Genomic DNA, 55,781 nt, shown 5'->3' on the forward strand with positions numbered 1-55,781 from the left:
TCTCCACAGGCTGAATGCATCATAGCTATCATTGCAAATGTTGCAGTTGGAAACTAAAGCTAAGGAGTCTGATTATGTCTAAGACAAAAGCGGAAAAGGAAAGGTTGGCCAGCCTGGGCTAGGATCTCGTGCTCAGACAGAATTTCAAGGGGCAACTGGCCAGAACAACAGGTAATGTTTCCGGTAAAAATCTTGGTAATGCCCTGCAAAAGTAGGAAAGTAATTTAAGGAATGCTAAGAGCAAGGATGCTAGTTTTATTGAGGCGATCACGATGGGAAAAATGAGTGAAAAAGTTAGTTCTCCTTCTTATCCTAGATTAGGAGAAGGCTATAGCTTATTGGCTAAAGCTTTACTACTACAGTCGTAAATAATCATCGAGGACAAGGTGATGATGCTGCCTCTTGTCCGCTGGCGCCTTACCCAGTGATAGTACTGGGCGACACGTTGGTGAAGCCTTCGCCAACGAGACCAGTGCAGCGCATCTTCCAGCCGTCTTCGTCGCTGGGCAACGGGGGTGAGGCACAGCCATCGCCGCATTTCGGCCAGAGAGAGAACGACCGGCCTTGCCTACCCAGGCTCAGCAACAGGCTTTTTTCAGCTGGCGCCGGCGCAACGTGACCAGCAGGGCATAGGCCGCCATCACCAGCGTGATATGGCGATACCAGCCTCGCCAGGTCCGTACCGCATATTGATCCAGCCCCAGTTGCGATTTGCTTTCCTGGAAACAGCGCTCGATATTCCACCGGGCCCCGGCCGCCAGGGCGAGGTCGTCGAGTGACGTACCGCAGGGCGCGAAGGTGAAGTACGCTGTCATTTCCTGTCCGGTGTCCAGGGAACGACGGACCAGCATCTCCGGGCCAACCCTGTCTTGGGCTTATGGCTAACGTCCTCCGGGATGCCCGCCTGGCGGCAGCGTTCACGATCCTCCACCCAATCCCGGGGCAGGAACAGAGCGCGATCCATCAGTCCCTGTCCCCAGCAGGTGGCATAGCCGAGGAGCACGCCAATCTGGCAATTCTCGATCCGGCCGGCGGTCCCGCTGTACTGGAGCTTGACGCCCGCCGAATGTTGGCCCTTCTTGAGGAACCCCGTCTCATCCACTACCAGCGCCCCGTTGTCGTCGCGCGGGGTCTCGTAGACACGCTGTCGCACAGCATCGCGCACGCCGTCCTCATCCCAGCGAGCCCGGTTGATCAGATGCTGGAAGCCGTAGGGGCGCGCGTCACCCTGATGTTCCGCCAGTTGCCAGCTGTTGCGTCGCTCGACTTCGCCCAGCAGCCCCCGCAAGTAGGCCCCGAGTCGCTCTCGGGCCTCGGTCCTTTTGACGTAACCGCCCAACCCTGTCAGCCATGAGGATAACGCCGATTCCCAATCACGGGTCTGCTTACGCAAGTTCTCAAGGGTCAGTCGTTCAGCATCGTGCACCTCGCTCACTCACGGGCCGCAGTCAACGAGGTATAGCTTCTAACTACAACTGCAGTATTACAGTGCCTTTCAAAACCTTGAAAGCAGCCTCAGCCATTCCTAGATTTTCGGTATGGCTAAAAAGATCGTATCCGATGAACTCTGGTCCATTGTCGAGCCGTTGCTGCCACCACCGAAGCCAAGCCGTGTGGCGGACGGCCGCCCATCTCCAACCGCGACCCCCTGACAGGCATCCTATTCGTCCTGCGCTCAGGCATCCCTTGGGAGATGCTGCCCCAGGAGATGGGCTGCGGCTCAGGTGTCACCTGTTGGCGTCGCTTGCGCGACTGGCAGGAGGCAGGTGTCTAGGAGCGTCTACACCAGACGTTACTGGAACATCTCCAGCATGACGATCGAGGGCGGAATCAGGATGCCCAGCGTACCGGCGTTGGCGATCGCCAGGGCGTCCCGTTGGCCATCCTGCTGTCGGGTGCCAACATGCATGACAGCGTACCTTTGACGGCCTTGATCGATAGCGTGCAGCCAGTGTCATCAGGCCGACCAGGGCGGCCTCGCTGCCGCCCTCGAAAGCCTTATGCAGACAAAGCTTATGATCACCGGCGCTGCCGCCAGTCATATCGGGCTCGCGGAATCCAGCCTCGTATCGCTCGTCGGGGCGTGGAAGATGGTCAACGACTCGGACGCCACCGTTGGGTTGTCGAGCGAACCTTTGCTTGGCTGGGGCGGATGAGGCGATTAGCGATACGCTATGAGCGCCGTGCCGATATTCATTATGCCTTCACGTTGCTGGGGTGCTCACTGATCTGTTTGAACAAGCTTCGAGGCAGGTTTTGAAAGGCACACTAAATGTCCGCAGGGACAAGACATTGGAGAGCGATGACCTGATCGATTGCCTACATATTAGGATAGTTCGGACCACCGCCCCCTTCCGGCGCTACCCACTCGATATTCTGTGCCGGGTCCTTGATGTCGCAGGTCTTGCAGTGGATGCAGTTCTGAAAGTTGATCTGGAACTTCGGCTGGCCGTCATCGCCTTCGATCACCTCGTAGACACCGACCGGACAATAGCGCTGAGCGGGCTCGTCGAACGTCGGCAGATTGTCACGAATCGGGACGGCAGGGTCCTTGAGTCGAAGGTGGCTTGGCTGATCCTCTTCATGGTTGGTGTTGGAGAGGAACACCGAGGAGGGCTTGTCGAAGGACAGCTTACCATCGGGCTTGGGATAGTCGATCTTGCGGCCCTGGGCGGCCTGTTCCAGCTTGGCATGGTCGGGGGTCGTGTCATGAACTGCCGGCAGCTTGCCACCCAGCCATTGATCGATGAAGTTGTAGGCCCCTCCCATCACTGTGCCGTACTTATGAATCGCGGGGCCGAAGTTGGCGGCCTCGCGCAGTTCGCGATAGGCCCAGCTTCGTTCCCAGCGAGTGGTAAAGGAGGTGAGCTCCTGGCCACCTTCATCGCCGCCCTGGATGGCCTCGAATACCGTCTCTGCCGCGACTAGACCTGACTTCATGGCCGTATGCAGCCCTTTGATCTTGGCGAAATTGAGTGTGCCTGCATCGCAGCCGATCAACAGGCCACCCGGGAACGTCATCTTTGGCAAGCAGTTGATGCCCCCCTTGGTGATGGCCCGCGCTCCATAAGCCACGCGGGAGCCGCCCTCGAGATACTGCTTGAGCAGCGGATGATGCTTCAGGCGCTGAAACTCGTCGAAGGGCGACAGGTAAGGGTTGGAATAGGCAAGATCGACGATCAGCCCGACCATCACCTGCTGGTTCTCGCCGTGATAGAGGAAGAAGCCGCCGTGGGTCTCCTTATCCAACGGCCAGCCGGAGCCGTGCAGGACTAGGCCGGGCTCATGCCGCTCAGCAGGGACGTCCCAGAGCTCCTTGAAGCCGATGGCGTAGTGCTGCGGGTCACGCCCCTTGGCCAGGTCGAAGCGTTCGATGAGACGTTTGCCGAGATGGCCGCGAGCGCCTTCGGCGAACAGGGTGTACTTGGCGCGCAGTTCCATGCCGGGCATGTAGCCATCCTTGGGCTCGCCATCGGCGCCGACGCCCATGTCGCCGGTGATGATGCCGCGTACCGTACCGCCTTCATCGTACAGGACCTCCTGGGCAGCGAAGCCGGGGAAAGTCTCGACGCCGAGTTCCTCGGCCTGCTCGCCCAGCCAGCGACACAGGTTACCGGCGCTGATCACGTAATTCCGTCCGCTTTCGGCCCCGGGGGTGCCGACGTTATGCATGGTCTTGGGTACCAAGGCATTGGGCAGCTTGCGCGCGGAGCTGTCGTCCTTGAGAAGGTAGACCTCGTCGCGTATCGCTGGCGTGTTCAAGGGAGCGCCGCGTTCGGCCCAGTCCGGGAATAGCTCATCGAGGGCACGCGGCTCGAAGATGGCACCGGAAAGGATGTGCGCGCCGACTTCGGAGCCTTTTTCGACCACACAGACGCTGAGTTCGCGCTCGGCCTCATTGGCTTGCTGCATCAGACGGCAAGCGGCGGCCAAGCCGCTGGGGCCGGCACCGACGATGACCACATCGAAGTCCATGTGTTCGCGTTCCACCTGCTCTGCCATAGTCTGTTTACCTTCTTGTTTTATCGTTAAAATTTGCCTTCTAGTTCCGGCAAGACCTGGAACAGGTCGCCAACGAGACCATAATCCGCGACCTGGAAGATCGGCGCCTCCTCGTCCTTGTTGATCGCCACGATTACCTTGGAGTCCTTCATCCCCGCCAGGTGCTGAATAGCCCCGCTGATGCCCACGGCGATGTACAGCTCCGGGGCAACGATCTTGCCGGTCTGGCCGACCTGCATGTCGTTGGGCACGAAGCCGGCGTCCACCGCCGCACGCGACGCACCGATTGCTGCGCCCAGCTTGTCGGCAATCCCGTCGAGCAGCTTGAAGTTCTCGCCATTGCCCATGCCTCGTCCGCCGGAAATAACCACCCGTGCTGCGGAGAGTTCAGGGCGCTCGCTCTGCTCGAGCCGTTCGTCGACGAAGCTCGACAGGGCGTTGTCGATCACGGCATCAACAGCCTCGATCGTGGCACTTCCCGTCTCGCCTGCCGCATCGAAGGCCGTGCCGCGTACGGTAATGACCTTGAGCGGATCGGCGCTCTGCACGGTGGCGATGGCGTTGCCGGCATAGATCGGGCGCTTGAAGGTATCGGCGCTCACCACATCGAGGATATCGGAGATGGCAGCCACGTCCTTGAGCGCGGCCAGCCGCGGCAGCACGTTCTTGCCGGTCGTGGACGAACTGGCCAGCACGTGGCTGTAGTCGTCGGCCAGGACGACCAGCAGGTCGGCCAGCGGCTCGGCGAGCTGGTGAGCGTAGACGGGATTATCGGCCACGCGTACCCGGGCCACGCCGTCGAGCTTCGCCGCCTGTTCGGCCACGCCCTGCACGTCCTGGCCGGCAATCAGGATATCGATGTCACCACCAATCTGTTGGGCCGCCGTCACCACATGGGCGGTGGCGCTGGCCAGATGGCCGTCGTGGTGGTCGGCAAGGATCAGGATGCTCATGAGATCACCTTGGCTTCGTTCTTGAGTTTGTCGAGCAGCTCGTCCACCGAGCCCACCTTGATGCCGCCCTTGCGCTCGGCCGGGGCCTCGGCCTGCAGCAGGCTGACCTTCGAGGCGATGTCGACGCCGAGTTCCTCGGGGGTCTTGGTGTCGAGCGGTTTCTTCTTGGCCTTCATGATATCGGGCAGCTTGGCGTAGCGCGGCTCATTGAGGCGCAGGTCGGTGGTGACCACAGCGGGTAGCTTGAGCGCGACGGTCTGCAGGCCACCGTCGATCTCGCGGGTCACATCGACCGTGCCATCCTTCACATCGACCTTCGAGGCGAAGGTACCCTGCCCCCAGCCGGTCAGTGCGGCAAGCATCTGCCCGGTCTGGTTGTTGTCGGTGTCGATGGCCTGCTTGCCGAGGATAACCAGTTGTGGCTGCTCCTCGTCGGCAACGCGCTTGAGCAGCTTGGCCACGGCCAGCGACTCGACGCGCTCGTCAGTGGCGACGTGGATGGCACGGTCGGCGCCCAGCGCCAGCGCGGTGCGCAACTGCTCCTGGGCGGCCTTGGGCCCGACCGTCACCGCCACAATCTCGCTGGCAATGCCCTTTTCCTTGAGCCGCACCGCCTCTTCCACGGCAATCTCGCAGAACGGGTTCATGGCCATCTTGACATTGGTGAGGTCGACGTCGGAATGATCCGCCTTGACGCGGATCTTGACGTTGTAGTCGATGACGCGTTTGACCGCGACGAGTACTTTCATGGCGTCCTCGTAGTGCTTTAGCTGTATTGTGCGATTATTGGTTCAGCGAGCTTCACTGGGATACTGACGACGGAAGCTCCCGGAGGCGGTTGCTATGACGGCATTATTTGCATAGTCAATTAATTCTGCTTCGGCAAAGAAGATGCGCCGCCCACCGCCCGTACGCCGCCCCTGGGCGACCAGGCGTCCTCGGCTGGCCTTGGCCATGTAGTGCACGGTCAGCGAGATCGTGGCCGCCCTGATACCTGAGTCATCGTTTGCAAGACAGAAACCGCTATAGCCGCACGCCACGTCCAGCAGTGTGGCGATGATGCCGCCATGCAGTGACCCTTGCGTGTTGAGGTGCTGCGGCTCGATATCCAAGCCCCATTCGCATCGGTCCGTCGTCCATTCGGTCAGGCGTGCCCCGATCAGGTTGATGAAGGGGTTGTCGAGTGCAGCGGCGTCCTGCGCCTTGAGTCGTTCGGTCATGATTCACACGCCTTGTGCCTGGCGAGAATGGCCTGAGCGCGTGCGATAACCGGCGCATCAACCATCTGACCATCGACGCTGAACGCGCCTTCCTGCCGGGTCGCGCCTTCGACAACCTTGCTGGCCCAGGCCACGTCGGCCTCGCTGGGAGAAAACGCCTGGTTGACGGATGACAGTTGCCGAGGGTGGATGCACAGCATCCCGGCGAATCCCATCTCCCGGGCACGAGTGGCCGCCTGCGCTACGGCATCCGTATTATCGATAGTCGGATGCGGACTCTCGATCGGTGGGGCCAAGCCCGCCGCACGCGAATAGACCACAAGCTGGTAACGGCCCTGGTCGAGGATCTGCCCGGCACCCGGAGTGCCGGGCGCAAGCCCCAGCTCGGCGCTCATGTCCAGCGCCCCGAAGCTCAGCCGCTCGACCCCCGCCACGAAGACTAGGCTGGGCAGTGCCAGCAAGCCCCGTGCCGTTTCGATCAATGGCCATAACGGCTTGCCGCAGGCGGCAGCCTTCTCCAGGGCCTGGCAGGACTCTACCTTGGGCACAACCAGATGCGTGATGGCCGCATGCCGTGCGCCCAGCGCCAAGTCAGCTTCGTAGTGCCGGGTTCCGGGCGCATTGATCCGGACCATGAACCTGGCCTGAGGATGATGCTCCAGGAATGCATCGAGCACCTCCCGCGCGCGAGCCTTGTCGCTTTCGGCAACGGCGTCCTCTAGGTCGACGATGACGGCATCCGCCGCACTGGCCAAGGCTTTGGCGATGCGCTCTGGCCGGGTGGCCGGAACGAACAGAATGGAGCGCAGGGCATCCGGGTTCATAGTGGCTCCATCAGATGACGCGGTGGTCTTTCAGGCGGTGGATATCATCGCGCGCATACCCCAGCTCGGTAAGAATGCGCTCGCTGTGCTCACCCAATGCGGGAACGGGCTCCATCTGCGGGGCAAAGGTACTGTTGCGCCCCGGCGGCAGTAGGGCCGGGATCTCGCCGGCGGGGCTGCCGACGCTCGCCCAGCGCTGGCGTGCCTTGAGTTGTGGATGCGCCCAGACGCCGTGCATGTCGTTGACGTGGGCATTGGCAATCTGCGCCTCATCGAGCCGGGCCAGTACATCGTCCGCCGTCATGTCGGCAAACGCCTGTACGATGAGTGAGCGCAGCTCGTCGCGGTGGGCGGAGCGCCGAGCATTGGCGGAGAAACGCTCGTCCCCGGCCAGTTCGGGCTGCTGCAGGACCTTCTCGCAGAACACCTGCCACTCGCGCTCGTTCTGTAGTCCCAGCATGACGGTCTGGCCATCGCCGGTGGGAAACGGGCCGTAAGGGTAGATGGTGGCATGCGAGGCGCCCGCCCGTGGCGGCGGCTCGGCGCCTTCAAAGGCGTAGTACATGGGATAGCCCATCCACTCGACCAGGCTTTCCAGCATCGATACGTCGATGTGACTACCGGTGCCGGTACGCTCGCGCAGCAACAGGGCGGAGAGAATGTTACTGTAGGCGTACATGCCCGCAGCGATATCGGCGATCGAGCAGCCTGCCTTGGCCATGCCCTCCGGCCCCGGGGTACCGGTCGTCGACAGGAAGCCACCCTCGCTCTGGATCAGCAGGTCGTAGGCCTTCTTGGTGTGGTAGGGACCGTCCTCGCCGTAGCCCGAGATGTCACAGACGATCAGGCGCGGAAAGTCCGCATGTAACGCCTCAAAGGACAGGCCCAGCCGGGCCGCGGCGCCTGGCGCCAGGTTCTGCACCAGCACGTCGGCCTGCGCCAGCAGGCTGTTCAAGATATCCCAGGCTTCACCGTTCTTGACGTCGAGCGTCAGGCTCTCCTTGGAGCGGTTGGTCCACACGAAGTGGGAGGACAGGCCATGGACCCGTTCATCGTAGCCGCGGGCGAAGTCGCCGACGCCGGGGCGCTCGACCTTGATGACCCGCGCGCCCATGTCAGCCAATTGCCGGGTGCAGAAGGGCGCGGCGATGGCATGCTCCAGGCTGACCACGGTAATGCCATCCAAGGGGCGTTGGGGCGTAGCTAGTGCGTTCATGCGTCGGCTCCCTTGTTCTCACGAGTGTTCTCGCGTGCCTGGAGCAGCGGCACAATGCGCGGCTGCTCACGCAGCTGCCAGGCCCAGTCAATCAACTGGCGGGCTTCGGTGGGCGAAGCCCCACCGGAAAAGGCCGCCAGGCGTCGGAACTTATCTTCGAGTTCGTCCCGTGACAGGGTATTGCCGGGATCTCCCTTGGGGTCGTCGATCGCCTGGCTGAATGTCTGCCCGTCCCGGGTCGTCACCGCGACGCGCCCCAGCCATTTCTTCGGGTAGGCCGCATCGACCTCCGGGTCGAGCTGCATGCTCACTCTCTCTTTGAACGTGATGACCTGCTCGTCCTCCAGGGCACGACGCTGGAATTCGTCGAGGCCGGCCTGGCCATGCACGGCGATCAGGCCCAGCACCGTGCCCATCGAAAACTTGGCCTGGTGGATCGAGGTGGGCCGGGTCACTGGACCCAGCACGTCGATGGCCGCCTGATGCACGCGGGCGGTGACGTGCTCGATGTCCCGATGGCTCAGGTCGTGCGCCTGCATCAGCGCGAGCAGCGCATCGGCAGCAGGATGGGTGTGCCTGCACGAGGCATGGAACTTGAACGAGGTTTCCTCGAGCGCCCAGCGTTCGCCCAGGCAATCCGTCAGGTAGCCGGGATCGGTATCCTGCGACATCCCGGCGGCCATGCCCTGCTTGCCGTCCAGAATGCGCTGCGCCCCGGTCAGACCCTCTTCGGTCAGGTAGGCGGCCAGCAGCCCGTCGGCGGCCGCCTTAGCGGTATGCAACTGCTTGGAATGCGCGCCATCGCGCAGGAACTCCCACAACCCGGCGGCCTGCGTGCCGGCGCTGCCCAGTACGTGAACGAAGCGATCCTCATCGAAGCCGAGCAGCTTGCCGACCGCCACGGCAGCGGCCAGCGTGCCCACGGTACCCGTGGTATGGAAGGTGGCGTAATGCGAGCGCCCCAGGAACTCGCCGATGCGGACCCCGGCTTCGTAGCCGGCCACGGCGGCCACGATCAGCTCGCGGCCCGAGGCGCCGAGTTCTTGGGCGGCCGCCAGCGTGGCCGGAAAGACCACCGTGCCCGGATGCAGCACCGAGCTATTGTGTAGGTCGTCCTGCTCGACGACATGCGAGGCGGCCGCGTTGACCAGCGCGGCGAAGTGCGGCGACGTCAGTCGGCGGTCGGTCAGTGACTCGCTGGCCCCGCCTGTCGGCCCCATGCGCTGGGCGTAACGCTCGAATAACGGAATCGGCGGCTGGCTCTTGCCGGCCAATGCCGAGCCCAGCCAGTCGAGGCATAGCTCCTCGCAGCGCGACACGACCCGCTCGGGCAAGGCCTCGTAATGAAGATCGGCCAGGAAGGCGGCCAAGGTCCGGGTGGGATGGTTCATCGGGCGTCTCCTAGAAGGACCGCGGCAGCTCGAGCAAGTGCTCGGCGACGTAGGACAGAATCAGGTTGGTCGAGATCGGCGCGACTTGGTAGAGCCGGGTCTCGCGGAACTTACGCTCGACATCGTACTCGCTGGCGAAGCCGAAGCCTCCGTGGGTCTGCAGGCAGACGTTAGCCGCCTTCCACGACGCCTCGGCTGCCAGATACTTGGCCATGTTGGCGCTGGCCCCGGCGGGCAGGCCGTTGTCGTACTCATGGCAAGCCCGCCAGCGCATCAGGTCGGCGGCCTCGACCTCGATGTGCGCCTGGGCGATGGGAAACTGGATGCCCTGGTTCTGGCCGATCGGACGGCCGAACACCTCGCGGCTGCGGGCATAGTCGCTGGCCTTCTCGATGAACCAGCGTCCATCGCCGATGCATTCGGCGGCTATCAGCGTACGCTCGGCGTTCAAGCCGTCCAGAATGTAGCGAAAGCCCTTGCCCTCCTCGCCGATCAGGCTGTCCGCGGGGATCTCGAGGTTGTCGAAGAACAGCTCGTTGGTCTCGTGGTTGACCATGTTGGCGATCGGCTGCACCGTCAGGCCGTTGCCGATCGCCTCGTGCAGGTCGACCAGAAAGATCGACATCCCCTCCGACTTGCGCTGTACCTGGTCGAGCGGCGTGGTGCGCGCCAGCAGAATCATCAGGTCGGAGTGCTGGATACGCGAGATCCACACCTTCTGGCCGTTGATGACGTACTTGTCACCCTGCCTGACCGCGGTGGTCTTGATCTTGGTGGTGTCGGTGCCGGTGGTGGGCTCGGTGACCCCCATCGACTGCAGGCGCAGCTCGCCCGCGGCGATCTTCGGCAGGAAATACTGCTTCTGCGCCTCGCTGCCGTGACGCAGCAGAGTGAACATATTGTACATCTGGCCGTGCACGGTGCCGGAGTTGCCCCCGCAGCGATTGACCTCCTCGAGGATGACCGAAGCCTCGGTCAGGCCCAGCCCCGAGCCGCCGTATTCCTCGGGGATCATCGCCGCCAGCCAGCCCGCCTCGGTTAGTGCCGTGACGAATTCCTCGGGGAACGCCCTGCGCTCATCAATGCTACGCCAGTAGGCCGCATCAAAGTGGCTGCATAGGCTGCGTACGCCATCGCGGATGGCCTCCAGGGCCTCGGTATCATGTGCAAACATCAGCCATTCTCCTTGTAGTGAATTTCCGCCTCGTGCGCCGGCCCGTATTCATTGAACGCCCACAGTGCGGCCCGGCCAGTCGCCTCGTGGCGACCGGCGACCTGGAAATCGCTATCGGCGATCAGCGGACGCAAGCCTCGGTAGCTCAGGCGCGTCGGCACGGCGTGGGGGTGAGTGTTGCAGAAGGCCTGGACCATCAGTGTGGCGATCATCGGGCCATGCACGACCAGTCCGGGATAGCCTTCGGTCTCGGTGGCATACGGCCAGTCGTAGTGGATGCGATGCCCATTGAAGGTCACCGCTGAATAGCGGAACAGCAGGGTCGATGTTGGCCGGATAGGCTGACTCCATTCCGGCTCAGATAGCTGCGTGTCCAGCGACAACCGCGGCGGTGAGGGCTCCCGGTAGACGATGTCCTGCTCCTCCTGGATACAGGTTTCGCCCTGCTGGGTGTAGTCATGGCGCACCGTGACGAACAGCAGCTTACCGGTTCGCCCCTGTTTCTCCTTGATATCGGCAACCGTCGAGTAGCGCTGCGCGGCGAGACCCACTCGCAGCGGCTGGATGAAATCCAGCCGGCCACCCGCCCACATCCGGTTGCGTCCCTCGGCGGGTGGCAGGAAGCCCCCTAATACCGGATGGCCATCGCGTCCCAACTGATCGGCTGTGACAGGCTCCTGGAAGAAGGCCCAGTGCCACAGGGGCGGCAAGGGCTGCCCCTCTTGTGGGCACGGTAGGTCAAACATCACTGCGATGCGCTTGACCAATGCCTCGCTCAGCGTGTCATCGCTGCGCTCCTGATTGCCAATCCAGTTGCTGACGGCCGCGTCTGCCATGTCCTGTCCTCCTGTTATCGTCACCTCAGGATGCGCAGGATGGGACCTTTAGAGAATTTGCTTTTGCATAAGGCCGTGTTCTGCTGGGCCGAACGCCCAACGGGGCCAGCCTTTCCAGCCAGCCTGCGAGCCACACGCCATGCACTTCGATCTACAAGACTTACGGCTATTCATTCATGTCGCCGAGGCGTACAGCCTAACGGGGGGCGCCCAGCGTGCCCATCTCTCCACAGCGGCGGCTAGCACCCGCATGAAGGCGCTCGAGGGCCAGCTAGGCAGCCGGCTGTTCTATCGCAGTAGTCAGGGCGTGGAACTCACCCCGGCGGGTGATCGCCTGCTGCGCCATGCGCGTGCCATCCTACGTCAGGTCGAGCACGTGAAGAGCGATTTTTCAGGCTACGCTGACGGCGCGGCGGGACATCTGCGCATCTTCGCCAATACCACGGCGATAACCGAGTTCATGCCCGAGGTGCTGGCCAGGTTCCTGGCCACCCGGCCCGGTATTACCGTCGACCTGCAGGAACGCCTGACCCGGGATATCGTGCGTGGCGTGCTGGATGGCACGGCAGATCTGGGCATCGTGGCGGGGGTGGCCAAGGCACAGGGGCTGCAGTTACTGCCGTTCAGCCTGGATCGGCTAGTGCTGGCGGTGCCCCGCGGGCACGTACTGGCGAACAGGCCTCGGGTCAGCTTCCAGGAAACGCTGGCCTACCCGCATGTCGGGCTGCATGACGGCAGCACCCTGCTGCAGTTTCTTCAGGATCAGGTCAAGGACATGGGCAGAAGCCTGCCCCTGCGCATCCAGGTGCTCGGCTTCGAGCCGGCCTGCAGGATGATCGAGGCGGGCGTAGGCATCGGCATCCTGCCCGAGTCATGCGCGCTTCGCTATCAACGCACGCTAGCCATCCAGCTAGTTGAGCTGAGCGATGCCTGGGCACAGCGTGAACGCAGCATCGCCGTGCGCGAACTCGAAGCGCTTCCCAGCTGTGGGCGGGCGCTGGTCGAGGCGATCTTCGATCATGAAGGGTTCTCTCCTCCTTCCACCACAACTGATAAGCTGAGCTCAGTCCAGTAGCGTTCATCTGACACTAACCCCAGTTTGTTTAATTACTAATACGTCTTCTCAAGAGGCTGTGCCAGCATCAAGGGAATCTGGTCCAGCGCGACTGGATGCGAAATCATTACAAAGACAAGGAGTTTGCATCATGCCAACGCTCAAGTTCGCCTCACTCACTACCCTCGCGGCCAGTATCCTGATGGCCGGCACGGCTTTCGCCGCTGACCCTATCACTATCAAGTTTTCCCATGTAGTTGCCGAGAACTCCCCGAAGGGCCAGATGGCCGAGAAGTTCAAGGAGTTGGTCGAGAAGAGTTCGGTAGGTGACAAGGTTGACGTCGAGGTCTACCCCAACTCCCAGCTCTACGGGGACGATCAGGTCTTGGAAGCGATGCTATTGGGCGACGTTCAGCTCGCTGCGCCATCACTGTCCAAATTCCAGAAATACACCGACCAGCTCCAAGTCTACGATCTGCCGTTCCTGTTCGAGGACATGGCTGCGGTTGAGCGCTTCCAAAATAGCCCCACCGGCAAGCAGCTGCTGACCTCCATGCAGAACAAGGGCCTGATGGGCCTCGGCTATCAGCACAATGGCCTGAAGCAGCTGTCTGCCTCTGAGCCGCTGCGCGTTCCCGAGGATGCCGCTGGCAAGAAGTTCCGTATACAGACCTCCGACGTGCTACAGGCGCAGTTCGAGGAGATCGATGCTGCGCCACTCAAGAAGCCATTCTCTGAGGTCTTTATTCTGTTACAGACCGGTGCCATCGATGGCCAGGAGAATACTTACTCCAACATCTATTCGCAGAAATTCTACGAAGTACAGCCATACATCACCGAATCCAACCACGGTGTGATCGACTACATGGTGGTGACATCGGATCGCTTCTGGAACGGCCTGCCAGATGACGTACGTCCCGCCCTGCAAAAGGCCATGCAGGAGGCACTCGCCTACGGAAACTCGATCGCTGCCCAAGAGAACCAGGAGGCCAAGCAGGCGATCATCGATTCCGGCCAGTCCGAGATCATCGAGCTGACCCCTGAGCAGCGCCAGCAATGGGTCGACGCCATGAAACCAGTGTGGAACCAGTTCTCCGACGAGATTGGCCAAGACGTGATCGATGCTGCTCAGGCCGCCAACCAGGGCTGATCTGTCGGCTATTGATGAATGACGGCGAGTCCCGGCGGACTCGCCGTCATAATAAGTGTTCGAGGTTAGAATCATGATTGTGCGCTGGCTCAATAAGTTGGAAGAAACGATCTTTTGTGCGCTGCTGGTCGCCATGGTGTTCTTGGTCTGCGTCGAGGTGTTCTATCGCTTCGTCCTGGCCGAGGGCATCAGTTGGGCGCAGGAAGGCTCTCTTTATCTGTCAGGTTGGTTCGTACTGTTCGGCGTGTCGTGGGGGGTCAAGCATGGGACGCACATCGGCGTCGATGTGCTGGTCAAGAAACTACCACGCGGCGGACGCCGCATCGTCACGCTCGTTGCTCTCGCCGTCTGCCTGACCTACTGCGGCTTGCTTCTGGTCGGTAGCTTCCAATATCTATCCCTGACCCGCATGATCGGCATCGAGCTTCAGGACATTCCGATTCCCAAGTGGCAGGCCACGCTGATCTTGCCAATTGGCATGGGGTTGCTGGTGCTGCGTTTCGTCGAGCTGGGCTGGCGCGTGATCAAGGGAGATGCCGACAGCTTCGGCTTCTCGGATGAAGGCCAGGAAAGCATGCGTCTTGCCGAACAGCGCGACCCCGCAGACTATGACAAGGAGGGCCGCCCGTGACTATCGCGACCCTGTTTATTTTATTATTCGCTGCCATTTTTCTGGGCATGCCGATCGCCTTTGCACTGGGCTTTTCCAGTGTGACGACGATCCTGCTGTTCTCCAATGATTCGCTGGGCTCAATCGCTATCAAGCTGTTCGAGGCGGTATCCCATCACTATACGCTGCTGGCAATACCCTTCTTCATCCTGTCCAGCGCCTTCCTGTCCACAGGCGGCGTGGCGCGACGACTGATCAACTTTGCAACCGATGTCGTGGGCCACGTCAAGGGCGGGCTGGCGATGGCCTCGGTGATGGCCTGCATGCTATTCGCCGCTGTCTCTGGCTCATCGCCGGCTACGGTCGCCGCAATCGGCTCGATTACCATCGCTGGCATGGTGCGCCAGGGCTATCCTCAATCCTATGCCGCCGGGGCGATCGCCAACGCCGGTACGCTGGGCATCCTGATTCCGCCCTCGATCGTCATGCTGGTCTATTCAGCGGCTACAGAAGTGTCAGCAGCCAAAATGTTCATGGCTGGCCTAATTCCGGGGCTAATGATGGGGGGCATCCTGATGGTCGCCATCTATATCTCGGCACGCTACTTAAAATTACCGGCACAGCCCTTCCCCGGCTTCGGGCAGCTGCTTCGCTCCGGTGGAAAAGCCTTGGCCGGCCTGCTGCTGATCCTGCTGGTGCTGGGTACGATCTATGGAGGTGTAGCCAGCCCCACCGAGGCGGCAGCTATTGCCGCGGTCTATGCCTGGCTGGTCGCCGTGGTCGGCTATCGTGACATGGGGCCGCTCAAGGATGATCCCTGGCGTCGGCCGGGCGAGAGCTTAGGCGCGGCGCTACTGCGTAGCCTGTGGCAAGTACCGAAGGCCATCGTAGGCTCATTCGGGGACCACGAGGTGCGTGGGGTAGTGCTGGATGGTGCCAAGGTGGCGATGATGCTGCTGTTCATCATCGCCAATGCCATGCTATTCGCTCACGTGCTGACTACCGAGCGCATCCCGCATACCATCGCCGAGACGATCGTCTCCTGGGGCCTGCCAGCGTGGGGGTTTTTAATCGTCATGAACTTGCTGCTGTTGGCGGCAGGCAACTTCATGGAACCCTCAGCGATCCTGTTGATCATGGCGCCGATCCTGTTTCCCATCGCCATGCAGTTGGGTATCGATCCGATCCACCTAGGTATCATCATGGTGGTCAACATGGAGATCGGTATGCTCACTCCGCCGGTGGGGCTCAATCTGTTCGTTACCGCCGGGATAACGGGACGCCCGGTCGGCTGGGTCATCAAAGCGGCCCTACCGTGGCTGGCACTATTATTGTGCTTCTTGATATTAATAACTTACATTCCTTCAATCTCTCTGTGGTTGCCGAATCTGCTGTCCTGAGCCGTCATGTCGTGTCAGCAGTTTTACCTGCTTACTTTGGGGCTTTTTTAAGAAAGCCCCAGTTTTCAGGCCACACTCTATTGTGTCCGGTAGAGGTCCAGGCTGTATGAAAACAGGAAAGGCCCGCTTTAATCGAGGGGCTGCCCCCTCAGTTGCCTGACGGTCCCTCCGAGGCCAGCTTTTGAAGCCTGCTGCTTGATGGGGCGGCAGCCTACCGAAATAAATAGACGCACTACCAAAAGTATCGCTGCTGCACCCAAGTTCTGGAAGCGTGTGAAAAGGGCTATGTTAAGCCCTTGCGACCCGTATCAACTCGTTGACGCCCAAAATGCTCATCACTCGCTTTAAGTCGGAGGCCAATACGTGCAGGCTCATCTCCGTGCTTACATTGGCGAGCCGCTTTGTCAGGAAATGCGTCGAGCCCATCCAGGCTTTCAGCGTCCCGAATGGATGCTCCAAAGTTTGTCGCCTTAGACGCATCATCTCTGGCTTCCAGTCGAGACGTGCCTGCGCGGCTTCAAGTATCTCTTCATGCTCCCAGCGCTTGATCCGTCGCTGCTTTCCCGTAGTGCACCTTTCCTTTATTGAGCAACCTTCACATGGCGTTCAGGAACCACTGAACAATTCACCATTGATCGGCTGATGCGCTCAGCGCAGTAAATTCCGCTTCTCAGCGGTTAATTTCTGACCACCACAGACGGCCTATTTCCTGGCAGCCGGATTCTCCGGCTGCCAGGCCATATTCAAGGCGTACTGACCCCTTCAACTTGGCCCTCGCATCGTGTCGCCAGCACCAGGTTGGCCAGTCCGAACAGGCTGAAGAGTTGCGCCTGGTTCTTGGTCAGCCCCTTGTAGCGCACCTTCCGGTAGCCGAAGAGGTTCTTGATGACATGAAACGGGTGCTCGACCTTGGCACGGATGCTGGCCTTGGCCTTCTCGAATGCCAGTAGCAGCGTCTTCATGGGGCTGTCTTCCATCTTCTTAAGAATGCCACGCTTGGCCGCGATGTAGCACCGGGAACCCGGGGCGTCCTTCTCTTCGTCCAGGTACTTCCACATGCCGGTGTACCCGGCATCGCCGTATACCCGTTTGTCGTCATCCCGGACCAGATGGCCTGCCATGGTGACATCTGCCACGTTAGCCGAGGTGGCAGCGACACTGTGGGTCAGGCCGGTGACGGCATCGACGCCGATATGGGCCTTCATGCCGAAATACCACTGGTTGCCCTTCTTGGTCTGCTTCATCTCCGGATCGCGCTGCTTGGCCTTGTTCTTGGTGGAGGGCGCGGCGGCCACGATAGTGGCGTCGACGATGGTGCCCTCGCGCATGAACAGGCCCTGCTCGGCCAGGCTGGCGTTGATCTCCTCGAAGATCCGTTGGGTCAGGGCATGCTTCTCCAACAGATGGCGGAAACGCAGCAGTGTGGTCGCGTCCGGCACGCTCTCGATGGCCAGGTCAATACCAATGAAATCGCGCATGGCCTGACTATCATAGATCGCATCTTCGAGCGCCTCGTCGGCGAGCGCATACCACTGTTGGAGGAAGTAGATCCGCAGCATGCGCGCCAGGCCGATGGGCGGACGGCCGCGCTTGCCCGCTGCGTTGGGGAAGTAGGACGGTGACAGCGCGTCGATCAGCCGTTGCCAAGGCACCAGGGCGTCCATCTGGGCCAGGAACCGCTCACGGCGGGTAACCTTTTTCTTGTTTTGGTGCTCAGCCTGTGCGAACGAGATCTGCTTCATCGGGTGGCTCTGTCAGACGGTGGCGGGATGGTCAGATTCTACCTTGCCGTTGGCGATCAGGCAGTTACGGCGGGATTTATGCAGCGTTTCCTTCACTACAGCCAGACGCATATGGGGCGGCTTCTTAAGCGGTGGGGATGGTCCTGGTAGAAGTTCAGACGACAGGATATCCGCCGCGACGAAGCCGCTATCGAACACTGGCGAGACGTGATCTGGCCGGAATTAAAAAACAGGCTTAGGAGCAGAAAGAAACCCTGATCTTCATAGATGAGTCGAGCTTCACCTCTGCTCGCATCATCGGAAGACGTTTGCTCCCGTGGGCAGGACCCGGTCGTCAAAGGGAAGCGAGGGCAGTCGCCCCGCCACATGGTACTTGGCGCCGTGTTACTTCAGGGATGAACCTATTTCAGTTGGATGCCGGGAACCGTTACCGGGGCCACCATCGTTACCTTCCTGAAGACGCTGCTCCGGTACTGGCGCGGCAAACTGCGAGTCATCTGGGACAACGCCCCGGTTAATCGATGCCGAGAGGTTCGTGAGTGGCTGTGCCAGCCGAACGTTCAGGCACGTCTGAGTCTGGAGTCGCTGCCACCTTATGCGCCTGAACTGAATCCAACGGAGTCCTTATGGAGTTGGATAAAACGCAAACGGGCGAACTTGATGTTCAAGGATGCGCTGGGTTTAGGCAATGGCTTAAACGCATGACATCGTGGATAAAGCGATGTCGTGATCATGTCAAGAAACTGCTGAAAGCCTCACCCGTTTATTATGGTGAGGTCAGTAGTTGACCACTACAAGTGGCGAATTCAGAGCTGAAGCTATAAGTGCAAGAAACAGAAGGAGGATAGGTCGCACAGCACGTGACCTGCCTCCCTTGGGTGGTGTGCTTACGCTTTCGCTATCTCACCATCTTATTCAACGTCCATTGATACACAGCTGATGGCAGGCTCAACCAGCTTTGCCACTTTGGTCAGGGCCTCTTTCCGTTCATTAAAGTAGTCATGACGGTCGTAAATGCCCTCTGTCCCCTTCAGCTTGTGATTCAAGCAGCGCTCAGCGACATGCCCAGGCACACCTACTGCAGCCAGCAAGCTGCGGCAAGTACGTCGCAGATCGTGAACTGTAAACTCGGCAATATTTCCCATTTTATTCTCTGGTTGCGGTTTCTTGCCTGGTTCCTTACCGAATTGCTTAGCAATGGCACGATTCAGCGTGTCCTTGCCCATGTAGGGCCGCTTACTGCTGCGGCGGTTAGGAAAGACATAGTCCGAGCCGCAGGCGCGGATCTTAAGCTCTTCCAGCCAGCCTACCGCTTGCGGAGGAAGAGGGATGGCAATTCCGGTGCCAGTCTTGCTGCGCGCAGCAGAGAGCTCCCATCGTCTGCTCTTCAAGTCGAATTCTGACCATTGGGCTTCGGTCAGCTCGGCCTTGCGAACCCCCAAAACTAGGAGTAGGGCGCAGGCGAGGTAGTTGTCGCGGCTGAAGCTGTCGCTGTTTTCCCTGAAGACTTGGAAGACATGGTGAATCTCACTGAGGCTCAGCGCCCGGTCGCGGCTTTTCTCGATGCCTCCCGCATCGTTGACGTTGAAGGCCGCGGCCGGGTTGTAGGTGAGCAACCCTAGCTTAATGGCGTGATTGAACAGCTGCTTCAGGTACATCAGGGTGTCGTTAGCAATGGCCGGGCGACCACTGCTGGCGACTTTCCTGATGATGGCTCGTACATCCATAGGGGTGACCCTTTCTAGGGTCAGATGTCCGATCGAGGGCGACACCTCCTTCTCGAAGATTCGCTTCGGGATGTTTGGATGCTTGAGGCGCTTCTCCAAGTCGTGATGCCAATCTCCGAAGAGTTCCCTGACGGTGTGAATTTTGATCTGCTCCTCACGCTTGCGCTCTTCGAGGGGGTCGACGCCGTTGCGGATGGCCCTTTGGACCTCTACAGCTTTCTCGCGAGCCTCTGCCAAGGAACGGTCAGCGTACTTGTCTAGCGTCAGCTCACGCCGCTTTCCGGCGAATGTGTACCGCAGCATCCAGTAGGGTGCGCCCTTTCTGGGGATCATCAGGTAGAGGCCGTTGCCGTCGCTGTAGCGTCCAGGTCTTCCGTCCTTGATCAGGGACTGGATCTTCTTGGCGGTAAAGCTTCCCATTAGACTCCCCTCAGCGTGCCGGAAAAATTGAAACAGTTGCTTGATTGAGTGGCAGGCAGGATAGGGCGTGAATCAACAAATGCTTGTCTAGCAAGCTTTTGAGGCGGAGCTGCCAAAGCATGTGCGCTGTTGCACGGGGTGACGAAGCGCGAGTGCGAGCGTTTGAAGTGGGGAGTACCCATTGGAAAATATCGCCTTTTGGTGGGTAGTACGCCGGTTTGCTCCCCATTGTACTCCCCACTTGGCGCTGGATTAAGCTAGATTTTCGTAGACTTCCGTAGACAAAGCCTCAATGTTTTCTGTTAAAAAATAATGAGTTGTAGGTTCCCATGGAAGGTCATGGACATCACTCGATGTTCTGGATCTGCTCCCGCATCTGCTCGATCAGCACCTTGAGCTCCACCGCGCAGCGGGTGGTGTCCGCGACCACGGATTTCGAGGATAGGGTGTTGGCCTCGCGGTTGAGCTCCTGCATCAAGAAATCCAGGCGACGGCCGACCGGGCCCTTCTGCTTGAGCTGGCGCTCGACCTCGGTGACGTGGGTCTCGAGGCGGTCGAGTTCCTCGTCGACATCGGCCTTCTGGGCGAGCAGTGCGATCTCGGTCTCGAGGCGCTGGGGGTCGAGATCGGCCTCGAGGGCGGCAAGGCGTTCCGAGAGCTGGTGGCGCTGGCGTTCGAGTATCGAGGGCAGCAGTGCGCGGACCTCGGCCACCTGGCCGCGCACGGCCTGCAGGCGCAGATGGATGAGTTCCGCCAGGCGCTCGCCTTCCCGGGCGCGGCCGGCGATCAAGTCAGTGAGGGCGTCGTCGAACAGGGTCGATGCCTCGCGCTTTACCTCGTCCAGGTCGGTGCCCTGAACCTCGATCACCCCGGGATGATCGAGCAACGCCAGGGCGTCGGGGGATGTCGCCTCGGGGATTTCGGCACGAATCTCCTGCAGCGCACGGCCGAGTTCCGCGAGGCGAGAGCGGTTGACGGTGAGAGATTCCCCGGTAGTGGCGGGCTCGAAGCGCAGCGTGCACTCCACCTTGCCCCGGGCCAGGCGGTTGCGCAGGCTATCGCGAAAGGTCGGCTCGAGATCGCGCAGGGATTCCGGCAGTCGGAAATGCGGCTCCAGATAGCGCTGGTTCACCGAGCGCAGCTCCAGTTGCAGGCTGCCCCAGGCGGCGTCCCGGGTCTGCCGGGTGAAGGCGGTCATGCTGTGGGCCATGGAAATATCCTCGCGCCGGAGTGAGTAAAGCACCGAGTGTAACGGATTCGAATCGGGCTGACGTGTAGAATGGCCTCCACCGATACACGTGTTTCTCACTCTCCGTCACAGGATTTCAAGAGGTACTATGCATTCAGCGAGCAGGCGCCCCAGCGGACGACAGCCGGACCAGACCCGACACATCACCCTCACTCGGGATTATACCCGCCATGCTGAAGGGTCGGTTCTGGTCACCTTCGGCGACACCAAGGTGCTGTGCAACGCCAGCGTCGAAGCCGGGGTGCCGCGCTGGCTGCGCGGCAAAGGTCAGGGCTGGGTGACGGCAGAATACGGCATGCTGCCGCGAGCCACCCATACTCGAGGGGGCCGGGAGGCGGCCCGCGGCAAGCAGGGCGGTCGCACCCTGGAGATCCAGCGCCTGATCGGCCGCAGCCTGCGCGCCGCGGTGAATCTCAAGAAGCTCGGTGAATACACCATCACCGTCGACTGCGACGTGATCCAGGCCGATGGCGGCACCCGTACCGCCTCGATCACCGGCGGTTGCGTGGCGCTGATCGACGCCATCCGCCATCTGCAGCGCCAGAAGCTGATCAAGGGCGATCCCTTCAAGGAGCTGGTCAGCTCGGTCTCGGTGGGCATGTTCCGCGGCACCCCGGTGGTGGACCTGGATTATCCCGAGGACAGCGGCGCCGAGACCGACATGAACGTGGTGATGACCGAAGGCGGCGGGTTGATCGAAGTCCAGGGCACCGCCGAGACGGCGGCGTTCTCCCGGGCCGAGCTCGATGCCATGCTCGATCTGGCCGAGAAGGCGGGTGCCGAGCTGTTCGCCCATCAGCGCGAGGCGCTGGGGCTGCGCGAGTGACTCGCCGCTGAAACACCGAACGCCGGCGTGAAGGCCGGCGTTCTTGTGGGCACGACGAAAATCGCGGGCTACAATTCCAGGTCGTACTCGACGATCAATGGCGCAAACTCGGAGAAGGTCGCCTCATGGTCGATCCAGGCGTCCACCACGTGACGGCGGAAGTTGGGGCCGACCAGTTGATAGTCGATGCGCCAGCCTTCCTGGCGCGCGCGCGGCACGTCCTGGTCGAGCTTGGGCCACCAGGTGTATTCCCCGGCGTCGCGGTTGATCTCGCGGAAGGTGTCGATGAAGCCGATGGGCCCGAATACCTGATCCATCCAGGCGCGTTCCTCGGGCTTGAAGCCCGGGGTGGTCTGGTTGTCTGCCCAGTTGGCCAGGTCCAGGGTCTTGTGGGCGATGTGCCAGGTACCGCAGATGATGTACTCTCGGCGCTTGCGGGCCATCTTGCCCAGGTAGTCCTGGTACTGGGCCATGAAGGCCTGCTTGGCGGCGTAGTCGCTGCCGTCGGGCATCAGGAAGCTGGCGATGCTGAAGCGGTCGTAGTCGGCCTGCAGGAAGCGTGCCTCGAGATCGCACTGCTCGAAGCCCAGGCCGTACATGATGGCCTTGGGGATCTTGCGGCAATAGAGGCCGACCCCCGAGAAACCCTCCTGCTCGGCATCCAGGAAGTAGCCCTCGTAGCCGGAAGGGTAGAGAATGCTGTCATCGAGCTCGAAGCTCTTGGCCTTCAGGTTCTGCACGCAGACGACGTCGGCATCCTGCTCGTCAAGCCAGTCGAGAAAGCCTCGCTCGACCGCTTCGCGAATTCCGTTGAGGTTGATGCTGGCGATTTTCATACATGGTCCCTTTTTCGTCGCGCGTGTATCATACCCGAGCTTTAGACGTTTGGGTAAATGGCGCTAATCAATAACCATGATAGGAAGGCTCGTGACCGATCACATGCAAGCGTATCAGCGTGAGTTCATAGCCTTCGCCATCGAACAGGGCGTGCTCACCTTCGGCGAGTTCACCCTGAAGTCCGGCCGTGTCAGCCCCTACTTCTTCAATGCCGGCCTGTTTCGCAGCGGTGCGGCGCTGGCGCGTCTGGGCCGTTTCTACGCCCAGGCGATCGTCGACAGCGGCCTCGAAACCGATATGCTGTTCGGACCGGCCTACAAGGGGATTTCCCTGGCATCCGCCACGGCCATCGCCCTGGCCGACCATCACGACCGTGACCTGCCCTTTGCCTTCAACCGCAAGGAGGCCAAGGATCACGGCGAAGGCGGCAACATCATCGGTGCCGAGCTCGAGGGCCGCATCCTGATCATAGACGATGTGATCACCGCCGGGACGGCCATCGGCGAGGTCATGGGGCTGATCGATGCCGCCGGCGCCCGGGCCGCCGGGGTGGTCATCGCCCTGGATCGCCAGGAACGCGGCCGGGGCGACGAGGCCCGCAGTGCCATTCAGGATGTCGAGGCGCGCTATGGTATGCCTGTAGTGAGTATCGTCAACCTCGATCAGGTGCTTGAATATCTAGAGGTGCACGCCGATAGCTCCCTAGCGGCGCATGCGAAGGCCATTCGGGCGTATCGGGACCGCTACGGTGTCCTGTCCGTGTAGAACGTTCAGATTCAAGGAGACAATCGATGAAAATCCGTTTGGCGCTGGTGGGCGCTACCTTTCTGAGTCTGGGAAGCGTTGCGGCCCAGGCCGGCAATCTTGACCTGAACCTCAACAACGATGCGGTGCAGTTCGAGGCCAACGGCAATCTCGCCCCCAATCTGGAACTCGGCGGGGGGCTTCTCAGCAGCGACGACAACGAGGATGTCACCGCCATGCATGCGCAGGTGATGGGAACCGAGTCCAACCGCGACTACGACGTCGGCATCGGTGCGCGCTGGAGCCAGTTCGATACCGATTACGGCGATGGCGGCGGTTTGGGCCTGGGGGGTTACGGCTACGTCTATGTGCCTGCCATCCCACGGCTCTCCCTGGGCGGCTACGGCTTCTATACCCCCGGTGTGGTCACCAGCGACGAGCTCGAGGACAGCCTCGAGTACGGCCTGCGGGCCCGCTACCGCGTGGTGCGCAATGTCGATGCCTACGTCGGCTACCGCCGGGTCGAGGCGGAATTCGACAATCGCCATGGCGACGAGACCCTGGACAGCGGGGCATTGGCCGGCTTGCGGATGATCTTCTGAGAGGGTGTCTACAAAATGCCTGCACTCGGCAATACAGCGTTGAAATTGTCATCAAAATGCTCATTTACCGCACGTAAACTGCGCTTTTTCTTCCAATTTCGCCTTGTCTTGCCTTCGTTCGCCTGTTTTGTAAACATCCTCTGAGGAACCGTTCATGAACCGATCATGAACGTGCGCCAGGTGCTTCCCGACTCGAGCTCCATTGCGGGGCTCGAGCGCGTTTTTGCCAGGTACTCCCATGCTTGACGTGGTGCTCTACGAGCCCGAGATTCCGCCCAACACCGGGAACCTGATCCGCTTGTGCGCCAATACCGGCTTTCGCCTGCATCTGATCGAACCCCTGGGCTTCGCCCTCGATGACAAGCGCTTGCGGCGGGCCGGGCTGGACTATCACGAATGGGCGAGGGTGCGGGTGCATGCGGACTGGCCGGCCTTTCTGCGCGATATCGCGCCGGCCCGGGTGTTCGCCGTGTCCACCCGGGGGCGCACCGGTTATCATGAGCCGGGCTATCGTGCGGGCGATGCCCTGGTGTTCGGCCCCGAGACGCGCGGCCTGCCCCAGGCGATGCTTGATGACCTGCCCCGCGGGCAGCGGCTGCGTATTCCCATGCTGCCCGACAGCCGCAGCCTGAATCTCTCCAACGCCTGTGCGGTGATCGTGTTCGAGGCCTGGCGCCAGTTGGAATTCGCCGGTGCCGTCGACCCTGAGTAATGTGATGTCCATTCAGCAACGTCTTGCCAAGCTCAACCCTCGTCAGCAGGAAGCCGTGCGCTACATCGACGGCCCCTGCCTGGTGCTCGCCGGCGCCGGCTCGGGCAAGACCAGCGTGATCACCACCAAGATCGCCTACCTGGTCCAGGAGTGCGGCATGAGCGCCCGCCGGATCGCCGCGGTGACCTTCACCAACAAGGCCGCCCGGGAGATGAAGGAGCGGGTCGGGCAGATGCTCAAGGGCCGCGAGGGCCACGGCCTGACGGTCTCGACCTTCCATACCCTGGGGCTCAACATCATCCGGGCCGAACTCAAGGCGCTCGGCTACAAGCCGGGTTTCTCGCTGTTCGACCCGGAGGATGCCAAGGTGTTGCTGCGCGACCTGATGCAAAAGGACGCCCAGGTCGATGCCGACCAGATCAACCGCGTGCAGAACCAGATCTCCACCTGGAAGAACGACCTGATATTACCGGCCCAGGCGCTTTCCCGTGCGGTGGACGAGGACGAGCAGTATTGCGCGCGGCTTTTCGAGGCCTACAACCGACACCTGAAGGCCTACAATGCCGTCGATTTCGACGACCTGATCCTGCTGCCGGTGGTGCTGCTGTCGAGCGATGTCGAGGCGCTGGCCCGCTGGCGGCGCAAGATCCACTACATGCTGGTCGACGAGTACCAGGACACCAACGTCAGCCAGTACCTGCTGGTCAAGCTGTTGATGGGCGAGCGTGCCACCTTCACCGTGGTTGGCGACGACGATCAGTCGATCTATGCCTGGCGCGGCGCCCGTCCAGAGAACTTGGTCACCCTCGGCGAAGACTTCTCTCGCTTGCGGGTCATCAAGCTGGAGCAGAACTACCGCTCCACCGGGGTGATCCTGCGGGCCGCCAACACCCTGATTGCCAACAATCCCCACGTCTACGAGAAGACCCTGTGGTCGGACATGGGCCAGGGCGATCCGATTCGCATCGTCGTCAATCGCCACGAGGAGGCCGAGGCGGAGCGGGTAGCCAGCGAGATCCTCACCCGGCGCATCAAGGAATCCGCCGAGTGGCGTGACTTCGCGGTGCTCTACCGGGGCAACTTCCAGGCCCGGCTGCTCGAGCTCAAGCTGCAGCACTACCAGATTCCCTACAAGCTTTCCGGCGGCACCTCCTTCTTCTCGCGCAACGAGATCAAGGACGCCATGGCCTACCTGCGCCTGCTGATCAACCCCGGCGACGACAATGCCTTCCTGCGCATCGTCAACGTGCCCCGCCGCGAGATCGGCCCCGGCACCCTGGAAAAGCTCGCCAACTATGCCAACGACCAGGCCACCGGGCGCGGCGTATCGCTGTTCGCCGCCTGTCACGAACTGGGACTCGAGCAGATTTTGTCGACCCGGGCCGTGGAGCGCCTGGGCCGCTTCGTGCATTTCATCGACGGCGTGCGCAGGCGCATGGACCAGAATGATGCCATCGCGGCGATTCGCGAGATGATCCGTGACATGGACTACGAGGCCTGGCTGTTCCAGAACGCCAGCGCGCCGACCATCGCCGAACGGCGCATGGCCAACGTATGGACCCTGATCGACCAGCTCGAGAAGTCCATGGAGCGCGAGGAAGGTGAAGAGACCGACGATGTCGAGTCGGCGATCTCGCGGCTGGTGCTGCGCGACATCCTCGAACAGCAGGCCGAGGAAGACGACTCCGACCGGGTGCAGCTTCTGACCATGCACGCCTCCAAGGGCCTGGAGTTTCCCCACGTCTACCTGATGGGGCTTGAAGAAGAGCTGCTGCCGCATCGCAACTCCATCGAGGCCGGCACGGTGGAGGAGGAGCGGCGTCTGGCCTACGTGGGCATCACCCGCGCCCGACGCACCCTGACCTTGACCCTGGCGCGCCAGCGCAAGGCCTATGGCGAACTGATGGACTGCACGCCCAGCCGCTTTCTCGACGAACTGCCCGAGGAGGATCTGGAGTGGGAAGGCCGTGCCGACAAGGAAGACCCGGACAGGAAGCAGGCCCGGGGCAAGGATGCCATCGCCGGGTTGCGTTCGTTGCTGGGCTAGCCCGGTCGTCATGGACGAAAAGAGCCCCGCACGGCAGCTGCCATGCGGGGCTCGAAGCGCGTGAGCCGGGGCTACATCAGGGAGTCTGCTGGCTGTAGTACTCGGCGATGTCGGTGATGTCCTCGTCGGAGAGCGAGGAGGCCATGGGCGTCATGACCGCGGACATGCCACCCTGACGCTCGCCGGCGCGATAGGCCTTCAGGGCGCTCTCCATATAGGCGGCATTCTGCCCCGCGAGGTTGGGGTACATGGGCGCGGTGCCCATGCCGTCCTGGCCATGGCAGGCCACACAGCTTCCGATCTTGTCGGCGCCGGGCAGATCGGAAGCGCCGTCGTTGCCCGCGGCCGCCGTCTCGGCAGCACCGCCCTGATCGGCATTCGCACCTTCTTGGTCGCCGCCGGCATCATTTTGTGCCATCGCCTGCTGTTCCTGCTGCCCTGCATCCGCGCTGGCGGCCTCCTGGCCCTCGCCGGAGGCCTCACCGCCATCGGAAGCGGCCTGTTCGCCACTCCCCTGAGCGGGAACGTCCATGACGGGCTCGAGCAAATAGGCCGTCGCGGCATGCATTTCCTCATCCGAAAGGTTGGGATTGCCCCCCCGGGCCGGCATGGCATTGAAGCCGTTGATGGAGTGGGCCAACAGAGTGTCGAAGCCCTTGGATGTTCGCTCCGACCAGGCCGCCTCGTCGCTGCGGACCGGTGCACCGGCAGCCCCGGTCTCGTGGCACGCCATGCATACGCTATTGTAGATTTCCTCGCCGGACTTGCCGCCGCTGTCGCCGCCACCGCTTGCCGCCGCCGCTGCAGGAGAGCCGCTGCCGCAATCGTCGCCTTGCAGGCACAGCTCGCCCACCGGCTTGAGCCGCTCGGCGATTGCCTCCTTGGACATGTTGGAATCCTGCGCTGAAGCCATACCGGCAATCAGGCCAAGAGTGGCCAGAGTTGCCATGATCGGTTTCTTGAATTTCACTCTCACCACCTCTTGCGGTCTTGTCGGTAAACGCGATTCGGCGCCAATGCTCGAAAGCCGACAGTATAGCGGCAACCGGTGGAGCTGGAAAATGCACTCTTCTGCGCCATTGGGCGCATCGTGCCGGTTGATGTCCAAGGTAGTGCCGATGGTGGCTGGACACAGCGAGATCAGGCGCGTAGGATACTGCGCGTCGACTGCGCGCTCATGTCGCAGTTTCCGCCCTTAGCTCAGCTGGATAGAGCGTTGCCCTCCGGAGGCAAAGGTCATAGGTTCGAATCCTATAGGGCGGGCCAGTCCATCGAGGCCCTGCGAGCAGTCGCAGGGCCTTTTGTTTTTCTGCGCCGCGCCTATCTCGCCCAGGAGCAAGCCTCGGCTGGGAAGTCGAGACGCGGGGTGCGTCCGCCACACCTCGTCGGCCCTCCCCGCCAAAGTCCAGCTTCAGCGACGCTTGGCAACCGCGTCGGCGAGCACGCACAGCAGTTCGAACATCAGGCTCGCGCCGGCCAGGGCGGTGATGCCCGAGGAATCGAAGGGCGGGGCGACCTCCATGACGTCGGCACCGACGAGATTGAGGCCGCGCAGGCCGCGGATCATGCGCTGGGCCTCTCGGGTCGAGTAGCCGCCGATCTCGGGGGTGCCGGTGCCGGGGGCGTAGACCGGGTCCAGCGCGTCGATGTCGAAGGTGACATAGGTCGGCGTATCGCCCACCACTCGCCAGATTTCCTCGACCACCTTGTCCGGCCCCAGGTCGAAGTACTCCTCGATCTCGAGGACCCGAATCCCCTGCTCATGCGCCCAGTCGAGGTCGCTCGCCTCGTACAGGGAGCCGCGAATGCCGATCTGGATGATGCGCCTGGGATCGAGTAGCCCTTCCTCGATCGCGCGGCGAAACGGCGTCCCGTGGGTGTAGGGATTATCGCCGAAATAGGTGTCGTTGGTGTCCGAATGCGCATCGAACTGGACCAGGGCCATCGGCTCGTCGCGAGCGAGGCCGCGCAGGATCGGTAGCGTGCCGAGATGGTCGCCGCCGGCGGTGAGCGGTGCCGCGCCGGCCTGATGAACACGCCGGTAAAATGCGGTCGCGCGTTCGAGCGTGTCCCGGATGTCGATGGGGTTGACCGGCACGTCGCCAAGATCGGCGATGCGGCACAGGTCATAAGGCGCGATGCGGCTTGCCTGATGGACGAGCCGCATCATGGTCGAGTTGTTGCGGATCTCGCGTGGACCGTGGCGCTGGCCGGCCCGGTTCGTCGAGCCGCTGTCCCAGGGCAATCCGATGAGGGCGATATCGACTTCCGACGGATCGTCGATCAGCGGCAGTCGCATGAAGGTGGAGCGTCCCGCAAAGCGTGGCAGCTCGCTACCGCCGAGCGGTCGGAAGTAGGAATCGTCGTGGGCCATCGTGGTCTTCCTTCTGTGCGTGCTCGTTATGGCGTTGTTGAAGGTCTGGTGTCAGTCAGGTCATGACGCTGCCGCCGTTGACGCCGTAGGTCTGGCCGGTGATGAAGGTCGCCTGTGGCCCGGCCAGGAAGGTGACCAGGGCGGCGACCTCCTCGGGATGGCCGATGCGGCCAAGCGGAATCTCGGCTTCCTTGTGCCGCTGCTCCTCGCTCATGACCTCCGCCCCGAGCATGTCGGTGTCGACCGGGCCGGGGGCGACGGCGTTGACCAGGATGTCGGGAGCGAACTCGCGGGCCCAGCAGCGGGTCATCGCCGCGATACCCGCCTTCGAGGCGCAGTAGGCAGTATTGCGCTCGCGGCCGAGGTAGCCGAGGTCGGAGGCGATGTTGATCACGCGACCGCCGGCGTGGCGCGTCATGTGCCGGATCGCCTCACGCCCGACGATAAAGGTGCCGCGCAGGTTGACGCCGACGACCGCATCGAAATCGGCCACCAAGGTGTCCAGCAGGCCGACCTCGTGAAGAATCCCCGCATTGTTGACCACCACGTCGAGCCCCCCCAGGCCGTCGATGGCACGATCGACCATCGCGACCGCCTCGGCTTCCACCGACACGTCCGCCTCGATCGCAAAGGCCGAGGCGTCATGAGCGCGCACTGTTGCCAGTGTGGAATGCGCCGCCTGGCCGTCGCCGTGGTAGCCAAAGGCCACCCGTGCACCTGCCGCCGCCAACGAGATCGCGATCGCGCGTCCGATGCCGCGGGAACCCCCCGTCACCAGTGCGCGCACGCCAGCGAGCGTGTCACTCATGCCATCACCTCCCCGCGATCGACCTGGATCGCCTGGCCGGTCAGATTGGCGGCCGCCTCGGAGGCCAGGTAGAGATACAGGCCTGCCACGTCGGTGGGGTCCATCAGGCCATCCAGGGACTGATTGGCCGCCAGCGCGTCGCCCATTGCGTCTTCACTGATGCCTCGCTCCTGGGCCATCACCGCCAGGGAGCGAAGCGACGCCTCGGTGCGCACCCAGCCCGGGCAGACGGCGTTGACTCGAATCCCGCGGGGGCCAAGTTCGCGCGAAAGGGTCCGGGCGATACCGATCAGCGCGTGCTTCGACGCCACATAGGCGGCGAACCCGGGCACGGCCGTGCGCCCCCAGATCGACGACGTGATCAGGATTCGGCCGCCTTCACCCATCTGCGGCAGCGCCGCCCGGGTCACCCACCAGGTGCCCATGACATTCACGTCGATGATCCGCCGGAAGGCATCGTCGATGGCGGAGTGGCCTTCTTCCACCGGTGTCGGCAGCTCCACCCCGGCATTGTTGATCAGCACATCGAGCCGACCGAAACCGTCGAGCGCCCTGTGCACGGCATCGGGGTCGGAGATGTCGCAGCGCAGGGCCCGGACGTTGCCTCCGGTGGTGGCCGAGAGGGTCCGCGCCGCCTTCTCGATACCCGCGTCCTCCGCGAGTACGCAGACCCGCGCACCGGCATCTGCGAACGCCTGGGCCACGCCGAAGCCGATGCCGCGACTCGCGCCGGTGACGAGCACCGTCTGACCACTGAAATCGAAAGAAACCGTCATCACATGCTCCCTGGCCCGTAAGGGCGGCCGCCTCGGCAATGCCACAAGCCGATCACGAGAGGAACTCGCGCCGGACTGCCGCCACCATGTCGCGGCGGTACTGCTCGACCATGAGCATCCCCTTTTCCGGCGTGGCCTGTGCCGCCGAGGTCAGCGAGCCCGTCTCCGGCACCCATTCCCGCCGCGCAGGCCAGACGTCGTAGGGCGGGGCCTCCATTGGCGCGTTGTCCGGAATGCGGTCCATTCGCACCAGTTCGGGGTAGAAATGCATCATCAGCGAGGTCTCGAGTACCGCGGCGTGTTCGAGCTCGATCCCCGGGTAACCCTCGGGGAAGACGGCGTCGAGGGTGTCGCGGGTCAAAAACTCCCAGTGTTGCAGGCACATCACGCGCAGGCCCGTCGCGCCGACATCGCGCATCGCCAGGTCGATGCCTTCGTTGAGAAACCACAGGTTCTCGAAATGGCCGTCGATGACGCAGATGCGGCGCACGCCATGGCGCGCGAGTTCCCGGATGATGTCGCGCACCACGGCGCTCAGGGTGGCGCCATCGAGGCCGGTGCTGCCGGGGAAGGAAGGCCCGCCCCCGGTGCGCGGCATCGACTTGTAGCCATAGTTGACGGGCGGTGCGACGATGCCATCGACCTCCCGCGCCACCACCGCGGCGATGGCGGTCGGCAGCAGGTGATCCACGCCCATGGGCAGATGCGGCCCGTGCTGTTCGAGCATGCCGGTCGGTAGAAACACGATCGGATCGCTCGCTAGGCGCTCACCGAATTCGGGCCAGGTCATCTCGGCCATCATGACGGTCGGTTGGTTCATAGAATCTGTTCCCTCATCAACTCCATGCGTGAGCCATTGCCTCGGGCACTCAGTGCTCGAAGTCCTCGCCACCCTGGGCGCGCATCAGGTGGAGGATATGGCGTTCGAGATCGCCGTAGCCGGCCAGGCCGATCAGTTCTTCCTTGTGGCGTAACCGGCGCCCCTGCTTGAACGAGGGGATGATCTCTTCATGGACCCGGCCCGGATGGCGAGACATGAACTCGATCCGATCGGCCAGGAAGATCGCCTCCTCGATATCGTGGGTGACCATCAGAATCGTCGTGTTGGCGGACTCGACGATGCTCATCATCAGTTCCTGCATCTGCCAGCGTGTCTGGGCATCGAGCGCCCCGAAGGGTTCATCCATCAGGAGGATCGCCGGTTCGTTGGCCAGGGTGCGTGCGATCGCGACGCGCTGCTTCATGCCCCCGGACAGATGCCGGGGGTAGGCGCCGGCGAAACGGCTCAGCCCCACCAGTTCGATGAAATGCCTGGCCCGCTCGCGTCGCTGTGCCTTGGGAACGTGGTTGAGCCGCATGCCGTACTCGACGTTCTGCTGCACCGTCAGCCAGTCGAAGGAGGTATAGGCCTGGAAGACCATGCCCCGCTCTTGCGACGGGCCCGTGATCGGACAGCCGTCGAGCATCAGTTCGCCGCTGGAGGGTTGCTCCAGCCCCGCCACCATGCGCAGCACGGTGGACTTGCCGCAGCCGGAGGGGCCAAGAAGCACGCAGACCTCGTTTTCCAGCGTGGTGAAGCTGACATCCTTGATCGCCTCGATGGCCTCACCGCGCGGCACGTGGAACGACTTGCTCACGTTCGCCAACCGCAGCTTCGGGGTGTCGGTCGGCGGGGGGCATGCGCTGGGCGATGACTGGGCCATGCGATCCTCATCGAGCATGTTCATCAGTGCCCCTCCTGGTCGAGATAGGGGAACAGGACGCGCTGCAGCCAGCGGAACAGCACGTCGAAGGCGAGACCGAGTATCCCGATGATCAGGATCCCGGCCATGATCTCGTCGGTATGCAGGAAGCGCCGCGCGCGCATCATCATCGCGCCGATGCCGGTGGTCGAGGCGATGATCTCGGCGATCACCAGGTAGGTCCAGGCGATGGCCAGCATCTGGCGCATCGAGGTGAGAATGTTCGGCAGCACCGCCGGAACGACGACCGTCCAGAGGATCTGCCAGCGTTGGCCGCCGAGGGTCATCGCGGTCTCGATGAGTTCCGCCCGTACCTGGCTGGTGTGGTCCATGATCAAGGTGATCAAGAAGAAGATGACACCGAGGAAAAGTAACGCCAGCTTCGGCAGCTCGCCGGTACCGAACCACATCAGCAGGATCGGTATGAAGGCTGGCGCCGGCAGATAGCGCCACGCCGATACGAAGGGGTTGAAGAACGCCTCGACCGTCTTGAACGAGCCCATGAGAATGCCGAGGGGGATCGCCAGGGTGCAGGCCACCAGAAAGCTGCCGAGAATGCGCGCGATGCTGATGCCGACATCCGACAGGAAGCCTCGCTCGGCGAACAGCTCATAGAGCGTGCGGATCACCTCCAGTGGAGAAGGGACCAGCAGCGTGTTGACCCAGCCCCACAGGACGGCCATTTCCCAGAGGCCGAAGAAAATGACCCATACCGTGGCGCCGAGGAGGAGGCGCCACCTTTTCGAGGTCGGCGTCAGGAACTCGAACCAGCGGGCCCGGTAGGCACTGCTCTTGGATGCAACTTCCATCTTGGCTCCTCCCGTTGATACGTCGAGACGAGAGACCCGGTGCCGGCGACTGGCGTGTCGCTGTCCCGGGTCTTGCGCTAACGGGCGGACATGGACTGACGATAGCCACTCTCGACCAGATCGGCCGTCAGGCTGCAGTCGACGCCCTTTTCGGCCTCCTGCATCGCGTCCATCAGGCCGAGCTTCACCCACCACTCGTTGGTCAGTCGGACGCTTTGGACCATCGAGCCGTTATCGATTCCATGCGGGGGATCGCCCTCCAGCACGCCGCAGATGCGAGCGGTCTCATCGAAATCGAGCATGTACAGGCCGTCATCCAGATACTTGCCGTTGGTGCCCACGACCGACTCGATATCGGACACCGGCCATTGCAGATAGTCCGAGAACAGCTGGTTCACCTCCTGCGTGTTGTCATGCCAGTACTGCAGGGCGTCGAACCGGGCACGGATGATGTCCATCGCGGCCTGGCGCCGCTCGGCGATGAAATTCTTGTTCATGTACATCGCGTCCATGAAGATCCCGGTATCGAGGTAGCGGGGCTCGGCGGTATTCGCGACGATCGTGGCCGTGTCGAGATTCTCGAGGACGCGTGTCACCCAGGGTTCGTACATGTAGGCTGCCGCCAGGTCACCGGACATGACCGGCCCTACGGCCTCGTCCGCATTCAGGTTCACCCAGTCGACGTCTTTCGGCATCAACCCTTCGCTGTCGAGCCACATCCCCATGAGTATCTCGCCGATATAGGCTTGCGGCGCCCCGACCTTCTTGCCCTTCAGCTCCTGGGCATCCGTCTCCCTGGCACTGAGGATCTTGTCGACGCCATAGGAAATATTGAGATGCGATACCAGGACCGTGTCCGTGCCGCGCTCGATGGCGAATGGCGTGTACTCGGCGGTGCTGAGATAGACGTCGATCTGACCGGCAGCAAGTGCCGCATGGCCGCCGAGAGGGTCTTCGAAGATGGTCAGGTTCAGGTCGTAGTCTTCCGCCAGACCTTTCTGCCGGGCCACCTCGAGGAACGAGAATCCGGGCCACGACACATTCAGGCCGATGTTGACCGGCTCCTTGGCTTGCGCAGGAGACATGGCGGGTAGCGTCATGAACGATGCGCAGAAAACGGCGGCGGCCAGTCTGTTTCTGGCAGGGAAATCGAAGATCGTCATGTTGTTGTTCCTCATTCCTCGCGCTGGGTGAGCACGGCGAAGAGGCTTCCTGATGCTCTACACGGTGCTCGATGGGGTCTTGTTATTGTTGCGGCACCGGGTTCGATCTCATGACATGAACCCAAGCGGCAGCCTGTACGCCTTCAGCATATTCACTGCCTGTCGGGCAAACCATTACCGGCTATCAAAGTGAAGTTTGTTATTGCTGAAGTGCGATTCCCCCCACGAGGGGCTTGCGTTGGCGCAGGGGGGTTGCCAGATGTCATGGCGCGTGGTCTAAATTGAGCTACGCCCGCTTCGTCCAGCTATGGTCGATGACCCATGACCGCACGACATCCCAATGTCCCGAACCTTACCGATTTCGACCTGAAACTGCTGCGCGTCTTTCATGCCGTGGTGCAGGCCCAGGGGCTCGCAGCGGCGCAGCAGGTACTGGGCCTGTCGTTGTCGACGATCAGCATCCAGCTCAAGCAACTCGAGGAGCGTCTCGGTTTCACGCTCTGCGAGCGCGGCCGCAAGGGCTTCGCCCTCACCGAGGAGGGCGAGCGAATCCACAAGAGCCTGACGCCGCTGTTCGACTCGATCAGCGGCTTTCGCGATGTCGTGGCCGACGTGCGGGGCAACCTCAGCGGCGATCTGCATTTCGGGGTCGTCGACGCCCTGGCGACGAACCGGGCGGCCCCGTTGCCGAAGGCATTCCAGAACTTCTCGGAATGCGCCCCCGGGGTCCATTTGCACGTGGATATCTCCTCGCCCGAAGAACTCCTTCAGGGCCTGCTCGAAGGGCGTTATCACTGCATCCTCACCCCCGTGGAGCCCTCCCATGAGTCCGTGGAGAGCGTGCCCGTGTTCACCGAACGCCAGCAGCTCTACTGCGGGGCCGACCACCCGCTGTTCCATGAAACCGATTCTTCGCGGATCGCCGAGGCGCTCGAACACACTACCTTGACCGACAAGAGCTACGCTTCACTCTCCTCGACCGACAACCCGCGGACACCGCTCGAGGGCCCGATCGTCTCGCACATGGAAAGCAATGCACTGCTGATCCTGAGCGGCCGCTATATCGGCTACCTGCCGAAGCACTACGCCGACCACTGGGTCGAGGAGGGGCTGATGCGCGTCCTTCTGCCCGATACGCCGGGGTTCGAAAGCCAGTTCTATCTCGGCACTAGCAAGCATCACTGCTCTCGCTCCACGGAGGTATTCCGCAACTGCATGGTGGAAGTGCTCTCGCCGCCGCAAGCGAGCTGAAACGAGGCCGGACCCGGCGTGATTCCCACGAAAACTCCATTGACCTGGTAGCCCCTTGGTTCTTTCTTGCCTTGGCAGGCTAGGCTAGGGGTATCGTCCGCTGCGGCGATTCTCCACCAGCACCTCCAGGATCTCGTTGGCCGCTTGCATGACCTCCGAGGGCGGCTCGCCCTTGCGGCGACTACAGATGATGGGGGTGGTGATGCCGCTATCCGCCAGATAGGCATAAACGATGCCGTCGCGCGTGAGTCGACTCACCTGTTCGGGAACCAGGGTGATTCCGAGCCCCGAGACCACCAGCCCAAGCGCGGTTTGCAGTTCGTTGGCCTCCTGCGCCACCTGAACCTTGAGCCCACGGCGACGGAACAGCCCCAGCACCATGTCCGCCAGGCTGGGTCTGGGGGTGGCAGGAAACAGGATCAAGTGATCCTCGGCCAACTGCGCCAGGGTAGGCCGTGTGCCTTCCAAGGCGTGGCCCGCCGGAAGCGCCGCCATCATCGGCTCCTCGAACAACACCTCCTGCACGACCTCCGGATCATCGATCAACAGCCGACCGAATCCCATGTCGATGCGCCCCGCCTTGAGCGCCTGAACCTGCTGCACCGTGGTCAACTCCGCCAATGTCAGCTCAAGGTCATCCTTTTGTCGTAATCCTCGCACCAGTAGGGGCAACTGCCCGTAGAACACCGATGGCACGAAGCCGATACCGAATATCCGGTGTTTGCTACGCGCCATGTGGCGCGTGGATGTCACGGTGACATCAATCTTTTCAAGGATCTGAAGGGCGTGCTCGTGGAAGAACTGACCCGGCGGTGTCAGCACCAGGCCCCGCGAATGGCGCTGGAAAAGGGGAGCACCCAGGTGTCTCTCCAATTGCTTGATCTGCCGGGTCAGCGGTGGTTGCGCCATGTGCAGCCGCTCGGCGGCGCGGGTCAGGTTTAGCTCCTCGGCCACGACACAGAAATAGCGCAGGTGGCGTAGTTCCACGATACCTCCAGGGTATGGCAAGGCACTCAATCGATATTGGTTGCTTTGTCCGTAGGGGGTCAAGCTCTTCCTATCTTCTTTGACCCTAGAGCTGAATGCGCCCCATGACCCCATCGATCGAATCCATCGAGACATTGCTGGTCGACCTGCCGACCATCCGGCCCCACAAGCTGTCGGTGGCCACCATGGCATGCCAGACCCTGGTGATCGTGCGCATGCGTCATTCCGATGGCATCGAAGGGCTGGGCGAGGGCACTACCATCGGCGGTTTGAGCTATGGCCCGGAAAGCCCCGAGAGCATCAAGTGCAACATCGATGCCTATCTGGCACCGCTATTGATCGGCCAGCCATCGAGTAACCTTAATGCGCTGCGTGCCCGGCTGAACCGACATGTTCGCGGCAATGCCATCGCCAAGTCGGCCCTGGAAACCGCACTGCTCGACGCCCAGGGCAAGCGCCTGGGGCTCTCCGTGGCGGAGCTGCTCGGCGGGGCGCGGCACGATCATCTGCCGGTGCTCTGGGTGCTGGCCAGCGGCGATACCCAGCGGGATATCGACGAGGCCTTTCAGCATCTCGAGACCCGCCGCCACGGCGACTTCAAGCTCAAGATCGGGGCCAAGCCCGTGGATGAGGATGTGCGCCACGTGGCGGCCATCAAGGCGGCGCTCGGTGAGCACGCCGGCATCCGGGTCGATCTCAATCAGGCCTGGGACGAGTCCACCGCGGTGCGCGGCATTGCCGCCCTGCAGGAGGCCGGTATCGAGCTCATCGAACAGCCGATCCCCGCCCGCGAGCAGGCCGGCTTGATCCGCCTGGCCAATCGCTTCGAGGTGCCGATGCTGGCCGACGAGGCGGTGCAGGACGCACGCGATGGCCTCGATCTGATCGGTGGCGGCTTCAGTGGTGCCTTCGCGCTCAAGATCGCCAAGTCCGGCGGTCCGCGCAGCGTGTTGGGATTGGGCGATCTGGCTCAGACCGCGGGTATCGGCCTCTACGGTGGCACCTTGCTGGAGGGCTCCATCGGCACCGCTGCCGCCCTGCACGCCTGGGCGACGCTGGACGAGATGGCCTGGGGCACCGAGATGTTCGCACCCCTGCTGCTCAAGGACGACATCGTCGCCGAACCACTGGCCTATCGCGACTTCGGTATCGCGTTACCCAAGGGGCCGGGGCTGGGCATCAGCCTCGACGAAGACAAGTTGCGCCACTATGCGCGCCAGTAAGGCGCATCAAGGCGTCACGCCAGACAGGAGAATCGCATGCTGTTTCACGTGGAAATGACCGTCAAGCTACCGCCGTCTATGCCGGCCGAACAGGCCAGCGAGATCAAGGCGAAGGAGAAGGCCTACGCCCAGGAGCTGCAACGACAAGGCAAGTGGCGCCACCTGTGGAGGGTCGCCGGCAGCTACGCCAACGTTAGCCTCTTCGATGTCCAGGACAACGCCGAGTTGCAGGACCTGATCAGCAACCTGCCGCTGTTTCCTTACATGGAGATCAGCGTCAAGCCGCTGTGCCGCCACCCGTCGTCGATTCGCGAGGACGACTCCTAGACCTGCCTTGGCAGAACAATCATAACGATGAGGACACCACCATGAACGTGAATATCTACGACACCCCGGAAGTACAGGACTTTCTGAAAGCCGTCAGCGGTTTCGACAAGGAGGGCGGCAGCGATCGTGCCAAGCAGATCATGCATCGCCTGCTGTCCGATCTGTATCGACTGATCGACGACTTCGACGTCTCGCCGGACGAGTTCTGGGGCGCAGTCAACCTCCTCAACGAGCTAGGCAGTGGTAAGCAGGGCGGCCTGCTCGCGCCAGGACTGGGCTTCGATCACTACCTGGATATGCGCATGGACGCCGCCGAAGCCCAGGCCGCGATCGAAGGTGCCACCCCACGCACCATCGAAGGACCGCTGTATGTCGCCGGCGCGCCGGTCTCGGAGGGCTTCGCGCGCATGGATGACGGGTCGGATACCAACGCCGAGGTCATGTGGCTGACCGGGCAGGTGCGGGACACCGCAGGCGAGCCGATTCCTGGGGCTCAGGTGGAGATCTGGCACGCGGACTCGAAGGGTAACTACTCCTTCTTCGATCCGTCCCAGTCCGACTACCACCTGCGTCGCACCATCATCGCCGACGGCGAGGGGCGCTACAGCGCGCGCAGCATCATTCCCTCCGGCTATGGCTGTCCGCCGGATAGTCCCACCCAACAGGTGCTCGATCTGCTCGGCCGGCACGGTCAGCGCCCGGCGCATATCCATTTCTTCTTCTCCGCCCCGGGGTATCGCCATCTGACCACCCAGATCAATCTGGCCGGCGACCCCTACACCTTCGATGACTTCGCCTTTGCCACCCGCGAGGAGCTGGTGGTGGAAGGCAAGCGCATCGAGGACAAGGCCGAGGCCGAGAAGCGCCACCTACAGGGCCCCTTCACCGAGGTGGTGTTCGATGTGGTGCTGCCGGCGACCGAAGACCCCGAGATGCAGCAGCGTCACAAGCGGGCCCGTGCGCTGGAAGGCGAAGTCTGATCCGATCCGAAGCTTGAGAAAGAGGAGTGCCACCATGACAACACAACGACTCGATCATCTCGAAAAGCGTGTTCGCGGCGCCGTCGTCGACGACCCGGAGAACGGTATCTTTCGCTGCCATCGCAGCATGTTCACCGAACCGGACTTCTTCGAGCTGGAAATGAAGCATGTCTTTGAAGGCAACTGGCTGTTCCTGGCACACGAGAGCCAGGTCCCCGAGCCTGGGGACTACTACACCTTGTTCATGGGGCGCCAGCCGGTGGTCATCACCCGGGACAAGCAAGGCGAGCTGCATGCGATGCTCAACACCTGTAGTCACCGCGGCGCTACGTTATGTCGCAAGAAGCGCGGCAACAAGGGCACCTTCACCTGCCCGTTCCACGGCTGGTCGTTCAAGAACGACGGCAAGTTGCTCAAGGCCAAGAACGAGAAGACCGGCGCCTATCCGGACGGCTTCAAGAAGGAGGGCTCTCATGATCTGAAGAAGCTGCCGCGCTTCGAGAACTATCGCGGTTTCCTGTTCGGCAGCCTGAGCGATGATGTGCTGCCGCTCAAGGAACATCTTGGTGAGACCACCAAGATCATCGACAACATCGTCGATCAGGCGCCGGAAGGCATTGAAGTGCTGCGCGGTGCTTCTACTTATACCTTCGAGGGCAACTGGAAATTGGGGGCGGAAAACGGGGCCGATGGGTATCACGTCAGTTCCGTGCACTGGAACTACGCCTCCACCATGAGCCGCCGCAACTACGATGCCGGCGGTACCAAGGCGGTGGACGCAGATGGCTGGTCGAAGAGCGTCGGTGGGTTCTACTCCTACGAGAATGGCCACATGATGCTGTGGACACGGCTGCTCAATCCGGAAGTGCGCCCGGTGTATACCCGTCAGGACGAGCTCAAGGATCGGCTCGGTGAGGCGCGTACCGACTCCATCGTCAATCAGACCCGCAATCTCTGCCTCTACCCCAACGTCTACCTGATGGACCAATTCTCCACCCAGATTCGGGTGATACGTCCACTGGCAGTGGACAAGAGCGAAGTCACCATCTACTGCTTCGCGCCCAAAAACGAATCCCCGGAGAACCGCGCTGTGCGCATCCGCCAGTATGAGGATTTCTTCAACGCCAGCGGCATGGGTACCCCGGACGATCTCGAGGAGTTCCGCGCTTGCCAGAAAGGCTATGCGGCCCATGCGTCCGAGTGGAACGACCTTTCCCGGGGGGCCAAGCAGTGGATCGAGGGCGCCGACGACAATGCCCGTGCCATCGATATGAAACCATTGATGAGCGGTGCGGCCCCGGAAGACGAAGGGCTGTACGTGATGCACCACAAGCACTGGGTCCAGGAGATGCTGCGCGCCATCGACAAGGAGCGTAGCCAGTACATCGCCGCCGAGAGCGCTTGATCGTCATCACGACACAAGAATGGGAGTGCATCACATGAGTATGAACTTTCTCGATATTCAGGCCTTCATCCACCGCGAGGCGCGGCTGCTGGACGACCGCGAGTGGGACGAGTGGCTGACCTGTTACAGCAAGAATGCAGTGTTCTGGATGCCGACCTGGGACGACGACGACACCCTGGTCACGGATCCGCAAAACGATGTGTCGTTGATCTACTACCCCAACCGCGAGGGCTTGGAGGATCGGGTCTATCGCATCAAGACCGAGCGTTCCGGTGCCACCAGTCTCCCCGAGCCACGCACCACCCACCAGGTTTCCAACCTGGAGGTGTTGAGCCAGCAGGACGACAAGGTGGAGCTGCGCTTCAACTGGCACACCCTGAGCTACCGCTATCAGGAAACGATCGCCTATTACGGCACCTCCTTCTACACCCTGGACGTGTCCGGCGAGACGCCGCTGATCGAAAAGAAAACCGTGCAGCTCAACAACGACAGCATCCATCAGGTCATCGACATCTATCACGTCTGATCGGTGAACCGATGGGAGGAGTAGGAGCATGAGTTACCACATAGCCCTCAACTTCGAGGACGGCGTGACCCGTTTCATCGGCTGCAAGGAAGGTGAAACGGTGCTCGATGCCGCCTATCGCCAGAAGGTCAACCTGCCGATGGACTGCTCGGATGGGGTCTGCGGGACCTGCAAGGGTCACTGCGTGCAGGGAGACTTCGACCTGGGTGACGACTATCTGGAAGACGCACTTTCCGAGGAAGAGGAGGCCGAAGGCCTGGTGCTGACCTGCCAGATGGTGCCGAGCTCCGATTGCGTGATTCAGGTGCCGGTGGCCTCGACCTTGTGCAAGACCGCGGTGGGCAAGCTCGAAGGCACGGTGGCCCATATCGAGCCGCTTTCCGAGGATAGCATCGAACTCGCCGTCGATCTGGACGAGAACACCGAGCTGGCCTTCCTGCCGGGTCAGTACATCCATATCGATGTGCCCGGTAGCGGTGAGCATCGCTCCTACTCCTTCAGTTCACTACCCGGGGAAAAGCGTGCCACCTTCCTGATTCGCAACATCCCGGGTGGCGTGATGAGCGCTTACCTGACCGAGCGGGCCCAGCAGGGCGAGCGGCTGAGCTTGACCGGCCCCATGGGCAGCTTCTATCTGCGCGAGGTGACTCGCCCAGTGCTGATGCTCGCCGGCGGCACCGGCCTGGCCCCTTTCCTGTCGATGCTCGCGCAGCTGGTGGAGAAGGGTTGCGATGCCCCGATTCACATGATCTACGGCGTCAACAAGGACGACCATCTGGTCAAGCTCGAAGCCTTGGACGCCTTCGCGGAGAAGCTGCCGAGCTTCAGTTACACCACCGTGGTCGTGGACGAGGCAAGCCAGAACCCACGCAAGGGCTATGTGACCCATCACATGGACCAGCAGGTGCTCAACGACGGCGATGTGGACGTATACCTGTGCGGGCCGCCGCCGATGGTGGACGCAGTGCTGCACTATTTCGACGACCAGGGCATCGCGCCCCAGAGCTTTCACTACGAGAAATTCACACCCAACCAGGTCAAGCAGGAGGGTGCCGCATGAGTATCGACCGTGGCAGGCCTTCTCGCTTTCAGGATCGAGTGATGGTGGTCACCGGCGCCGCTCAGGGTATCGGGCGGCGGGTCGCCGAACGCGCCGCCATGGAGGGTGCGCGCCTGGCGCTGGTGGATCGTGCCGATTATGTGAAGGAATTGGCCGAGGAGCTGCGCAGGCAGAGTATCGACTCTATCGCCTTGCAGGCGGATCTCGAGACCTGGGAAGGCGCCGAGGATGTCATGCAACGAACTCGAGAGCACTTCGGGCGTATCGACATTCTGATCAACAACGTCGGGGGCACCATATGGGCCAAGCCCTACGGCCATTACGAGCCGGCGCAGATTGAGTCCGAAATACGCCGCTCGCTGTTCCCGACGCTGTGGTGCTGTCGCGCAGCCCTGCCGCATCTGCTCGAGACTCAAGGCAACATCGTCAACGTTTCCTCCGTGGCCACGCGAGGCGTCAATCGGGTGCCCTATGCCGCGGCCAAGGGTGGTGTCAACGCCCTGACCGTGGCACTGGCCATCGACTATGCCGATGCCGGCGTGCGCATCAACGCCACCGCCCCCGGTGGCACCGAGGCGCCGCCGCGGCTGACACCTCGCAACAACGATACCCAGAGCGAGCAGGAAAAGGCCTGGTATCAGCAGCTGGTCGATCAGACCACGGCTTCCAGCCTGATGCACCGCTACGGCACCCTGGACGAACAGGCCGGCCCAATCCTGTTTCTGGCCTCTGATGATGCCAGCTACATCACCGGCACCGTGATGCCTGTGGCGGGAGGCGACCTGGGTTAGTTGACCGATTCGCTCGAATTCTAATGACAATAATCCCCTGGAGAACAACGTGAAACATATCGAAAAAGGTGTGGGTCTCATGTCGGCGCCCCGCGACTTCATTAGAGACCTCAATGCAGACAATTTCAGCGCCGGTCTAGTGGCCGGTATCTTCGGCCTCAGTGCCGGGATCATTCATATCAGTGCTGGCACCGCCGCTGGCCTCCCTCAGGAATTCACCTTGCTGTGGGTCATCAGCTATTTGATGATCAACGGGCTGTTTGGGCTCTTCATGCCGGCTTACTATCGGCTGCCCCTGCCGATGGCCAACTCCATTCCCGGCGCGCTGCTGTTCGCGGCCATCATTCCCATCGTGGGACTCAATGAAGCCTTGGGTGCGACGCTGATCGCCGGCGCTATCTCGCTGGTTGTCGGTCTGGCCGGGATGATGAGCATGGTCATGCGGTTGATTCCGATGCCCATCGTCATGGGCATGGTCGCGGGTATTCTACTCAAGTTCGGTACCAATATGGTGATGCCGCTGCAGAACGCCATGCTGCCGGCGGTCATTATGATCCTGTCCTTCTTCATGGCGGCGCGCTACCTGCGCCGGGTGCCACCGCTGGTCGTCGCCTTGCTGGTCGGTGTCGCCTACATGGCATTTTTCGGTGCCGACTTCTCTACTGTGGAGTTCTCGATAAAGTTCCCCGAATTCATCATGCCCACGTTCACCCTTGAAGCGTTCCTGGCCTATGGTCTTCCCTTGTCGCTGATCCTGGTAGGCATGGAAACGCCTGCCGGGGTAGGCTTGGTCAAGGGCATGGGATACAAGAGTGCGCCAGCCAATGCCATCACCGCCGTGGGTGGCTTCGGCACCATGATTTCCGCCTTCTTCAACCTGCATAGCACCTGCATCGCCGCACCTATGACCGGTATCTGCTCGGGGCCAGAGGCAGGCAGTCACGACAAGCGTTGGGTGGCTGCCGTCATCGTTGGCATCATCTTCGTCGTGGCGGCGCCTTTTTATGGTTTCGTGTTTAGCCTGATCGAGATCATGCCGAGCTATTTCATCGCCATCATCGCCGGCCTGGCGCTGCTGCGTGTGATCGGCTCGGCGATGTACATAACCTTCTCCGGCAAGCATGAAGTCGGCGCAATGTTTTCTTTCCTGATCGCCGTATCCGGGATTCAGATTCTCGGTATCGGCTCCTCCTTCTGGGCGCTGGTGTTGGGGGTGGGGCTCTCGATGCTCGTCGAGTTCAAGGACTTCGAATTCACCCGCCGAGTTAATGATAAGTCGCTCACGGACGAGCCGGCGGCATGATGAGCTGACGCATACCGGGTATCTGCAATGATCCCGGTATCGCCCGGTATTTATCCTTCTAGCCCGCGAGCTGTTCCCAAGCGTGGGCTTTTTCAGATCGGCGAGGGATTTTGATGTTCAGGACATTGATGAAAGACTGGTCGTTGTCGGCGACCACCGCAGGATTTCTGGCGGTGCTGATTTCCTATTCCGGCCCGTTGGCTATCTTCTTTCAGGCCGCCCAGAGTGCCGATATCTCCACTGCGACGATGACCTCTTGGGTGTGGGCGATTTCAATGGGGGCGGCGGTCTCCGGCATCGTCTTGAGTGTCTGGCTGAAGGCGCCGGTGATCACTGCCTGGTCGGCCCCCGGCACGGCACTGCTGGTCACGCTGTTCCCGGAGCTTTCGCTCAACGAGGCAATAGGGGCCTATATCGTGGCCGCCGTAGCCATCTTGGTGATTGGCATCACCGGCTCCTTTGATCGCCTGGTGCAACTCATTCCCAAGGGGATTGCGGCGGGCATGATGGCGGGCATTTTATTTCAGTTCGGTCTCGAGGCCTTCCTGGCCATCGAGACCACGCCGGCGCTTGCCATCGGCATGCTGAGCGCTTATCTGGTCTTCAAGCGTCTGCTGCCGCGCTACTGCCTGATTCTGCTATTACTGACCGGCATCGTGCTGGCGGTGTGGCTGGAAAATGCGTCGCTTGCGGGCGTGCAATGGCAACTGGCGACACCCGTTTTCATCGCCCCCGAATGGACCTGGAGCGGCACCCTGAGTCTGGCCTTGCCGCTGGTGCTGGTCAGCCTGACGGGACAGTTCCTGCCTGGCATGGCGATCATGCGCGCCGCAGGCTATCACACCCAGGCCAAGCCCATCATTACCGTCACCAGCCTGGTGTCCCTGGTGATGGCACTGTTCGGGGGTATCACCACGGTGGTGGCGGCAATCACCGCGGCGATCTGTACCGGCAAGGATGCTCATGAAGACCCGGACAAGCGCTACGTGGCGGGTATCGCCAATGGCGCCTTCTATCTGGTCGGCGGGCTGTTCGCCGGTACCATCGTGACGCTCTTCACCTCGCTGCCCGCCGCCTTCGTCGCCGTGCTGGCGGGCTTGGCCCTGATCGGCGCGATCGGCAACAACATCGTTGCCGCCGTCGCCGAGGTGGCGCATCGCGAAGCCGCAATCATCACCTTCATGGCCACCGCATCGGGCATGAGTCTGTTCGGCCTCGGCTCTGCCTTCTGGGGAGTGGTGATCGGGAGTGTAGCTCATGCAATATTGAATACCAGCAGCCGCAGGGCGGCCGTTTCACAGTGTGCTGAATCGAAAGCGTAAACTCAGCTTACGCACGATCCCGTCGCTCCAGGATGGCTAGAAACTCTTACGACCGCATGATGGATCAAGCTTGGCGGCATAAGCTTCTTGAACGCTTGGACGAATTCGCAACTGGCAGGAGGGGTGTAAAAGGATGCGTAGAGCTTTTATTGCCGATTGACTCTGTTTCCCGAGGCCCCTTTGCGCTTTTGATACTTGTTCCACATCTGCCGTGCCTGCTGCTTGGCCTTCTCGCGGTTCTCGGGCTTCCTCAGCCAGTTGGCCACTGCCGCAACGATATAGCGTTTCATCGGATTCCTCCTGTCGATGTTTCATCTCTCCCTCTGTCTATGTGGAGGACGTGAACAGAAGAATCAAGTACCGAGGTTGGGCCATGTCCTCGCCGGCGTAGCCGGCGTTGGATATGGCGTGGTGTCCTGGGAGCCTCCGTTCAAGCCGTCTTCAGGTGACACCTGGCTGGAACCGTTCGATCAGCAAGCGATCCAGCCCTAGCCGCCCTGCTCCACTGGTGGCCAGGGAGATCGAGATGGCCAGCAGGGCCAGGGCGAACTCGTAGCCGTTATTGCTCATGAACAGGCCATTGCCGGTATGTACGCTGAAGATGGCGACCAGCATGGTGATAGCCAGGACGGCCGACGCCGGACGCACCAGCAGACCGATGAGCAGTGCCAGGCCGCCAAAGAATTCCGCCCCGCCGGCGAGCAGGGCCATCAGGTAGCCCGGAGCGAGGCCGATCGAGGCCAGCCACTGGCCGGTACCCTCGAGTCCGCCGCCACCGAACCAGCCGAAGAGCTTCTGGCTGCCGTGAGCCATGAAGATGATGCCGGCGGGAACGCGCAGTGCCAGGGGCGCCAGGCCGTCGTGAGTATCCAGAAGTTGCTTCAATGCTAGGTTCATGTGGTTTCTCTCTTCTCTAGGGGATAGCTATCTGTGTTGCGGCGCCCGTGTGGCGCCAGGAGTCATTGCCTGAACGCATCGGTGCTTTCAGGGGAAGCGAAACGCCGAGAGAGTGGTCTCCATGACGCGATCGGAAAATATCCGCCGGCCACGGGAGCTTCCTGCGGCACCGGCTGCCACCAGCAGTGGCAGTAGGTGCTCCTCGGCGCCGGGGGGATGGCAAAGATGGGCAGCAGGCGCTTGGGCCCAGTTACCCAGCGCCGTATCACGTCGCACCGGCTCGGCTGAAACGGTGTCGCCCAGCCAGGTGTCGAACTCGTCGGAGATCGGCGCGAAGCGCGGGTCACCATAGCCTTGCATGTTATGAAAGCTCATGCCGCTGCCCACGATCAGTACGCCTTCCTCCCGCAATGACATCAGCGCTCGCCCGGCCTGCAGATGCCCCTCAGGGTCGAGGTCCCGGCGCAGGGAGAGCTGCACCACCGGAATCTCCGCGGCGGGAAACATCAGCTTGAGGGGGATGAACATGCCGTGATCGAAACCACGCTGCCCGTCTTGATGGTTGGCAATACCTGCATGTCCCAGCAATTCACCGATGCGTGACGCCAATGCTGGATCGCCGGGTGCATCGTAGCGCAATTGGTAAGTGTGATCCGGGAAGCCGTAATAGTCGTAGATCAATGCCGGGTGAGCACTGCTGGTGACATTGAATGTCGGTGCCAGCCAATGCGCCGATACCAGCAGGATGGCCTTCGGTTGGCAGGGCAGAGTTGCCTGCACGCCTTGCAGGAAGTCGGCCATGGCCTTCCAGGCCTCGGGCGGATTCCACGCCATGAAGAAGCAGGGCCCGGCACCGTGCGGAATGAACAGTGTCGGCAAAACCGTGGGTAAGGCGAGTGTGAGGGGTGGCATACGTACTATCTCGTCATGAAAGCGTGTAACCAGTATGGATTTTGCCTTAATGAATGATAATAGAGCTAAAATTACATACACCTTTTACTAAGAGTGATAAATAAGATGCTGGATCGTATGACGGGAATGCGCATTTTCGTTCAGGCGGTCACCACCGGCAGCTTATCCGGCGCGGCACGCTGGCTTGGAGTGTCGCCGGCCATGGCAGCCAGACATGTGGATGCCTTGGAGGCACGACTAGGGATCAAGCTGCTGCATCGCACCACGCGGCGGCTGCACCTGACCGAGGCGGGTGCCACTTACCTCGACGCATGCCGGCGCATCCTGGCAGAGATCGACGAGGTGGAGGCGGATGTCGCCTCGCGGCGAATAGAGGCCTCGGGGCTGTTGCGTGTGAACATACCGCTCTCCTTCGGCACTCGGTTCATTTCGCCTCTCCTGCCGGCCTTTATGAGGCGTCACCCCGCCTTGAGCGTCGAGTTGGGACTGAGCGATACCCAGGTCGACCTGCTGGAAGGGGGCTGGGATCTGGCCATTCGTATCGGTCGTCTGGGCGACAGCCCATTGCGGGCAAGGAAGCTGGGGGAGTGCAAGATGCTGGTATGTGCCGCTCCGGCATACCTCCACCGCCACGGTACCCCGCAACGAGTCAGCGACCTGAGTCAACATAACTGCCTGGGCTATACCCTCTCGACCTCGGTCGGTCCCCAAGAGTGGGCCTTCGGTCCAGAGGGGGAAGTGCGAGTGCCCATCGCAGGCAACATCACCGCCAACAACGGTGAGGCGTTATTGACTATGGCCGTGGGCGGCTTGGGGATCATCTATCAGCCGGAATTCATCGTGGCGGATGCACTGAATCGCGGTAAGCTCGAGAGTATCGGGCTGGATCTTGCCAGTATCGATACCGGAGGAATCCATGCACTTTACCCGTCCCAGAGGCGGCCGCCGGCCAAGGTCCGGGTCATGATCGACTACCTGCTAGAGGTGTTCGCCAACGCACCGAATGCATGGTGACGTGAGGGCAATGATGGTTTGTTTGACCAAAGTCGATTATCGATCTGGCTCCTGGTAATGGCGTGGTTCCCGTGGTCGGAAAGGATCGCTTCCAGAACGGTGGTTCAGCAACATCGATCTCGAGACGTCAGCTCACGTTGGCGCGGATCAGCCGAGCCTTGTCCTGGAGCAGCGGCAGGAAAGTATCGCGCAAGGTCTCGAAGTCGATGCGTGAGGCGTTGGTGCTGATGTTGATCGCGCCCAGCAGCCTGTCGTTGGCATCGAAGACGGGTATCGCCAGGGAACGCAACCCCGAATCCAGCTCCTGATCGACGATGCAATAACCCTGCTGTCGCACCATGAAAAGGCAGTTGCGCAGCTGGGTGCGATCGACGATGGACTTGTCGGTATGGCGCTCGAGCGTGACCCTGTCGAGATAGGTCTCGAGTTCTCTGTCCGGCAACTGCGCCAGCAACACCCGGCCCATGGAGGTGTAGGCCGCGGGCAGGCGTGTGCCCACGGCAAGCGAGATCGCCATCAGACGATGCTTGGCGGCGGAGCGCGCCAAGTAGATGACCTCGTCGCCATCCAGCACACCCAGCGAAGAGGACTCGCCGCTTTCGAGGGTGATGTCTTCAAGGTACTGCTGGATCACCGAGCGATAGTTGTTGGCCGAGAGGAAGGCATAGCCTAGCTGCAACACCTTGGGTGCCAACGTGAAGTGACGCTGCTCCTTGCGGACATAACCGAGCGCATGCAGCGTCAATAGGAAGCGCCGCGCTTTGGCGCGATTCATGCCGGTACGCGCCGCCACCTCGCTCAGCGTCATGCGAGGATTGGCGGCATCGAAGGCCAGAATGACCTCCAGCCCGCTGGCCAGGGCGGTAACAAAATCACGGTCATCGGGGGTCAGGGTGTCGTCCTGCAGGAGAGCGTCCATGGGGCGGAATCCTTCATAGCGAGGTATCTGCCCTTCCAATCTAGCATATCGTTCGCATGGCGGATATATGTTCGATTTTAGTCTAATGCCCCATTTTCCTCCCGCAGTTTAACCGTTTCATACTTCAGGAAAATATCGCTTCTCCTCGTTCTCTGAGGGCTCGCTCGCACTTTTTTTGGATTTGACGGACCGGCGTTAAGCGCTTAATTTGTTCGTATTACAAACCTATGTTCACCAAGCGAACAATCAAGAGCGAGAGGTAAGCGATCATGGCTGAGTTCCTGAGCCTGCATGACGCGGTGGCCCGCTACGTCGACGATGGCGCCACCGTGTGCATGGAAGGCTTCACCCACCTGATTCCCTTCGCGGCGGGCCACGAGGTGATCCGTCAAGGCAAGCGTGAGCTGACACTGATCCGCATGACCCCGGATCTGATCTACGACCAGTTGATCGGCGCCGGCTGTGTCAAGAAGTTGATCTTCTCCTGGGGTGGTAATCCTGGCGTTGGTTCGCTGCACCGTCTACGCGATGCCGTGGAGAAAGGCTGGCCCCACAAGATCGAGATTCTCGAGCACAGCCATGCCGCCATGGCCTGCGCCTACGAGGCGGGGGCAGCAGGCCTACCGTTGGCGGTATTGCGTGGCTACGTGGGCAGTGATCTGCCCAAGGTCAACGACCAGATCAAGTTCATCGACTGCCCCTTCACTGGCGAGCCTCTGGCCGCAGTGCCCTCGGTGCGCCCGGACGTCTCCATCGTGCATGCTCAGAAGGCCGACCGGCAGGGCAACGTGCTGGTGGAGGGCATCATCGGTGTGCAGAAGGAGGCCGTGCTGGCCGCCAAGTCGAGCATCGTCACCGTCGAGGAAGTCGTCGACGACCTGGGCGTCGAGCCCAACGCCTGCGTCATCCCCGGCTGGGCGATCAGCGCCATCGCCGTGGCCGAGCAGGGCGCCTATCCCTCTTATGCCCACGGTTACTACCCACGCAACAACCGCTTCTACAAGGAGTGGGACACCATCGCCCGGGACCGTGACGCCTTTAGCACCTGGCTCGACGAGAATGTCTACAACGCAGGAGGAGCCCAGCAATGAGTACCGATTACACCTCCGCAGAGATGATGACCGTCACCGCCGCCCGCGCCCTGGAAAACGGCATGACCTGCTTCGTCGGCATCGGCCTGCCTTCCGAGGCCGCCAACCTGGCGCGCCTGACCCACGCCCCGGACGTGGTGCTGATCTACGAATCTGGCACCCTGCAGACCATGCCGGAAGTGTTGCCGCTGTCCATCGGTGACGGCGAGCTGTGCGAGTCGGCGTTGACCACGGTTTCGGTGCCCGAGATGTTCCGCTACTGGCTGCAGGGCGGCCACGTCAGCGTGGGTTTCCTGGGCACCGCCCAGATCGACCGCTTCGCCAATCTCAACACCACCCTGATTGGCGATTACGCCGCGCCCAAGGTGCGCCTACCCGGCGGCGGTGGCGCGCCGGAGATTGCCACCTGCGCCGGGGAGGTCTTCGTCACCTTGAAGCACTCCAAGCGTACCTTCGTCAAGGACGTGGACTTCGTCACCACCCTGGGCTTTGGGCGTGACGGCAAGGGGCGCGACGGCGTACCCAACATCGGCAAGGGGCCGACCCGAGTGATCACCGATCTGTGCATGATGAGGCCGGACCCGGATACCAAGGAACTCACCGTCACATCACTGCACCCCGGCGTTACGAAGGAAGACGTGATCGAGGCCACCGGCTGGGAGATTCGCTTCACCGATGCGCTCGAGACCACCCCCGAGCCGTACGCCCGTGAACTCGAGGTACTGCGCGAACTTAAAGAGCGCACCGCCCGCCACCATGCCGGCGAAGCGCCGGGGGAGAGATCATGAGTCAGGCCGACAGCAATTCGGTTTACCTGTGTCACCCACGCCGCACGGCCGTGGGTCGTTTCGGCGGCACCCTCGCCGCGGTACGTCCCGACGATTTCGCCGCCGACATCTTCAAGGCGGTGCTGGCCGAGGCGTCGAGCCTCGATCCCGCCGCCATCGAGGAGGTGATCATGGGTTGCGCCAATCAGGCCGGCGAGGACAACCGCAACGTGGCGCGCATGTCGGCGCTGCTGGCGGGCCTGCCGACCTCGGTGCCCGGCACCACCATGAACCGCCTGTGCGGCTCCGGCATGGACGCGGTGGGTACCGCCTTTCGCGCCATCAAGGCCGGTGAATTCGAGCTGGCCCTGGCCGGCGGCGTGGAGTCCATGTCCCGAGCTCCCTTCGTGATGGGCAAGGCCGAGACGGCCTTTGCGCGCAATCAGGCGATCGAGGACACCACCATCGGCTGGCGCTTCGTCAATCCGTTGATGAAGCAGGTCTACGACACCCACTCCATGCCCGAGACCGCCGAGAACGTCGCCGAACAGTTCAAGGTCTCGCGCGAGGACCAGGACGCCTTCGCCCTGCGCTCCCAGCAGAAGGCCGAGCGGGCGCAACAGGCGGGACGCTTCGCTCAGGAGATCACCGCCATCGAGATCCCGCGACGCAAGCAGGAACCGCTGATCTTCGACATCGACGAGCATCCGCGTCCGGGCACCACCCGGGAGAAGCTGGCCACGTTGCCCACCCCGTTTCGTGAGGACGGCAGCGTCACCGCCGGCAATGCTTCCGGCGTCAACGACGGTGCCGCGGCCATGCTGGTCGCCAGCGACGCGGCGCTGAAGCAGCACGGCCTCACGCCCATGGCGCGCGTCGTCGGCATGGCCACCGCCGGGGTCGAACCACGCATCATGGGCATCGGCCCGGTGCCGGCGACCCGCAAGCTGCTTGATCGCCTCGGCATGTCAATCGATGATATCGACATCATCGAACTCAACGAAGCCTTCGCCGCCCAGGCCCTGGCCTGCATGCGCGAGCTGGGTATTGCCGACGACGATCCGCGGGTCAATCCCAACGGTGGCGGCATCGCCCTCGGCCACCCGCTGGGCATGTCCGGGGCGCGCTTGTTGCTCACCGCCGCCCATGAGCTACACAAGCAGCAAAAGCGCTACGCTTTATGCACCATGTGCATCGGGGTGGGGCAGGGGATTGCCACGCTGATCGAGCGGGCATAGGACAACAGGAGGTTGCATGGCATTTGTGAATATCGATGGTCGCAGCGTTGCCTACCGCCTGCTGGGCGATTCGACCAATCCGTTAGTGTTGCTGGCGCATCCGTTAGGCATGACCCAGGCGGTGTGGGACGACGTTCTGCTGGCGCTGTTGCCACGCTATCGGGTGCTGACCTGGGACCTGCCGGGTCATGGTGCCAGCCAGGCCTGGGGGCAGGAGGAGATCACCCCTCAGGATCTGGCAGGCGAGGCGCTGGCTTTAGCCGAGCAGGCCGGGGTATCGCGCTTTCATTTCGTGGGCACCTCCATCGGTGGTGTCGTGGGGCAGCAGTTACTGGTGGATCACGCCGAAAAACTGCTATCCATGACCCTGACCAATACCGGGGCGGTAATCGGTAGTGCCGATAATTGGAACACCCGTGCCCGCCGTGTGCGCGAGGAAGGTATCGCGGCGTTGACCGGCGAGGTCGTGCCGCGCTGGTTCTCTGCGGCCAAGCTCGAGAATGAACCGGCCCTGGAGGCCGGCTGGAAGGTACAGATGGCGCGCACCGACGGCGAGAGCTATGCCAAGTGCTGCGAGATGCTCGGGCGCACCGATTTTCGAGGCAGGCTCAAGGTCAGCGGTGTCGCTGTACACCTTCTGGGTGGCAGCGAGGACATGGCCACGCCCCCGGAAACCTTGAAGACGCTGGCGGCGGAGTGTGACGACGCGCCTCTGGAGATCCTCGAGAATTTCGCCCACGTGCCCTCGGTGGAATCTCCCGAGGCAGTTGCCAGGCGCCTGTTGGCCTGGCTGGCCGCGGATCGCTCAGATATCGATGAGCAGGGGGCGCGGAAGGCCTGAATAGCCGCGAGGAAATCCTTGGCGAGGGCAGCCTGCGCAGCCGCCCGACGGCCTCGACATTCACCCCTTGAGCCTGGTCGCCACCTTGGCCACGTGTTCGCCCTGGAAGCGGGCGATGGCCAGCTCACGCTCGTCGGGCTGACGCGAGCCGTCGCCGCCGGCAAGGGTCGAGGCACCATAGGGGGTGCCGCCGCTGACCTTCGAGATATCGAACAGCTCCGGCGTGGCGTAGCCGATCGGCACGATCACCATGCCGTGGTGGGCCAGGGTCGTCCATACCGAGGTGATGGTCATCTCCTCGCCGCCCCCGGTGCCGGTGGAGGTGAAGACACTCGCGACCTTGCCGACCAGCGCACCCTTGGCCCAGAGTCCACCGGTCTGGTCGAAGAAGGTGCGCATCTGGCCGCACATGTTGCCGAAGCGGGTCGGGGTGCCGAGCAGGATGGCGTCGTAGTCCGCCAGTTCCTGGGGCGAGGCGACGCCGGCGGCTTGATCCGTCTTGCCACCGGCGGCCTTGAAGGCCTCGGCGTCCATGGTTTCCGGCACGCGCTTGAGGGTCACGTCGACGCCCTCCACCCGACGTGCCCCCTCGGCGATGGTGCTGGCCAGGGTTTCGATATGGCCATACATGGAGTAGTAGAGTACGAGTACCTTGGTCATGGCGATCTTCTCCGTTGCTTCATTGTGGGCGTAAGCCCTCGAAAAAGTGACGAAGCGTTACTGCGCCAGGGTGCCGTCGCGATAGTCGCGCAACGCCTGGTCGAGCTCCTCCCGGGTATTCATCACGAAAGGGCCGTAGTGAGCGATGGGCTCGTTGTATGGGGTGCCCGCCAGGAGCAGGGCCTGGGCGTGAGTGTCGCCACTCAGTAGCACCTCGTTTCCCGGGCCGAAGCGTGCCAGCTCGCCTTGCTCGAGCTTCTCCCCGCCTGCCTCGAGCCGACCCTCGAACACATAGAGCAGGAATGTCGCTGCGGCCTGCTCGAGGGTCAGCGCCCCGGGCGAAAACCTCAGGTGCGCCACTGCCCCGTGGCCGGCCAGGGCGTCCAGCGGCCCGCTGACACCCTCGCCATCGAGCCACCAGTCGCCTCCCAGGGCAATCAGCTCACTCCCCGCGGCGGCGATTCGCGGCATCTGATCGGCCTTCACGTCGCGGTAGGTCGCGGCGCTGAGCTTGTCCCGGGCGGGCAGGTTCAGCCACAGCTGGAACGCATGCAGCCCTTGGCTATCGGTCAGCGGCATCTCGGAATGGATGATGCCGTGGCCGGTGTGCATCCACTGGGCGTCGCCGGGGCCGATGGTGCTCGCGTGACCGAGATGGTCCTCGTGGGTTAGGCCACCGTTGAGCACGTAGGTCAGGGTCTGAATGCCACGATGAGGATGGGGCGGGAAGCCGCCGATGTAGTCGTCGGGATGTTCGGAACCGAGCTCGTCGAGCATCAGGAAGGGGTCGAGGCCGCCACCGAAGTCGTGGATTCGGGAAATCTTGACACCGTCGCCATCCTGGCTGGGATGGCGGCGTAGTCGGCGTTCGATAGCGCGCTGCGTCATGGAAACCTCCGTAAGAATCGTGACCCTGATGCTCAGTCTAGGATTGCTTTTTCGAAAGTTAAGCGCATAATTTCGCTCGAACCATTCGAGGAAAACGAAATGTCGCGGGTTACCCTGGCGCAATGGCGGATGCTGGCGGCGGTCGTCGATCACGGCGGTTTTGCCCGGGCCGCCGAGGCCGTCCACAAGAGCGCCTCGACCCTTAACCATGCGGTGCACAAGCTGGAGTCGCAGCTCGGCGTGGCATTGCTCGAACCCGTCGGGCGCCAGGTGCGCCTGACCGAGGCCGGCGAGATGTTGCTGCGCCGGGCACGCCAGCTGATCGAGAATGCCGAGGCGCTCGAGGAGGTGGCCCAGAGCCTGGTCCAGGGGCTGGAGACCGAAGTCGTGCTTGCGGTGGATCAGAGCTTTCCGCCGGACACCTTGGCCCAGGCCCTGGATGCCTTCGCCGTCGAGTACCCGCTGGTGCGCGTGCAACTCCACGAGACGGTGCTCAACGGCGCGGTGGAGATGCTCTACGACGGACGCGCCGATCTGGTTGTCTCTTCCATCCCGGCTCAGGGGTTTCTGGGCGAACCCCTGGCCACGCAGCGCTTCGTCGCCGTGGCCCACGTCGACCACCCCCTGCATCGGCTGGGGCGTTCGCTCGACCTGCGCGATCTGGAGCAGCACCGCCAACTGGTGGTGCGGGACTCGGCGCTTCACCAGTCGATGGATGCCGGCTGGCTCAAGGCCGAGCGGCGCTGGACCGTCAGCCACCTGGCCACCTCCCGGGACATGCTCGAACGCGGGCTGGGCTTTGCCTGGTTTCCCGAGACCCGGCTCCGCGATGCCCTCGAAGGCGGTCGCTTGAAGCCGTTGCCGTTGGGCGAGGGAGGCGTTCGCCTGGTGCCCATGCAACTGATCTTCAGCGATCGGGATCGGGCCGGCCCCGCGACCCGGACCATGGCCAGTGCATTGAAACAGGCAGC

Annotated in this window: 54 protein-coding genes, 1 tRNA gene and 3 pseudogenes (1 of these 58 cut by a window edge); 28 read left to right on the forward strand and 30 right to left on the reverse strand. The window is 62.1% G+C overall.

Going from position 1 to position 55,781, the window contains the following annotated elements; genetic code table 11:
* Positions 1-578 precede the first annotated feature (578 nt).
* A pseudogene (locus tag BUA41_RS19370) lies at positions 579-1,393 on the reverse strand (IS701 family transposase).
* A 145-nt stretch (positions 1,394-1,538) separates the two neighbouring features.
* On the opposite strand from BUA41_RS19370, the pseudogene BUA41_RS05325 reads away from it, so the two are divergent.
* Positions 1,539-2,260 (forward strand): annotated as a pseudogene (locus tag BUA41_RS05325) (IS5 family transposase).
* A 59-nt stretch (positions 2,261-2,319) separates the two neighbouring features.
* On the opposite strand, the gene BUA41_RS05330 reads toward BUA41_RS05325, so the two are convergent.
* Genes BUA41_RS05330 through BUA41_RS05370 form a run of 9 tightly spaced genes read right to left on the reverse strand, consistent with a single transcriptional unit; the run spans position 2,320 to position 11,616 of the window.
* Positions 2,320-4,002: an electron transfer flavoprotein-ubiquinone oxidoreductase gene (locus BUA41_RS05330; RefSeq protein WP_072820471.1), complete on the reverse strand. Its 1,683-nt coding sequence runs from the start codon at positions 4,000-4,002 to the stop codon at positions 2,320-2,322.
* 26 nt (positions 4,003-4,028) lie between these two features.
* Positions 4,029-4,955, reverse strand: a complete 927-nt coding sequence (locus BUA41_RS05335) for an electron transfer flavoprotein subunit alpha/FixB family protein (RefSeq protein ID WP_072820473.1) — start codon at positions 4,953-4,955, stop codon at positions 4,029-4,031.
* Complete coding sequence (locus tag BUA41_RS05340) at positions 4,952-5,704, reverse strand: electron transfer flavoprotein subunit beta/FixA family protein (protein ID WP_072820475.1); 753 nt, start codon at positions 5,702-5,704, stop codon at positions 4,952-4,954. Before BUA41_RS05340 ends, BUA41_RS05335 begins: the two co-directional genes overlap by 4 nt.
* A gap of 42 nt (positions 5,705-5,746) precedes the next feature.
* The gene (locus tag BUA41_RS05345; protein ID WP_072820477.1) at positions 5,747-6,175 is read right to left on the reverse strand and encodes a PaaI family thioesterase; all 429 of its coding nucleotides are present in this window, start codon (positions 6,173-6,175) and stop codon (positions 5,747-5,749) included.
* On the reverse strand, positions 6,172-6,999 hold the full coding sequence (locus tag BUA41_RS05350; protein WP_072820479.1) for an HpcH/HpaI aldolase/citrate lyase family protein: 828 nt from the start codon (positions 6,997-6,999) through the stop codon (positions 6,172-6,174). Before BUA41_RS05350 ends, BUA41_RS05345 begins: the two co-directional genes overlap by 4 nt.
* A 10-nt stretch (positions 7,000-7,009) precedes the next feature.
* Positions 7,010-8,215 carry a CaiB/BaiF CoA transferase family protein gene (locus BUA41_RS05355; protein ID WP_072820482.1) on the reverse strand — a complete coding sequence of 402 codons (1,206 nt, stop codon included), beginning with the start codon at positions 8,213-8,215 and terminating at the stop codon, positions 7,010-7,012.
* On the reverse strand, positions 8,212-9,606 hold the full coding sequence (locus tag BUA41_RS05360; RefSeq protein ID WP_072820484.1) for an MmgE/PrpD family protein: 1,395 nt from the start codon (positions 9,604-9,606) through the stop codon (positions 8,212-8,214). The genes BUA41_RS05355 and BUA41_RS05360 overlap by 4 nt, the downstream gene beginning before the upstream one ends.
* A gap of 10 nt (positions 9,607-9,616) precedes the next feature.
* Complete coding sequence (locus tag BUA41_RS05365) at positions 9,617-10,780, reverse strand: acyl-CoA dehydrogenase family protein (RefSeq protein ID WP_072820486.1); 1,164 nt, start codon at positions 10,778-10,780, stop codon at positions 9,617-9,619.
* A complete protein-coding gene (locus tag BUA41_RS05370; protein ID WP_072820488.1) occupies positions 10,780-11,616 on the reverse strand; it encodes an HTD2 family dehydratase in 837 nt (278 codons plus the stop codon). The genes BUA41_RS05365 and BUA41_RS05370 overlap by 1 nt, the downstream gene beginning before the upstream one ends.
* A gap of 139 nt (positions 11,617-11,755) precedes the next feature.
* Here BUA41_RS05370 and BUA41_RS05375 point away from each other — a divergent pair, with 139 nt between their 5' ends.
* From BUA41_RS05375 to BUA41_RS05390, 4 genes are all read left to right on the forward strand, one after another.
* The gene (locus BUA41_RS05375) at positions 11,756-12,691 is read left to right on the forward strand and encodes a LysR substrate-binding domain-containing protein (protein WP_072820490.1); all 936 of its coding nucleotides are present in this window, start codon (positions 11,756-11,758) and stop codon (positions 12,689-12,691) included.
* Positions 12,692-12,821: 130 nt separating this feature from the next.
* Entirely contained in the window at positions 12,822-13,820 is a 999-nt protein-coding gene (locus tag BUA41_RS05380) for a TRAP transporter substrate-binding protein (protein WP_072820493.1), read from the forward strand.
* A gap of 73 nt (positions 13,821-13,893) precedes the next feature.
* Positions 13,894-14,451, forward strand: coding sequence for a TRAP transporter small permease (locus tag BUA41_RS05385; RefSeq protein ID WP_217652774.1), 558 nt, complete (start codon positions 13,894-13,896; stop codon positions 14,449-14,451).
* Positions 14,448-15,830: a TRAP transporter large permease gene (locus BUA41_RS05390; protein WP_072820495.1), complete on the forward strand. Its 1,383-nt coding sequence runs from the start codon at positions 14,448-14,450 to the stop codon at positions 15,828-15,830. The genes BUA41_RS05385 and BUA41_RS05390 overlap by 4 nt, the downstream gene beginning before the upstream one ends.
* A 288-nt stretch (positions 15,831-16,118) precedes the next feature.
* On the opposite strand, the pseudogene BUA41_RS05395 reads toward BUA41_RS05390, so the two are convergent.
* Both BUA41_RS05395 and BUA41_RS05400 read right to left on the reverse strand, forming a co-directional pair.
* Positions 16,119-16,430: pseudogene (locus tag BUA41_RS05395) on the reverse strand (transposase); the annotation flags it as partial.
* Positions 16,431-16,573: 143 nt separating this feature from the next.
* Entirely contained in the window at positions 16,574-17,572 is a 999-nt protein-coding gene (locus tag BUA41_RS05400; protein WP_072820499.1) for an IS5 family transposase, read from the reverse strand.
* Between the two features lie 414 nt (positions 17,573-17,986).
* Between BUA41_RS05400 and BUA41_RS19710 the strand changes: the two genes are divergently transcribed.
* Positions 17,987-18,277 (forward strand): transposase, encoded by a 291-nt coding sequence (locus BUA41_RS19710; protein ID WP_072820501.1) that lies wholly within the window; start codon positions 17,987-17,989, stop codon positions 18,275-18,277.
* Between the two features lie 206 nt (positions 18,278-18,483).
* Here the strand turns inward: BUA41_RS19710 and BUA41_RS05410 are convergent, their stop codons facing one another.
* The gene (locus BUA41_RS05410) at positions 18,484-19,719 is read right to left on the reverse strand and encodes a tyrosine-type recombinase/integrase (protein WP_072820503.1); all 1,236 of its coding nucleotides are present in this window, start codon (positions 19,717-19,719) and stop codon (positions 18,484-18,486) included.
* A 346-nt stretch (positions 19,720-20,065) separates the two neighbouring features.
* Positions 20,066-20,929 (reverse strand): YicC/YloC family endoribonuclease, encoded by an 864-nt coding sequence (locus tag BUA41_RS05415; protein ID WP_072820505.1) that lies wholly within the window; start codon positions 20,927-20,929, stop codon positions 20,066-20,068.
* Positions 20,930-21,056: 127 nt separating this feature from the next.
* Between BUA41_RS05415 and rph the strand changes: the two genes are divergently transcribed.
* Positions 21,057-21,794, forward strand: coding sequence for a ribonuclease PH (rph, locus tag BUA41_RS05420; RefSeq protein WP_072820507.1), 738 nt, complete (start codon positions 21,057-21,059; stop codon positions 21,792-21,794).
* A gap of 68 nt (positions 21,795-21,862) precedes the next feature.
* Here the strand turns inward: rph and BUA41_RS05425 are convergent, their stop codons facing one another.
* Entirely contained in the window at positions 21,863-22,630 is a 768-nt protein-coding gene (locus tag BUA41_RS05425; protein ID WP_072820510.1) for an exodeoxyribonuclease III, read from the reverse strand.
* Positions 22,631-22,733: 103 nt separating this feature from the next.
* On the opposite strand from BUA41_RS05425, the gene pyrE reads away from it, so the two are divergent.
* From pyrE to rep, 4 genes are all read left to right on the forward strand, one after another.
* Entirely contained in the window at positions 22,734-23,396 is a 663-nt protein-coding gene (pyrE, locus tag BUA41_RS05430) for an orotate phosphoribosyltransferase (protein WP_072820811.1), read from the forward strand.
* Between the two features lie 26 nt (positions 23,397-23,422).
* On the forward strand, positions 23,423-23,977 hold the full coding sequence (locus BUA41_RS05435) for a YfaZ family outer membrane protein (protein WP_072820512.1): 555 nt from the start codon (positions 23,423-23,425) through the stop codon (positions 23,975-23,977).
* A 238-nt stretch (positions 23,978-24,215) separates the two neighbouring features.
* Complete coding sequence (gene trmL / locus BUA41_RS05440) at positions 24,216-24,689, forward strand: tRNA (uridine(34)/cytosine(34)/5-carboxymethylaminomethyluridine(34)-2'-O)-methyltransferase TrmL (protein ID WP_072820514.1); 474 nt, start codon at positions 24,216-24,218, stop codon at positions 24,687-24,689.
* A gap of 4 nt (positions 24,690-24,693) precedes the next feature.
* A complete protein-coding gene (gene rep, locus BUA41_RS05445) occupies positions 24,694-26,736 on the forward strand; it encodes a DNA helicase Rep (protein WP_072820516.1) in 2,043 nt (680 codons plus the stop codon).
* A gap of 76 nt (positions 26,737-26,812) precedes the next feature.
* On the opposite strand, the gene BUA41_RS05450 is transcribed toward rep, so the two are convergent.
* Positions 26,813-27,625 carry a c-type cytochrome gene (locus BUA41_RS05450; RefSeq protein WP_245791852.1) on the reverse strand — a complete coding sequence of 271 codons (813 nt, stop codon included), beginning with the start codon at positions 27,623-27,625 and terminating at the stop codon, positions 26,813-26,815.
* Positions 27,626-27,925: 300 nt separating this feature from the next.
* On the opposite strand from BUA41_RS05450, the gene BUA41_RS05455 reads away from it, so the two are divergent.
* A tRNA-Arg gene (locus BUA41_RS05455) sits at positions 27,926-28,002 on the forward strand.
* A gap of 145 nt (positions 28,003-28,147) precedes the next feature.
* Here BUA41_RS05455 and speB read toward each other — a convergent pair.
* The 7 genes from speB to BUA41_RS05490 all read right to left on the reverse strand — a co-directional run bounded on the left by speB (position 28,148) and on the right by BUA41_RS05490 (position 34,408).
* The gene (gene speB, locus BUA41_RS05460; RefSeq protein WP_072820520.1) at positions 28,148-29,110 is read right to left on the reverse strand and encodes an agmatinase; all 963 of its coding nucleotides are present in this window, start codon (positions 29,108-29,110) and stop codon (positions 28,148-28,150) included.
* Positions 29,111-29,165: 55 nt separating this feature from the next.
* Positions 29,166-29,918 carry an SDR family NAD(P)-dependent oxidoreductase gene (locus tag BUA41_RS05465; RefSeq protein ID WP_072820522.1) on the reverse strand — a complete coding sequence of 251 codons (753 nt, stop codon included), beginning with the start codon at positions 29,916-29,918 and terminating at the stop codon, positions 29,166-29,168.
* A complete protein-coding gene (locus tag BUA41_RS05470; protein ID WP_072820524.1) occupies positions 29,915-30,694 on the reverse strand; it encodes an SDR family NAD(P)-dependent oxidoreductase in 780 nt (259 codons plus the stop codon). The genes BUA41_RS05465 and BUA41_RS05470 overlap by 4 nt, the downstream gene beginning before the upstream one ends.
* A gap of 52 nt (positions 30,695-30,746) precedes the next feature.
* Positions 30,747-31,514, reverse strand: coding sequence for a creatininase (locus BUA41_RS05475; RefSeq protein WP_072820526.1), 768 nt, complete (start codon positions 31,512-31,514; stop codon positions 30,747-30,749).
* Positions 31,515-31,563: 49 nt separating this feature from the next.
* Positions 31,564-32,421 carry an ABC transporter ATP-binding protein gene (locus BUA41_RS05480; protein ID WP_217652775.1) on the reverse strand — a complete coding sequence of 286 codons (858 nt, stop codon included), beginning with the start codon at positions 32,419-32,421 and terminating at the stop codon, positions 31,564-31,566.
* Positions 32,421-33,245 (reverse strand): ABC transporter permease, encoded by an 825-nt coding sequence (locus tag BUA41_RS05485; protein WP_072820529.1) that lies wholly within the window; start codon positions 33,243-33,245, stop codon positions 32,421-32,423. The genes BUA41_RS05480 and BUA41_RS05485 overlap by 1 nt, the downstream gene beginning before the upstream one ends.
* Positions 33,246-33,322: 77 nt before the next feature.
* The gene (locus tag BUA41_RS05490; RefSeq protein WP_175546930.1) at positions 33,323-34,408 is read right to left on the reverse strand and encodes an ABC transporter substrate-binding protein; all 1,086 of its coding nucleotides are present in this window, start codon (positions 34,406-34,408) and stop codon (positions 33,323-33,325) included.
* A gap of 321 nt (positions 34,409-34,729) precedes the next feature.
* Between BUA41_RS05490 and BUA41_RS05495 the strand changes: the two genes are divergently transcribed.
* On the forward strand, positions 34,730-35,659 hold the full coding sequence (locus tag BUA41_RS05495) for a LysR family transcriptional regulator (RefSeq protein WP_072820533.1): 930 nt from the start codon (positions 34,730-34,732) through the stop codon (positions 35,657-35,659).
* An 84-nt stretch (positions 35,660-35,743) separates the two neighbouring features.
* On the opposite strand, the gene BUA41_RS05500 is transcribed toward BUA41_RS05495, so the two are convergent.
* Positions 35,744-36,646 carry a LysR family transcriptional regulator gene (locus BUA41_RS05500; RefSeq protein WP_072820535.1) on the reverse strand — a complete coding sequence of 301 codons (903 nt, stop codon included), beginning with the start codon at positions 36,644-36,646 and terminating at the stop codon, positions 35,744-35,746.
* A gap of 104 nt (positions 36,647-36,750) precedes the next feature.
* Here BUA41_RS05500 and BUA41_RS05505 point away from each other — a divergent pair, with 104 nt between their 5' ends.
* The 9 genes from BUA41_RS05505 (at position 36,751) to BUA41_RS05545 (ending at position 45,583) form a co-directional block, all read left to right on the forward strand.
* Entirely contained in the window at positions 36,751-37,869 is a 1,119-nt protein-coding gene (locus BUA41_RS05505; protein ID WP_072820815.1) for a muconate cycloisomerase family protein, read from the forward strand.
* 36 nt (positions 37,870-37,905) lie between these two features.
* Entirely contained in the window at positions 37,906-38,196 is a 291-nt protein-coding gene (gene catC, locus BUA41_RS05510) for a muconolactone Delta-isomerase (RefSeq protein ID WP_072820537.1), read from the forward strand.
* A 41-nt stretch (positions 38,197-38,237) separates the two neighbouring features.
* Entirely contained in the window at positions 38,238-39,176 is a 939-nt protein-coding gene (gene catA, locus BUA41_RS05515; protein ID WP_072820539.1) for a catechol 1,2-dioxygenase, read from the forward strand.
* Between the two features lie 34 nt (positions 39,177-39,210).
* A complete protein-coding gene (locus BUA41_RS05520; protein ID WP_072820541.1) occupies positions 39,211-40,581 on the forward strand; it encodes a Rieske 2Fe-2S domain-containing protein in 1,371 nt (456 codons plus the stop codon).
* 34 nt (positions 40,582-40,615) lie between these two features.
* Entirely contained in the window at positions 40,616-41,107 is a 492-nt protein-coding gene (gene benB, locus BUA41_RS05525; RefSeq protein ID WP_072820544.1) for a benzoate 1,2-dioxygenase small subunit, read from the forward strand.
* Between the two features lie 28 nt (positions 41,108-41,135).
* Complete coding sequence (gene benC, locus BUA41_RS05530) at positions 41,136-42,167, forward strand: benzoate 1,2-dioxygenase electron transfer component BenC (RefSeq protein WP_072820546.1); 1,032 nt, start codon at positions 41,136-41,138, stop codon at positions 42,165-42,167.
* Positions 42,164-42,958 (forward strand): benzoate diol dehydrogenase BenD, encoded by a 795-nt coding sequence (benD, locus tag BUA41_RS05535; protein WP_072820549.1) that lies wholly within the window; start codon positions 42,164-42,166, stop codon positions 42,956-42,958. The genes benC and benD overlap by 4 nt, the downstream gene beginning before the upstream one ends.
* Positions 42,959-43,007: 49 nt before the next feature.
* Entirely contained in the window at positions 43,008-44,261 is a 1,254-nt protein-coding gene (locus tag BUA41_RS05540; RefSeq protein WP_072820552.1) for a benzoate/H(+) symporter BenE family transporter, read from the forward strand.
* Positions 44,262-44,389: 128 nt separating this feature from the next.
* Entirely contained in the window at positions 44,390-45,583 is a 1,194-nt protein-coding gene (locus BUA41_RS05545) for a benzoate/H(+) symporter BenE family transporter (RefSeq protein WP_281247822.1), read from the forward strand.
* Between the two features lie 146 nt (positions 45,584-45,729).
* Here the strand turns inward: BUA41_RS05545 and BUA41_RS19185 are convergent, their stop codons facing one another.
* The 3 genes from BUA41_RS19185 to BUA41_RS05555 form a co-directional block, all read right to left on the reverse strand.
* Entirely contained in the window at positions 45,730-45,873 is a 144-nt protein-coding gene (locus tag BUA41_RS19185; RefSeq protein WP_175546931.1) for a hypothetical protein, read from the reverse strand.
* A 151-nt stretch (positions 45,874-46,024) separates the two neighbouring features.
* The gene (locus tag BUA41_RS05550) at positions 46,025-46,480 is read right to left on the reverse strand and encodes a DoxX family protein (RefSeq protein WP_072820557.1); all 456 of its coding nucleotides are present in this window, start codon (positions 46,478-46,480) and stop codon (positions 46,025-46,027) included.
* Between the two features lie 87 nt (positions 46,481-46,567).
* Positions 46,568-47,392 carry a DODA-type extradiol aromatic ring-opening family dioxygenase gene (locus tag BUA41_RS05555; RefSeq protein WP_072820559.1) on the reverse strand — a complete coding sequence of 275 codons (825 nt, stop codon included), beginning with the start codon at positions 47,390-47,392 and terminating at the stop codon, positions 46,568-46,570.
* 126 nt (positions 47,393-47,518) lie between these two features.
* On the opposite strand from BUA41_RS05555, the gene BUA41_RS05560 reads away from it, so the two are divergent.
* Positions 47,519-48,406: a LysR family transcriptional regulator gene (locus tag BUA41_RS05560; RefSeq protein WP_217652776.1), complete on the forward strand. Its 888-nt coding sequence runs from the start codon at positions 47,519-47,521 to the stop codon at positions 48,404-48,406.
* Between the two features lie 127 nt (positions 48,407-48,533).
* Here the strand turns inward: BUA41_RS05560 and BUA41_RS05565 are convergent, their stop codons facing one another.
* Positions 48,534-49,325: an IclR family transcriptional regulator domain-containing protein gene (locus tag BUA41_RS05565; RefSeq protein ID WP_175546932.1), complete on the reverse strand. Its 792-nt coding sequence runs from the start codon at positions 49,323-49,325 to the stop codon at positions 48,534-48,536.
* Positions 49,326-49,594: 269 nt separating this feature from the next.
* Between BUA41_RS05565 and BUA41_RS05570 the strand changes: the two genes are divergently transcribed.
* Genes BUA41_RS05570 through BUA41_RS05585 form a run of 4 tightly spaced genes read left to right on the forward strand, consistent with a single transcriptional unit; the run spans position 49,595 to position 53,262 of the window.
* Positions 49,595-50,416, forward strand: a complete 822-nt coding sequence (locus BUA41_RS05570; protein ID WP_072820565.1) for a CoA transferase subunit A — start codon at positions 49,595-49,597, stop codon at positions 50,414-50,416.
* Positions 50,413-51,204: a CoA-transferase subunit beta gene (locus BUA41_RS05575; RefSeq protein ID WP_072820568.1), complete on the forward strand. Its 792-nt coding sequence runs from the start codon at positions 50,413-50,415 to the stop codon at positions 51,202-51,204. Before BUA41_RS05570 ends, BUA41_RS05575 begins: the two co-directional genes overlap by 4 nt.
* On the forward strand, positions 51,201-52,421 hold the full coding sequence (gene pcaF, locus BUA41_RS05580; RefSeq protein ID WP_072820571.1) for a 3-oxoadipyl-CoA thiolase: 1,221 nt from the start codon (positions 51,201-51,203) through the stop codon (positions 52,419-52,421). The genes BUA41_RS05575 and pcaF overlap by 4 nt, the downstream gene beginning before the upstream one ends.
* 16 nt (positions 52,422-52,437) lie before the next feature.
* A complete protein-coding gene (locus tag BUA41_RS05585) occupies positions 52,438-53,262 on the forward strand; it encodes an alpha/beta fold hydrolase (protein ID WP_072820574.1) in 825 nt (274 codons plus the stop codon).
* A 60-nt stretch (positions 53,263-53,322) separates the two neighbouring features.
* Here the strand turns inward: BUA41_RS05585 and wrbA are convergent, their stop codons facing one another.
* Positions 53,323-53,922 (reverse strand): NAD(P)H:quinone oxidoreductase, encoded by a 600-nt coding sequence (gene wrbA / locus BUA41_RS05590; protein ID WP_072820577.1) that lies wholly within the window; start codon positions 53,920-53,922, stop codon positions 53,323-53,325.
* A 57-nt stretch (positions 53,923-53,979) separates the two neighbouring features.
* Complete coding sequence (locus BUA41_RS05595) at positions 53,980-54,810, reverse strand: pirin family protein (RefSeq protein WP_072820580.1); 831 nt, start codon at positions 54,808-54,810, stop codon at positions 53,980-53,982.
* A gap of 99 nt (positions 54,811-54,909) precedes the next feature.
* On the opposite strand from BUA41_RS05595, the gene BUA41_RS05600 reads away from it, so the two are divergent.
* Positions 54,910-55,781: the 5' portion of a LysR family transcriptional regulator gene (locus tag BUA41_RS05600; RefSeq protein ID WP_072820582.1), read on the forward strand. The gene runs 34 nt beyond the window's last position; 872 of the gene's 906 nt are visible here — the first part of the coding sequence; its start codon is at positions 54,910-54,912; the stop codon falls past the right edge of the window.

The sequence above is a fragment of the Modicisalibacter ilicicola DSM 19980 genome, assembly GCF_900128925.1.
In the GTDB taxonomy this organism is placed as follows: domain Bacteria; phylum Pseudomonadota; class Gammaproteobacteria; order Pseudomonadales; family Halomonadaceae; genus Modicisalibacter; species Modicisalibacter ilicicola.

Bases quoted from the DNA above. Each gene is read 5' to 3' on its own strand.
- BUA41_RS05505 (WP_072820815.1), top strand. From the start codon at position 36,751: ATGACCCCATCGATCGAATCCATCGAGACATTGCTGGTCGACCTGCCG.
- BUA41_RS05340 (WP_072820475.1), bottom strand. From the start codon at position 5,704: ATGAAAGTACTCGTCGCGGTCAAACGCGTCATCGACTACAACGTCAAG.
- benD (WP_072820549.1), top strand. From the start codon at position 42,164: ATGAGTATCGACCGTGGCAGGCCTTCTCGCTTTCAGGATCGAGTGATG.
- BUA41_RS05575 (WP_072820568.1), top strand. From the start codon at position 50,413: ATGAGTACCGATTACACCTCCGCAGAGATGATGACCGTCACCGCCGCC.
- BUA41_RS05485 (WP_072820529.1), bottom strand. From the start codon at position 33,245: ATGGAAGTTGCATCCAAGAGCAGTGCCTACCGGGCCCGCTGGTTCGAG.
- BUA41_RS05415 (WP_072820505.1), bottom strand. From the start codon at position 20,929: ATGGCCCACAGCATGACCGCCTTCACCCGGCAGACCCGGGACGCCGCC.
- BUA41_RS05335 (WP_072820473.1), bottom strand. From the start codon at position 4,955: ATGAGCATCCTGATCCTTGCCGACCACCACGACGGCCATCTGGCCAGC.
- BUA41_RS05555 (WP_072820559.1), bottom strand. From the start codon at position 47,392: ATGCCACCCCTCACACTCGCCTTACCCACGGTTTTGCCGACACTGTTC.
- BUA41_RS05330 (WP_072820471.1), bottom strand. From the start codon at position 4,002: ATGGCAGAGCAGGTGGAACGCGAACACATGGACTTCGATGTGGTCATC.
- BUA41_RS05520 (WP_072820541.1), top strand. From the start codon at position 39,211: ATGACAACACAACGACTCGATCATCTCGAAAAGCGTGTTCGCGGCGCC.
- BUA41_RS05410 (WP_072820503.1), bottom strand. From the start codon at position 19,719: ATGGGAAGCTTTACCGCCAAGAAGATCCAGTCCCTGATCAAGGACGGA.
- BUA41_RS05560 (WP_217652776.1), top strand. From the start codon at position 47,519: ATGCGCATTTTCGTTCAGGCGGTCACCACCGGCAGCTTATCCGGCGCG.
- BUA41_RS05585 (WP_072820574.1), top strand. From the start codon at position 52,438: ATGGCATTTGTGAATATCGATGGTCGCAGCGTTGCCTACCGCCTGCTG.
- BUA41_RS05470 (WP_072820524.1), bottom strand. From the start codon at position 30,694: ATGACGGTTTCTTTCGATTTCAGTGGTCAGACGGTGCTCGTCACCGGC.
- BUA41_RS05550 (WP_072820557.1), bottom strand. From the start codon at position 46,480: ATGAACCTAGCATTGAAGCAACTTCTGGATACTCACGACGGCCTGGCG.
- pyrE (WP_072820811.1), top strand. From the start codon at position 22,734: ATGCAAGCGTATCAGCGTGAGTTCATAGCCTTCGCCATCGAACAGGGC.
- speB (WP_072820520.1), bottom strand. From the start codon at position 29,110: ATGGCCCACGACGATTCCTACTTCCGACCGCTCGGCGGTAGCGAGCTG.
- BUA41_RS05370 (WP_072820488.1), bottom strand. From the start codon at position 11,616: ATGGCAGACGCGGCCGTCAGCAACTGGATTGGCAATCAGGAGCGCAGC.
- BUA41_RS19710 (WP_072820501.1), top strand. From the start codon at position 17,987: ATGCCGGGAACCGTTACCGGGGCCACCATCGTTACCTTCCTGAAGACG.
- BUA41_RS05345 (WP_072820477.1), bottom strand. From the start codon at position 6,175: ATGACCGAACGACTCAAGGCGCAGGACGCCGCTGCACTCGACAACCCC.
- wrbA (WP_072820577.1), bottom strand. From the start codon at position 53,922: ATGACCAAGGTACTCGTACTCTACTACTCCATGTATGGCCATATCGAA.
- BUA41_RS05545 (WP_281247822.1), top strand. From the start codon at position 44,390: ATGAAAGACTGGTCGTTGTCGGCGACCACCGCAGGATTTCTGGCGGTG.
- BUA41_RS05465 (WP_072820522.1), bottom strand. From the start codon at position 29,918: ATGAGTGACACGCTCGCTGGCGTGCGCGCACTGGTGACGGGGGGTTCC.
- BUA41_RS05380 (WP_072820493.1), top strand. From the start codon at position 12,822: ATGCCAACGCTCAAGTTCGCCTCACTCACTACCCTCGCGGCCAGTATC.
- BUA41_RS05385 (WP_217652774.1), top strand. From the start codon at position 13,894: ATGATTGTGCGCTGGCTCAATAAGTTGGAAGAAACGATCTTTTGTGCG.
- BUA41_RS05565 (WP_175546932.1), bottom strand. From the start codon at position 49,325: ATGGACGCTCTCCTGCAGGACGACACCCTGACCCCCGATGACCGTGAT.
- BUA41_RS19185 (WP_175546931.1), bottom strand. From the start codon at position 45,873: ATGAAACGCTATATCGTTGCGGCAGTGGCCAACTGGCTGAGGAAGCCC.
- BUA41_RS05480 (WP_217652775.1), bottom strand. From the start codon at position 32,421: ATGAACATGCTCGATGAGGATCGCATGGCCCAGTCATCGCCCAGCGCA.
- BUA41_RS05365 (WP_072820486.1), bottom strand. From the start codon at position 10,780: ATGTTTGCACATGATACCGAGGCCCTGGAGGCCATCCGCGATGGCGTA.
- trmL (WP_072820514.1), top strand. From the start codon at position 24,216: ATGCTTGACGTGGTGCTCTACGAGCCCGAGATTCCGCCCAACACCGGG.
- BUA41_RS05450 (WP_245791852.1), bottom strand. From the start codon at position 27,625: ATGTCCAAGGAGGCAATCGCCGAGCGGCTCAAGCCGGTGGGCGAGCTG.
- BUA41_RS05570 (WP_072820565.1), top strand. From the start codon at position 49,595: ATGGCTGAGTTCCTGAGCCTGCATGACGCGGTGGCCCGCTACGTCGAC.
- BUA41_RS05355 (WP_072820482.1), bottom strand. From the start codon at position 8,215: ATGAACGCACTAGCTACGCCCCAACGCCCCTTGGATGGCATTACCGTG.
- BUA41_RS05360 (WP_072820484.1), bottom strand. From the start codon at position 9,606: ATGAACCATCCCACCCGGACCTTGGCCGCCTTCCTGGCCGATCTTCAT.
- BUA41_RS05495 (WP_072820533.1), top strand. From the start codon at position 34,730: ATGACCGCACGACATCCCAATGTCCCGAACCTTACCGATTTCGACCTG.
- BUA41_RS05435 (WP_072820512.1), top strand. From the start codon at position 23,423: ATGAAAATCCGTTTGGCGCTGGTGGGCGCTACCTTTCTGAGTCTGGGA.
- BUA41_RS05350 (WP_072820479.1), bottom strand. From the start codon at position 6,999: ATGAACCCGGATGCCCTGCGCTCCATTCTGTTCGTTCCGGCCACCCGG.
- BUA41_RS05375 (WP_072820490.1), top strand. From the start codon at position 11,756: ATGCACTTCGATCTACAAGACTTACGGCTATTCATTCATGTCGCCGAG.
- rep (WP_072820516.1), top strand. From the start codon at position 24,694: ATGTCCATTCAGCAACGTCTTGCCAAGCTCAACCCTCGTCAGCAGGAA.
- rph (WP_072820507.1), top strand. From the start codon at position 21,057: ATGCATTCAGCGAGCAGGCGCCCCAGCGGACGACAGCCGGACCAGACC.
- BUA41_RS05475 (WP_072820526.1), bottom strand. From the start codon at position 31,514: ATGAACCAACCGACCGTCATGATGGCCGAGATGACCTGGCCCGAATTC.
- benB (WP_072820544.1), top strand. From the start codon at position 40,616: ATGAGTATGAACTTTCTCGATATTCAGGCCTTCATCCACCGCGAGGCG.
- catC (WP_072820537.1), top strand. From the start codon at position 37,906: ATGCTGTTTCACGTGGAAATGACCGTCAAGCTACCGCCGTCTATGCCG.
- BUA41_RS05595 (WP_072820580.1), bottom strand. From the start codon at position 54,810: ATGACGCAGCGCGCTATCGAACGCCGACTACGCCGCCATCCCAGCCAG.
- pcaF (WP_072820571.1), top strand. From the start codon at position 51,201: ATGAGTCAGGCCGACAGCAATTCGGTTTACCTGTGTCACCCACGCCGC.
- benC (WP_072820546.1), top strand. From the start codon at position 41,136: ATGAGTTACCACATAGCCCTCAACTTCGAGGACGGCGTGACCCGTTTC.
- BUA41_RS05425 (WP_072820510.1), bottom strand. From the start codon at position 22,630: ATGAAAATCGCCAGCATCAACCTCAACGGAATTCGCGAAGCGGTCGAG.
- catA (WP_072820539.1), top strand. From the start codon at position 38,238: ATGAACGTGAATATCTACGACACCCCGGAAGTACAGGACTTTCTGAAA.
- BUA41_RS05400 (WP_072820499.1), bottom strand. From the start codon at position 17,572: ATGAAGCAGATCTCGTTCGCACAGGCTGAGCACCAAAACAAGAAAAAG.
- BUA41_RS05490 (WP_175546930.1), bottom strand. From the start codon at position 34,408: ATGACGATCTTCGATTTCCCTGCCAGAAACAGACTGGCCGCCGCCGTT.